This is a genomic window from Xanthomonas hydrangeae (genome assembly GCF_032697525.1).
In the GTDB taxonomy this organism is placed as follows: domain Bacteria; phylum Pseudomonadota; class Gammaproteobacteria; order Xanthomonadales; family Xanthomonadaceae; genus Xanthomonas; species Xanthomonas hydrangeae.
Genome location: NZ_CP103836.1, coordinates 4,255,251 through 4,312,921 on the forward strand (window position 1 = coordinate 4,255,251; position 57,671 = coordinate 4,312,921).

Annotated in this window: 44 protein-coding genes and 2 tRNA genes (2 of these 46 cut by a window edge); 28 read left to right on the forward strand and 18 right to left on the reverse strand. The window is 63.4% G+C overall.

Features of this window, described 5'->3' with window-relative positions; translation table 11 throughout:
* From NYR97_RS18195 to NYR97_RS18220, 6 genes are all read left to right on the forward strand, one after another.
* Positions 1–427, forward strand: the final stretch of a protein-coding gene (locus NYR97_RS18195; protein ID WP_316695161.1) for a TIM-barrel domain-containing protein. It extends 2,477 nt beyond the left edge of the window; 427 of the gene's 2,904 nt are visible here — the last part of the coding sequence; the start codon falls outside the window, past its left edge; its stop codon occupies positions 425–427.
* A gap of 91 nt (positions 428–518) precedes the next feature.
* Positions 519–2,900: a glycoside hydrolase family 95 protein gene (locus NYR97_RS18200; RefSeq protein ID WP_316695162.1), complete on the forward strand. Its 2,382-nt coding sequence runs from the start codon at positions 519–521 to the stop codon at positions 2,898–2,900.
* A complete protein-coding gene (gene xylB / locus NYR97_RS18205; RefSeq protein ID WP_316695163.1) occupies positions 2,897–4,390 on the forward strand; it encodes a xylulokinase in 1,494 nt (497 codons plus the stop codon). The genes NYR97_RS18200 and xylB overlap by 4 nt, the downstream gene beginning before the upstream one ends.
* 48 nt (positions 4,391–4,438) lie before the next feature.
* Complete coding sequence (xylA, locus tag NYR97_RS18210) at positions 4,439–5,776, forward strand: xylose isomerase (RefSeq protein WP_316695164.1); 1,338 nt, start codon at positions 4,439–4,441, stop codon at positions 5,774–5,776.
* Positions 5,777–5,863: 87 nt separating this feature from the next.
* Complete coding sequence (locus NYR97_RS18215) at positions 5,864–7,291, forward strand: sugar porter family MFS transporter (RefSeq protein ID WP_316695165.1); 1,428 nt, start codon at positions 5,864–5,866, stop codon at positions 7,289–7,291.
* A gap of 385 nt (positions 7,292–7,676) precedes the next feature.
* On the forward strand, positions 7,677–9,224 hold the full coding sequence (locus tag NYR97_RS18220; RefSeq protein ID WP_316695166.1) for an MASE1 domain-containing protein: 1,548 nt from the start codon (positions 7,677–7,679) through the stop codon (positions 9,222–9,224).
* Positions 9,225–10,036: 812 nt separating this feature from the next.
* Here the strand turns inward: NYR97_RS18220 and NYR97_RS18225 are convergent.
* Positions 10,037–10,261 carry a hypothetical protein gene (locus NYR97_RS18225; RefSeq protein ID WP_316695167.1) on the reverse strand — a complete coding sequence of 75 codons (225 nt, stop codon included), beginning with the start codon at positions 10,259–10,261 and terminating at the stop codon, positions 10,037–10,039.
* A gap of 219 nt (positions 10,262–10,480) precedes the next feature.
* On the opposite strand from NYR97_RS18225, the gene NYR97_RS18230 reads away from it, so the two are divergent.
* Both NYR97_RS18230 and folE2 read left to right on the forward strand, forming a co-directional pair.
* Positions 10,481–11,641: an N-acetylmuramoyl-L-alanine amidase gene (locus NYR97_RS18230; RefSeq protein ID WP_316695168.1), complete on the forward strand. Its 1,161-nt coding sequence runs from the start codon at positions 10,481–10,483 to the stop codon at positions 11,639–11,641.
* A 36-nt stretch (positions 11,642–11,677) separates the two neighbouring features.
* A complete protein-coding gene (folE2, locus tag NYR97_RS18235) occupies positions 11,678–12,601 on the forward strand; it encodes a GTP cyclohydrolase FolE2 (protein WP_316695169.1) in 924 nt (307 codons plus the stop codon).
* 434 nt (positions 12,602–13,035) lie between these two features.
* Here folE2 and NYR97_RS18240 read toward each other — a convergent pair.
* Positions 13,036–13,110 (reverse strand) — tRNA-Glu (locus NYR97_RS18240).
* 48 nt (positions 13,111–13,158) lie between these two features.
* Between NYR97_RS18240 and pcnB the strand changes: the two genes are divergently transcribed.
* From pcnB to NYR97_RS18280, 8 genes are all read left to right on the forward strand, one after another.
* A complete protein-coding gene (gene pcnB, locus NYR97_RS18245) occupies positions 13,159–14,526 on the forward strand; it encodes a polynucleotide adenylyltransferase PcnB (protein ID WP_316695170.1) in 1,368 nt (455 codons plus the stop codon).
* A 3-nt stretch (positions 14,527–14,529) separates the two neighbouring features.
* Positions 14,530–15,015 (forward strand): 2-amino-4-hydroxy-6-hydroxymethyldihydropteridine diphosphokinase, encoded by a 486-nt coding sequence (folK, locus tag NYR97_RS18250; RefSeq protein WP_205391670.1) that lies wholly within the window; start codon positions 14,530–14,532, stop codon positions 15,013–15,015.
* Positions 15,016–15,050: 35 nt separating this feature from the next.
* The gene (gene panB, locus NYR97_RS18255) at positions 15,051–15,866 is read left to right on the forward strand and encodes a 3-methyl-2-oxobutanoate hydroxymethyltransferase (protein WP_168957831.1); all 816 of its coding nucleotides are present in this window, start codon (positions 15,051–15,053) and stop codon (positions 15,864–15,866) included.
* The gene (gene panC, locus NYR97_RS18260; RefSeq protein ID WP_316695172.1) at positions 15,863–16,705 is read left to right on the forward strand and encodes a pantoate--beta-alanine ligase; all 843 of its coding nucleotides are present in this window, start codon (positions 15,863–15,865) and stop codon (positions 16,703–16,705) included. Before panB ends, panC begins: the two co-directional genes overlap by 4 nt.
* Positions 16,706–16,814: 109 nt before the next feature.
* Positions 16,815–17,195: an aspartate 1-decarboxylase gene (panD, locus tag NYR97_RS18265; RefSeq protein ID WP_008571260.1), complete on the forward strand. Its 381-nt coding sequence runs from the start codon at positions 16,815–16,817 to the stop codon at positions 17,193–17,195.
* Positions 17,192–18,706 (forward strand): glucose-6-phosphate isomerase, encoded by a 1,515-nt coding sequence (gene pgi / locus NYR97_RS18270; protein WP_316695173.1) that lies wholly within the window; start codon positions 17,192–17,194, stop codon positions 18,704–18,706. Before panD ends, pgi begins: the two co-directional genes overlap by 4 nt.
* Before the next feature lie 212 nt (positions 18,707–18,918).
* Positions 18,919–19,263: a type II toxin-antitoxin system Phd/YefM family antitoxin gene (locus tag NYR97_RS18275; RefSeq protein ID WP_316695174.1), complete on the forward strand. Its 345-nt coding sequence runs from the start codon at positions 18,919–18,921 to the stop codon at positions 19,261–19,263.
* A 3-nt stretch (positions 19,264–19,266) separates the two neighbouring features.
* On the forward strand, positions 19,267–19,893 hold the full coding sequence (locus NYR97_RS18280) for an ATPase (protein ID WP_316695175.1): 627 nt from the start codon (positions 19,267–19,269) through the stop codon (positions 19,891–19,893).
* Between the two features lie 603 nt (positions 19,894–20,496).
* On the opposite strand, the gene NYR97_RS18285 is transcribed toward NYR97_RS18280, so the two are convergent.
* Positions 20,497–22,452, reverse strand: a complete 1,956-nt coding sequence (locus tag NYR97_RS18285; RefSeq protein WP_316695176.1) for a PhoX family protein — start codon at positions 22,450–22,452, stop codon at positions 20,497–20,499.
* 435 nt (positions 22,453–22,887) lie between these two features.
* Between NYR97_RS18285 and NYR97_RS18290 the strand changes: the two genes are divergently transcribed.
* Positions 22,888–25,500: a glycoside hydrolase family 3 protein gene (locus NYR97_RS18290; protein WP_316695177.1), complete on the forward strand. Its 2,613-nt coding sequence runs from the start codon at positions 22,888–22,890 to the stop codon at positions 25,498–25,500.
* A gap of 255 nt (positions 25,501–25,755) precedes the next feature.
* Positions 25,756–27,318 carry a sodium/sugar symporter gene (locus NYR97_RS18295; RefSeq protein ID WP_316695178.1) on the forward strand — a complete coding sequence of 521 codons (1,563 nt, stop codon included), beginning with the start codon at positions 25,756–25,758 and terminating at the stop codon, positions 27,316–27,318.
* Between the two features lie 103 nt (positions 27,319–27,421).
* Here NYR97_RS18295 and NYR97_RS18300 read toward each other — a convergent pair whose 3' ends face one another.
* Entirely contained in the window at positions 27,422–29,269 is a 1,848-nt protein-coding gene (locus tag NYR97_RS18300) for a putative bifunctional diguanylate cyclase/phosphodiesterase (protein WP_316695179.1), read from the reverse strand.
* A gap of 434 nt (positions 29,270–29,703) precedes the next feature.
* On the opposite strand from NYR97_RS18300, the gene NYR97_RS18305 reads away from it, so the two are divergent.
* Positions 29,704–30,690, forward strand: coding sequence for a glycoside hydrolase family 5 protein (locus NYR97_RS18305; protein WP_316695180.1), 987 nt, complete (start codon positions 29,704–29,706; stop codon positions 30,688–30,690).
* Between the two features lie 587 nt (positions 30,691–31,277).
* On the opposite strand, the gene NYR97_RS18310 is transcribed toward NYR97_RS18305, so the two are convergent.
* Positions 31,278–31,856 (reverse strand): response regulator transcription factor, encoded by a 579-nt coding sequence (locus NYR97_RS18310; RefSeq protein WP_006449316.1) that lies wholly within the window; start codon positions 31,854–31,856, stop codon positions 31,278–31,280.
* Entirely contained in the window at positions 31,853–33,079 is a 1,227-nt protein-coding gene (locus NYR97_RS18315) for an ATP-binding protein (RefSeq protein WP_316695181.1), read from the reverse strand. The genes NYR97_RS18310 and NYR97_RS18315 overlap by 4 nt, the downstream gene beginning before the upstream one ends.
* Before the next feature lie 120 nt (positions 33,080–33,199).
* Between NYR97_RS18315 and ispG the strand changes: the two genes are divergently transcribed.
* The 3 genes from ispG to NYR97_RS18330 all read left to right on the forward strand — a co-directional run bounded on the left by ispG (position 33,200) and on the right by NYR97_RS18330 (position 35,755).
* Positions 33,200–34,465, forward strand: a complete 1,266-nt coding sequence (gene ispG, locus NYR97_RS18320) for a flavodoxin-dependent (E)-4-hydroxy-3-methylbut-2-enyl-diphosphate synthase (RefSeq protein WP_205391659.1) — start codon at positions 33,200–33,202, stop codon at positions 34,463–34,465.
* Positions 34,446–35,159: a phosphatase PAP2 family protein gene (locus NYR97_RS18325; protein WP_316698348.1), complete on the forward strand. Its 714-nt coding sequence runs from the start codon at positions 34,446–34,448 to the stop codon at positions 35,157–35,159. The genes ispG and NYR97_RS18325 overlap by 20 nt, the downstream gene beginning before the upstream one ends.
* 215 nt (positions 35,160–35,374) lie before the next feature.
* On the forward strand, positions 35,375–35,755 hold the full coding sequence (locus NYR97_RS18330) for a cupin domain-containing protein (protein WP_251761751.1): 381 nt from the start codon (positions 35,375–35,377) through the stop codon (positions 35,753–35,755).
* Positions 35,756–35,834: 79 nt separating this feature from the next.
* On the opposite strand, the gene NYR97_RS18335 is transcribed toward NYR97_RS18330, so the two are convergent.
* From NYR97_RS18335 to amaB, 8 genes are all read right to left on the reverse strand, one after another.
* A complete protein-coding gene (locus NYR97_RS18335) occupies positions 35,835–37,133 on the reverse strand; it encodes an MFS transporter (RefSeq protein ID WP_316695182.1) in 1,299 nt (432 codons plus the stop codon).
* 165 nt (positions 37,134–37,298) lie between these two features.
* Entirely contained in the window at positions 37,299–38,003 is a 705-nt protein-coding gene (locus NYR97_RS18340; protein WP_205391657.1) for an aspartate/glutamate racemase family protein, read from the reverse strand.
* Between the two features lie 118 nt (positions 38,004–38,121).
* A complete protein-coding gene (locus NYR97_RS18345) occupies positions 38,122–39,033 on the reverse strand; it encodes a DMT family transporter (protein WP_316695183.1) in 912 nt (303 codons plus the stop codon).
* A complete protein-coding gene (murB, locus tag NYR97_RS18350) occupies positions 39,027–40,079 on the reverse strand; it encodes a UDP-N-acetylmuramate dehydrogenase (RefSeq protein ID WP_316695184.1) in 1,053 nt (350 codons plus the stop codon). The genes NYR97_RS18345 and murB overlap by 7 nt, the downstream gene beginning before the upstream one ends.
* The gene (locus NYR97_RS18355; RefSeq protein ID WP_316695185.1) at positions 40,076–41,131 is read right to left on the reverse strand and encodes a quinone-dependent dihydroorotate dehydrogenase; all 1,056 of its coding nucleotides are present in this window, start codon (positions 41,129–41,131) and stop codon (positions 40,076–40,078) included. The genes murB and NYR97_RS18355 overlap by 4 nt, the downstream gene beginning before the upstream one ends.
* A gap of 5 nt (positions 41,132–41,136) precedes the next feature.
* Complete coding sequence (locus NYR97_RS18360) at positions 41,137–41,904, reverse strand: class I SAM-dependent methyltransferase (RefSeq protein ID WP_316695186.1); 768 nt, start codon at positions 41,902–41,904, stop codon at positions 41,137–41,139.
* A 2-nt stretch (positions 41,905–41,906) separates the two neighbouring features.
* On the reverse strand, positions 41,907–42,191 hold the full coding sequence (locus NYR97_RS18365; RefSeq protein ID WP_316695187.1) for a DUF4190 domain-containing protein: 285 nt from the start codon (positions 42,189–42,191) through the stop codon (positions 41,907–41,909).
* A gap of 367 nt (positions 42,192–42,558) precedes the next feature.
* On the reverse strand, positions 42,559–44,094 hold the full coding sequence (amaB, locus tag NYR97_RS18370) for an L-piperidine-6-carboxylate dehydrogenase (RefSeq protein ID WP_316695188.1): 1,536 nt from the start codon (positions 44,092–44,094) through the stop codon (positions 42,559–42,561).
* Between the two features lie 134 nt (positions 44,095–44,228).
* Between amaB and NYR97_RS18375 the strand changes: the two genes are divergently transcribed.
* From NYR97_RS18375 to NYR97_RS18390, 4 genes are all read left to right on the forward strand, one after another.
* Positions 44,229–44,305: transfer RNA gene (locus tag NYR97_RS18375), tRNA-Arg, on the forward strand.
* A gap of 325 nt (positions 44,306–44,630) precedes the next feature.
* Positions 44,631–45,527: a hypothetical protein gene (locus NYR97_RS18380; RefSeq protein WP_316695189.1), complete on the forward strand. Its 897-nt coding sequence runs from the start codon at positions 44,631–44,633 to the stop codon at positions 45,525–45,527.
* A 29-nt stretch (positions 45,528–45,556) separates the two neighbouring features.
* A complete protein-coding gene (locus tag NYR97_RS18385) occupies positions 45,557–47,872 on the forward strand; it encodes an XVIPCD domain-containing protein (RefSeq protein WP_316695190.1) in 2,316 nt (771 codons plus the stop codon).
* 256 nt (positions 47,873–48,128) lie between these two features.
* Positions 48,129–48,608: a hypothetical protein gene (locus NYR97_RS18390; RefSeq protein ID WP_316695191.1), complete on the forward strand. Its 480-nt coding sequence runs from the start codon at positions 48,129–48,131 to the stop codon at positions 48,606–48,608.
* Positions 48,609–48,865: 257 nt separating this feature from the next.
* Here NYR97_RS18390 and pgaD read toward each other — a convergent pair whose 3' ends face one another.
* Genes pgaD through NYR97_RS18410 form a run of 4 tightly spaced genes read right to left on the reverse strand, consistent with a single transcriptional unit; the run spans position 48,866 to position 54,404 of the window.
* Positions 48,866–49,312: a poly-beta-1,6-N-acetyl-D-glucosamine biosynthesis protein PgaD gene (gene pgaD, locus NYR97_RS18395; RefSeq protein ID WP_316695192.1), complete on the reverse strand. Its 447-nt coding sequence runs from the start codon at positions 49,310–49,312 to the stop codon at positions 48,866–48,868.
* Entirely contained in the window at positions 49,309–50,562 is a 1,254-nt protein-coding gene (gene pgaC / locus NYR97_RS18400; RefSeq protein ID WP_210761797.1) for a poly-beta-1,6-N-acetyl-D-glucosamine synthase, read from the reverse strand. Before pgaC ends, pgaD begins: the two co-directional genes overlap by 4 nt.
* A 3-nt stretch (positions 50,563–50,565) precedes the next feature.
* Positions 50,566–52,464, reverse strand: coding sequence for a poly-beta-1,6-N-acetyl-D-glucosamine N-deacetylase PgaB (pgaB, locus tag NYR97_RS18405; RefSeq protein ID WP_316695193.1), 1,899 nt, complete (start codon positions 52,462–52,464; stop codon positions 50,566–50,568).
* Positions 52,446–54,404: a tetratricopeptide repeat protein gene (locus NYR97_RS18410; protein WP_316695194.1), complete on the reverse strand. Its 1,959-nt coding sequence runs from the start codon at positions 54,402–54,404 to the stop codon at positions 52,446–52,448. The genes pgaB and NYR97_RS18410 overlap by 19 nt, the downstream gene beginning before the upstream one ends.
* Before the next feature lie 749 nt (positions 54,405–55,153).
* Between NYR97_RS18410 and NYR97_RS18415 the strand changes: the two genes are divergently transcribed.
* Together NYR97_RS18415 and NYR97_RS18420 are read left to right on the forward strand one after the other, a co-directional pair.
* Complete coding sequence (locus NYR97_RS18415; protein ID WP_316695195.1) at positions 55,154–56,854, forward strand: ShlB/FhaC/HecB family hemolysin secretion/activation protein; 1,701 nt, start codon at positions 55,154–55,156, stop codon at positions 56,852–56,854.
* Between the two features lie 69 nt (positions 56,855–56,923).
* Positions 56,924–57,671 carry the 5' end (the start) of a two-partner secretion domain-containing protein gene (locus NYR97_RS18420; protein ID WP_316695196.1) on the forward strand. The gene runs 13,271 nt beyond the window's last position, so the window shows 748 of its 14,019 coding nt (coding positions 1–748); it begins with the start codon at positions 56,924–56,926; the stop codon falls past the right edge of the window.

Genomic DNA, 57,671 nt, shown 5'->3' on the forward strand with positions numbered 1-57,671 from the left:
AGCCGCTGCGCCGATCGAGCGCATGCCGTTGTTCGTGCGCGCCGGTTCCATCGTGCCGACCGGCCCGGTGCAGGAATACGTGGATCAAACGCCGGATGCGCCGCTCACCGTGGTGGTCTACACCGGTGCCGACGGCCAGTTCTCGCTGTATGAGGACGACGGCAAGGGCTACGGCTACGAGAAGGGCGAATTCAGCCGCATTCCGCTGAGCTGGAACCAGGCCAAGGGCGAGCTGAGCATCGGCAAGCGCGAAGGCAGCTGGACCGATATGCAGGCCAGGCGCACCGTCAATGTGCGCTTCGTCGACGGCCCGCGCGACGATGCCGGTGCGCTCGAGCCCAAGACCGACGCCAGCATCCAGTACGACGGCAAGCCGGTCAGCGTGTTGCAGCGCAAGATTGCGTCCGGCAAAGCGCGTCGCCGATGATCGCAGGTCGTTGTCAGTCAGTGAGTGCGCAGATGCCGGATCGCCGCAAGGCTCGGGCGTGCAGGTCCGGTCATGCATCACGGCGGTGCACGTGCTGACCCGCAGGGAAGTCTGCAAGGCAACCGGTGCCGCACTCGCGGTGCTGGGTGCTGCGCCGGCGGCTTCTGCTGTTGCTGCGCAGGCGAAGGCAGCCGGCAATCAAGCGCTGCCTGCCGTCGCTGCCGGCGCTGCCTTGCAGCTGTGGTATCGCGAACCAGCCAACGAATGGGTACAGGCCTTGCCGGTCGGCAATGGCCGGCTGGGCGCGATGGTGTGGGGCGGCATTGCCCACGAGCGCCTGCAACTGAACGAGGACACGCTGTACGCAGGCGGCCCGTACGACGCCACCAGCCCCGACGCGCTGGCGGCCTTGCCGCAGGTGCGCGCACTGATTTTTGCCGGGCGCTATGCCGAGGCCGAGACACTGGCCGACGCCAAGTTGCTCTCGCGTCCGCTCAAGCAGATGCCGTATCAACCGCTGGGCGATCTGCTGCTGGATTTCGACCGTGCCGACGGCATCAGTGAGTATCGCCGTCAGCTCGATCTGGATACCGGCGTGGCCACCACCACGTTCCGCTCCGGCGGTGCTGTGCACAAGCGCGAAGTGTTCGTGTCGGCGCAATCGCAGTGCATCGTGGTGCGCCTGTCCTGCGATCGCCCCCGTGCGATTTCCTTGCGCGTGGGCATCGACAGCCCGCAGACCGGCGAGGTCGCAGTGGAGCAGGGCGGCCTGTTGTTCAGCGGTCGCAACGGCAGCTTCGCCGGTATCGACGGCAAGCTGCGTTTTGCGTTGCGCGTGTTGCCGCAGATCAAGGGCGGCACGGTCAGCGATCTGCGCGACCGCTTGCGCATCGAAGGCGCCGATGAAGTGGTGCTGCTGCTCACTGCCGCCACCAGCTACCAACGCTTTGATGCCGTCGATGGCGACCCGCTCGCGCTGACTGCAGCAAGTTTGAAACAAGCAGGCAAGCTGGATTACGCGGCATTGCTGCGTGCGCATCTGGTCGATCATCAGCGGCTGTTCCGGCGCGTGGCGATCGACCTCGGCACCAGCGAAGCGGCGAAGCTGCCCACCGACAAACGCGTGCAGGCGTTTGCCAAGGGCAATGACCCGGCAATGGCGGCGCTGTATCACCAATTCGGTCGTTACCTGCTGATCTGCAGCTCGCGGCTCGGTTCGCAGCCGGCCAATCTGCAGGGCATCTGGAACGACCTGATGCAGCCGCCGTGGGAAAGCAAGTACACCATCAACATCAACACCGAGATGAACTACTGGCCCAGCGAGGCCAACGCGCTGCACGAATGCGTCGAACCGCTGGAATCGATGCTGTTCGATCTGGCCAAAACCGGTGCACACACCGCACGCGCGATGTACGACGCGCCCGGTTGGGTGGTGCACAACAACACCGATCTGTGGCGCCAGGCCGGGCCGATCGATGGCGCCAAGTGGAGCCTGTGGCCGATGGGCGGCGTGTGGCTGCTGCAGCAGCTGTGGGACCGCTGGGATTACGGCCGTGACCGTGCCTACCTGGGCAAGATCTATCCCTTGTTCAAGGGCGCGGCGGAGTTCTTCGTCGCCACGCTGGTCAAGGATCCGCAGACCGGCGCGATGGTGACCAACCCCTCGATGTCGCCGGAAAACCAGCATCCGTTCAACGCAGCACTGTGTGCAGGCCCCACGATGGATGCGCAGCTGCTGCGCGATCTGTTCGCCCAATGCATCGCGATGAGCAAACTGCTCAAGGTCGACGATGCCTTTGCGCAACAACTGAGCACGCTGCGCGAGCAACTGCCGCCCAACCGCATCGGCAAGGCGGGGCAGTTGCAGGAATGGCAGCAGGACTGGGACATGCAGGCCCCGGAGATCCATCATCGCCACATCTCGCATCTGTACGCCCTGCATCCCTCCAGCCAGATCAATCTGCGCGATACGCCCGAGCTTGCCGCTGCAGCCAAACGCACGCTGGAAACGCGTGGCGACAACACCACCGGTTGGGGCATCGGCTGGCGCTTGAATCTGTGGGCGCGCCTGTCCGATGCCGAGCATGCGTATCGCATCCTGCAATTGCTGATTTCGCCCGAGCGCACCTACCCGAATCTGTTCGACGCGCATCCGCCGTTTCAGATCGATGGCAACTTCGGCGGCACCGCCGGCATCACCGAGATGCTGTTACAAAGTTGGGGTGGCAGCGTGTTTTTGCTGCCCGCATTGCCCAGTGCCTGGCCGCGCGGCAGTGTGCGCGGCTTGCGCGTGCGCGGCGGTGCCAGCGTGGACCTGGAATGGGACGGCGGTCGCCTGCAGCAGGCACGCGTACACAGCGACCGTGGCGGGCGCTATCAACTGTCTTACGCAGGGCAGACCCTGGACCTGGAACTGGGCGCCGGTCGCACCCAGCAGGTCGGCCTCAACAACAACCGATTGGTGACGCAATGAGCTTGTACATAGGACTGGATGTGGGCACGCAGAGCGTCAAGCTGGTGGCCTACGATCCGCAGGAGCGCGAGGTGGTGGCCACCATCGCCGCGCCCATGGAGCTGATCAGCCGCGATGACGGCACCCGCGAGCAACAGGCGCAGTGGTGGATCGACGGCATCGTGCATTGCTTCGCACAGCTCGATGGAGAGCTGCGTGCGCAGGTACGCGGCATCTCGGTCTCCGGCCAGCAGCACGGCTTTGTGCCGGTGGCCGCCGATGGCAGCGTCACCGCACCGGTGAAGCTGTGGTGCGACACCAGCACCGCGCGGGAGTGCGACGAGATCATGGACCTGGTGGGCGGCGTGGCCGGCACTGTGGCCACTGCCGGCAACCCGATCATGGCCGGCTATACCGCCTCCAAATTGCCGTGGACGCGCAAGCATCGCCCCGAGGCGTACGCCGCGATGACCACGGTGATGCTGCCGCACGATTACGTGAATTTCTGGCTCACCGGCGAGCGCTTCACCGAAGTCGGCGATGCCTCCGGCACCGGCTGGCTGGATGTGCGCACCCGCCAGTGGTCCGAGCGCATGCTCGGCGCGATGGATGCACAGCGCGATCTGCGCGATGCATTGCCGCCGCTGGTGGAAACCGGCGCGGTGTATGCCTTGTCCGACGCAGCTGCAGAGGCGCTGAATCTGCCGGCCGGCGTGCGTGTCACCACCGGCGGCGGCGACAACATGATGGCCGCGATCGGCACCGGCAACGTGGTGCCGGGTCGCTTGACCATGAGCCTGGGCACTTCCGGCACCTTGTTCGCCTATGCCGATCACCCGGTGGTGGACGACGAGGCACGCTGGGCCGCGTTTTGCTCTTCCAGTGGCGGTTGGCTGCCGCTGATCTGCACGATGAACTGCACCGTCGCCACCGAGGCGGTGATGCAGATGTTTTCCATCACCCGCGAACAGACCGAGGCGCTGATTGCCAGCACCACACCGGGCGCCGATGGTCTGGTGTTGCTGCCGTTCTTCAATGGCGAGCGCACCCCGAATCTGCCGTCCGCACGCGGCTGCCTGTTCGGCATGGAGTTGTACAACACCACCCCGGCGCACTTCTATCGCGCCGCGATGGAAGGGGCGACCTACAGCCTGCGCAACGGCTTCGATGCATTCGTTGCCGCAGGCCTGCAGTTCGACACCATCCTGCTCACCGGCGGCGGCAGCAAGAGCGCGCAATGGCGGCAGATGGTGGCCGATATCTTCAATCTGCAGGTCGTGGTGCCAACCCAGCCCGAAGGCGCCGCCTTCGGCGCTGCATTGCAGGCCTTGTGGGCCTGCGATCGCGACGATGGCGGTGCAGACGCATTGTCGGATGTGGTGCTGGAGCATCTGCAGACCGACGAGGCGCTATCGGCGCGCCCGGATCCGCAGCGCGTGGCCCAGTATCAACAGCATTACCAGAACTTCCTCAAGCACCTGCAGGTCGTCAGCCCGCTCTACGCCGGCTGATCGACAACCCCCTTTACAACTCCCCCAGCAGCAAGGACATCTCACCCCATGAGCAACACCGTCTACATCGGCGCGAAAGAATATTTCCCCGGCATCGGCAAGATCGGCTTCGAAGGCCGCGACTCCGACAACCCGCTGGCGTTCAAGGTCTACGACGCCAACAAGCAGATCGGCGACAAGACCATGGCCGAGCACCTGCGCTTTGCCGTGGCCTACTGGCACAGCTTCTGCGGCAACGGCGCCGATCCGTTCGGTCCGGGCACGCGTGCGTATCCGTGGGATGTGGGCAACACCGCGCTCAATCGCGCCGAAGCCAAGGCCGATGCCGCGTTCGAGTTCTTCACCAAGCTCGGCGTGCCGTATTACTGCTTCCACGACGTGGACCTGTCGCCGGATGCCGACGACATCGGCGAGTACGAGAGCAACCTGAAGCACATGGTGGCCATTGCCAAGCAGCGTCAGGCCGACACCGGCGTCAAGCTGTTGTGGGGCACGGCCAACCTGTTCTCGCACCCGCGTTACATGAACGGCGCGTCGACCAATCCGGACTTCAATGTGGTGGCGCGTGCGGCAGTGCAGGTCAAGGCCGCAATCGATGCCACCGTCGAGTTGGGCGGCGAGAACTATGTGTTCTGGGGCGGCCGCGAAGGCTACGCCTGCCTGCACAACACGCAGATGAAGCGCGAGCAGGACAATATGGCGCGCTTTCTGACCCTGGCACGCGACTACGGCCGCGCGATCGGATTCACCGGCAATTTCCTGATCGAGCCCAAGCCGATGGAGCCGATGAAGCACCAGTACGACTTCGACAGCGCCACTGTGATCGGCTTCCTGCGCCAGCACGGCCTGGACCAGGATTTCAAGCTCAATATCGAAGCCAACCACGCCACGTTGTCGGGTCACAGTTTCGAGCACGACCTGCAGGTTGCCAGCGATGCGGGCCTGCTCGGCAGTATCGATGCCAACCGCGGCAATCCGCAGAACGGCTGGGACACCGATCAGTTCCCGACCGACCTGTACGACACCGTTGGCGCGATGCTGGTGGTGCTGCGGCAGGGCGGGCTGGCACCGGGCGGTCTGAATTTCGATGCCAAGGTGCGGCGTGAATCGTCCGATCCGCAGGATCTGTTCATGGCGCACATCGGCGGCATGGACGCGTTCGCACGCGGTCTGGAAGTGGCCAATGCGTTGCTGACGTCTTCGCCGTTGGAGCAGTGGCGCGCCGAGCGTTACGCCAGCTTCGACAGCGGCGCCGGTGCGGCATTTGCCGATGGCACCAGCACGCTGGTGGATGTGGCAAATCATGCGGCCGGCAATGAGCCAAAGCAACTCAGCGGCCGCCAGGAAGCCTACGAGAACCTGATCAACCAGTATCTGACGCGTTGATGTCCCGTGGCCGGCGGCGCCCTGCGCGTCGCCGGCCGATGTCGGCCACCCCCGTGGCCGCTCCCTTGCATGCTTCCAGGTGAACCCATGTCCAGTGTCTCCGTAAACGGCGCCCCCGATGCCGGTGAGAACACCCGTTTTATCGTCCTGATCAGTTGCGTAGCCACGATCGGCGGATTTTTGTTCGGTTTCGATAGCGGTGTGATCAACGGCACTGTCGATGGCCTGAAGCAGACCTTCAATTCCAGTGCCGCCGAGACCGGGTTCGAAGTCGCCTCGATGCTGCTGGGTTGCGCCATTGGCGCCTTCTTTGCCGGCCGTCTGGCCGACCGCTGGGGCCGCCGCGCAGTCCTGATCATTTCTGCGGCGCTGTTTCTGGTTTCGGCGATTGGCGCCGGTGCCTCGCACAGCTCCGCCTTTTTCATCTTCGCCCGCGTGATGGGCGGCTTTGCGGTGGGCGCGGCCAGCGTCATCTCGCCGGCCTACATCGCCGAGGTCGCCTCCGCGCGCTATCGCGGCCGGCTGGCCACGATGCAGCAGATCGCCATCATCAGCGGGCTGTTCTGCGCATTCCTGAGCAACTACCTGCTGGCCAACGCCGCCGGTGCTTCCACCGAGCCGCTATGGGCCGGGCAGGCCGCCTGGCGCTGGATGTTCTGGATGCAGGCGATTCCCTCGCTGCTGTTCCTGTTGCTGTTGTTGGTCATCCCGGAAAGCCCGCGCTATCTGGTGGTCAAGGGTCGTCGCGAGCAGGCGCTGGTGGTGTTGAAGCGCCTGTACGGCAATACCGCCGCGCAGACCAAGCTGGCCGAGATCTCGGCCTCGATGTCGGCCGACCAGCACAAGCCCAAGTTCTCCGACCTGATCAACAAGGCTACCGGCAAGATCCGCCCCATCGTCTGGATCGGCGTGGGCCTGGCGGTGTTCCAGCAACTGGTCGGCATCAACGTGGTGTTCTATTACGGCGCCGTGCTGTGGCAGGCGGTGGGCTTCTCCGAGCAGGACGCGCTGCTGATCAACGTGCTCTCCGGCGGCCTGAGCATCGGGGCCTGCCTGGTCACGGTGATGCTGGTCGACAAGATCGGCCGCAAACCGCTGCTGTGGATCGGCTCGGCCGGCATGGCGGTCTCGCTGGCCCTGGTGACCTATGCCTTTGCCACTGCCTCGCTGGATCCCAACGGCAAGCTCGCCATGTCCGACGCCATGGGCATGCTGGCGCTGGTGGCCGCCAACGTCTACGTGGTGTTCTTCAACGCCTCGTGGGGCCCGGTGATGTGGGTGATGCTGGGCGAGATGTTCCCCAACCAGATCCGCGGCTCGGGTCTGGCCATCGCCGGTGCGGCGCAGTGGACCTCCAACTTCGCCATCACCGTCAGCTTCCCGATCCTGCTCGGCAGCATCGGCCTGGCCGGTGCCTACGGCATCTACACGGTCGCCGCCTTCATCTCGGTGTTCTTCGTGCTCAAGTACGTCTACGAGACCAAGGGCAAGGAGCTGGAGCAGATGGAGGGCTGATCCTGTCTGTTATGCCAATATCGGCATGAAAAACGGAGAAGGCCGCGCATTGCGTGGCCTTCTTCGTTGACGGTCTTGCTTATGCCGAGCATAGAAGCGCAACTGCATAAACTGTTCTATCCAGGCGGTGGTGATCGCTTGAAGCAATCACGCGCTTGCGCTCACTGTTGCAAGCGATCAGCAGGATCCAACAGCTCATCGCTACGCGCTGATGTGTCTGCATCGCAGCAAGAAGCAATGCACCAGTAAAGTGCAAGGCATGTCTTCAAACGCCATTGGCCAATAGCGAAGAGCGCACCTACGTTGCAAATTGTGCGCCACCGCTATACTCCGCCAGGCAGTTCCCCCCAGACTAGGACGAATGATGGAACCAAGGAGCGGTGGTATGGATTTAGCCAGACAACTTGCCAAGGGCCTGCTGATCAGTACCTGCTACTGCTTGGCGTTTGTGATGCTTTGGTTTACATCCATAGATCAGTGGTATCTACCGGTAGGTTTGCGAGTCGTTGCCCTGCTTTTCAGGCCGTATCGTGAGTGGCCGTTCCTGCTTGCAGGGGATGCCGCCGCAATGTTGTGGCTGCGGATCCCTCTAGGGGAAATGCAGGGGTTCGATCCCATATGGTCGTATTTGAGTCCTTTTCTACATTCGCCTTTGATTGCCTGCGCTATTGGCCTCTTGCGATTCTATGCACCTGACATTGTCAAAAGTAATCAATGGCTTATTCCCGCTGCAGCAGCAATAGGCCTTTGGAATGCGCTGTGCAGCGTTCTATTAAACTGGTCGCTTGGCGGCCCGCCAGTAAATCCTTTTTTTGAGCTGCTACTGCGTTATTGGTCGGGTAGTTATCTTGGTATGTTGGTGTTGTTGCTTCCGATGATGCTTTGGTCAAACTGGAAGAATGGGCCTGTCCGACCTGACCTGAGCCGAGATCTTGGCCTGTCAGTAACTGGGATCTTAAGTTTATTCTTCATGCTGAGTGTGGTGGATGATCAGGTCTTTCGGAATGTTCTAATGCTAGGGATGATGGTGCCAATGGTTGTGTTGACCTTCCGGCACGGCTGGAGGGGTGCCGCCCTAGGCTCGTTGCTGGCAAGCCTGTCGCTTGAGTTTTCACTCCCGCGCATTTATCAGTTAGGTTTCTTCGATCGCTCTGTGTTCAATATGCAGTTGCTGCATGCATTAATTACTACTGTACTCTTTATATTCAATGCTCGGCTGCGTGAGAAAGCTCCTTCGGACGCTGCGACGGGCGCTAAAGTTGAATCGCTTGTCCTTGCCCGAGCAAGCTACCTAGGCGCTGAGCGTATGCTGCGTAATCGTGTGATTGAATATTCCGACATCAATGTTCAAATCAACCGGATGCGCAAAGATATCATCGCCGACTTGCGGGCAAAGGGGCAGAATGCGTTGGCAATGGAGATGACGAGGGTTGGTGTTATTGAATCTCAATTGTTGCAACAATACGTTGCTGCATTGTATCCTTTGGAGATAGAAACGCACGGGCTATTCCGGGCGTTGCAGTCATCTGCGTTAGAGCGATTCTGTAACTCTCAACTTCAAAGTGTATTGCGCGGAGATTGCAGAGCGTTATCTTTGGGGCTTCAACTTGCTGCTTACAGATGTGTGCTGAATAGTGTTGAGCTGTTGCCTGAGGCTAGTAAACATTTTATTCAAGCGCGAGCATGGATAGGAAAGCGGTCCAGAGGTGTTGTGATAAGAGTCATCGCAGATGCATCTCTCATTGAGTCCTCACGTCGAGAATCTCTTGATGCCGAAGCGGAACTCAAGACGAGATTGAAATCGCATGGCGGCATGTTTCGTCGCCGCCATGCGTTAGTCTTGACGTTTTTTGTGACGGAGCCGTGTTCCACTACGTCTACGGAGATACCATCCAGTGTTGGCCAGTGGCTTCTTGCCGGACGCGCACTGTGAAATTTTCTGTTTGATAAACCAGTCGAGCATTGAGGCTATGGGCTGTGCCAGGTGTTGACGACTCCGTCGACTTGGTGCGTGATGCAATTTTATTGACTGCTGGAAGTTCAACGCGGTCTGCATCTTTTCCCATCGGTAAAGTCCATAGCGCGTCGTCCACTCTCGCGACAACGGCGTAGACTACCCCCGTTACGTCATTGATCTGTAAGTACGTCACTCCGTCACGACTAAACTCATAGATGGCTAGCGATGGGTCTATAGCGAGATTCCTCGCTCTCGGGTTGCTGTCACCAAGCCCTGTAGTGGCATGCACTCCCACGCCGCCATTGGCGCAACACTGGGCCATTGTAGAGCCTGATAAAAGGATGCCTGCGATCAAGCTAACGATCTTGAGCAAAGTTGAGGCGCTCTTTTTCATGGTTTTGCCTTCCCCTGTCTTGGGGCGATGTGCCTGCGATCCAGGCATGCCTACGGTACGTCGGGAAAGCTGTTGAGTGGTGATTGATCGTTGCAAAATTTTCTGTGTCCCGATGGGACGTTTTTTGATGAGATCTTGGTTTGTCAATTCGCGGAAAGGTATTTCAATACTGTGGCGAGTCCGTGATTTTTTTGCCCTAAAGCGCCTCGCCTCGGCCATAAGGGTTGGGGCCCTGAATTCGGTGTGGCGTTAGCCCCGAGGTAGAACCCTGTCGTGCAAGCGTGGCCATGCGAAACTTGACGATATGCTCAAGTTCGTCGCTTTAGTTAGGGCTGACGCTGTCAGGTAATTGGCGCAGCCAATTATTTTGCCCGGAGAGGTCTAGCCGGAATGATTAGCATCTCACGCCTAACTCGCTGCGAGCACGCTCAAACCACCCAATCACCTGCTGGTGATGCGCCTGGCCCCAGCGACGCAGAAATTGCTGGGTGTGGTGGTCGTTGGAGTTGCGCAGGCTGGTCAGACGCTCGGCGATGAAGAGGGCGGTCAATGGCTGCCCGCAGTCGACTTCGATGCAATGGCGCCAGGCGGTGTAGCTGTCGGGAAGGGCGGCAGACATTGGGCGGGCTCCGGTAGGCAAGGAAATGAACCTGAAGGCGCAGGCAAGCAAGCATGGGCTTGCTTTTGCGCAGCGATTGTTACTTTATAACACTTCATCTCCCTCGCTAGGCCAAGCTCCCGTGTCGTGTTCACTGCCGTTGTGCGTGTGCTCCAAGTCGAGTCGGTCGCCAGATCGGAGATGGCGAGGCTGCTGTATCTTTCGTCCCGGGTGGGCGCCATGAAGCGGCGACAGCTGCTGCAGACCGCCGGCGCGGCGCTGGTGCTGTCGCCGGGCCTGGGCTATGCGCAAGGGGTTCCGGCACTGCGCAGCTGCGGCGTGCAGCAGCACGATGACGGCCTGCGGCTTCGACTCGAATTGAGCGGCCAGGTCGCGTACCGCAGTTTCGGTCTGTCCGATCCCGAACGCTTGGTCATCGACCTGTCCGGCGTCTCGGCCCAGCCACCGCGGATCGATCCGTTGCCTGGTGGCCTTGCCGTCGTCGCGATTCGCAGCGGTCCGCATATGGACGGATTGCGCGTGGTACTCGATCTGGCGCAGCCATTGGCAGCGACTGCGCGGTGGGAGGGCAATGCGCTGGTGCTGGATCTTGCTGCGGCTTCCGGCGCTGCGTCGTTGTCCGCCACCGATCGAAGCGATCCGGCTGTCGCAGCGCCGGTGCCCACACGTTCGCGCCTGCACCCCTACGTGGTCGCCATCGACGCCGGCCACGGCGGCAAGGATCCCGGCGCGGTCAGTGCCGATGCGCGTTATGAGAAGCATGTGGCCATGGCGGTCGCGGGGCGCCTGCACCAGCGTCTGGCGGCCGACCCGCGTTACCGGCCGACGATGATCCGCAGCGACGACCGCTTCGTGCCGCTGCACGAGCGGGTGCTGATCGCCCATCGCCGCAACGCCGATCTGTTCGTCTCCATCCACGCCGATGCTGCGCCCAACAGCGAGGCACGCGGTGCCTCGGTGTTCGCGCTGTCGCAGAACGGCGCCAGCTCCGCATTGGCGCGCTGGATCGCCGATAGCGAGAACGCCGCCGACGACATGGGCGATAGCGCGCGCCGTTTGCGGGTGCCCAGCAATCCGGTGTTGTCGCAGGTGCTGGCCGATCTGTCGCTGAGCGGCACCATCGCCAGCAGCCTGCAGTTCGGTAGCTTGATGCTCGGCCGGTTGCAGCAGGTGACACGGCTGCATCAGAACCAGGTGGGGCAGGCCGGCTTTGCGGTGTTGAAGTCGCCGGATATCCCCTCGCTGCTGGTGGAAACCGGCTTCATGAGCAATCGCGACGATTGCCGGCGGCTGTGTGGCGATGCGCATCAGGACGAACTTGCGCAGACCTTGCATGCCGGCATCGACGATTACTTTCAGGCGTTTCCCGGTCGCGCCTGAGGCGCGATCACTCCCCCCTCATTCAACGAGCTTTCGATGTCCGCCACGCTTCCCGATGTTGCCGTTACCGAACGTTCCACGTTGAGCGCGCCGCTGCGTTGGGTGGGCATGCAGGACATCGCCATGCCGGTGCGCCTGGACGAAGCCGAGCCAAGCGGTACTGTGGTCGCACGCGCCACTGTGCAGGTGGATCTGCCACAGCCCGAGCGCAAGGGCATCCATATGTCGCGGTTGTATCGATTGCTCGATCAGCACCTGGAGCAACCGTTGTCGCCAGCGATGCTGTCGCATTTGCTGCAGGCCATGATTGACAGCCACGCCGATTGCGGCAGCCGCGCAGCGCGCGTGTCGCTGGCCTTCGAGTTGATGCTGCGGATGCCGGCATTGCTGAGCGAAGGGTTGGCCGGTTGGCGCGCGTATCCGGTGCGGATCGACGCGCAATGCAGGGCAGGGCGCAGCCATGTGCGTCTGCAGATCGATGTGCTCTACGCCTCTACATGCCCATGTTCTGCGGCGTTATCGCGCCAGTTGCTGAGCGAGGCGTTCTTGCAGCAACACGCCGGGCGTGAGGCACTGCCGCCGGAAGACGTTGCGCACTGGCTGCAACATCACGGCTCGTACGCCACGCCGCATAGCCAGCGCAGCGTGGCGCAGGTGCGCGTGGACCTGATCGCCTGCACGCAGCGGTTCGATATCCGCGAGTTGGTCGGTCTGTGCGAACAAGCGCTGGCCACGCCGGTGCAGGCCGCAGTGCGGCGCATCGACGAGCAGGCGTTTGCGCGCTTGAACGGCGCCAACCTGATGTATGTCGAAGACGCTGCGCGGCGTCTGCGCAAGATACTGGCCGAGCGCTATGCCAACTTCCATGTGGCGGTTCGCCATTTCGAAAGTCTGCATGCCCACGACGCGGTTGCCGAGACCGACAGCGATGCCGAGGGCTTTCATCCATTTGCCGATTGAGGGATTGCCATGCCGTGCAAGAATTCGCTGCGTTGTGCGCCACGTCCACGCAAACGCGGTGTCGATCTGGCTGCGATGCGCAGTGCGCCGCCCACCGCGCAAGCGTGCGTCGTTGCCGGGCCGTCTGTGGTCATTCGCGCCAACGCGATCGGTGCGAATACGAGAGTGCATCGCTGCTGATCGGCAGCAATATCGCTGGCGTTTTGCTGCAGGTTTCGCAGCAAGTCAGCCGGCACCCACAAGCGAGCGCGACAGATTGCACATGGGTTGCTGCAACTGAGTCGCCATCTGAAGCGGTGGCTCAGGCGCAGCTTGGCGTCGATCTGCAACGGCCCCGGCGATGCACCGCAGACCAACTGCGTTGTAACGACTGCGCCACAACGCAAAAGCCCCGCAATGCGGGGCCCTGGCGTTTTTCTGCAGTGAGACGGGAGTGGTGCTCCCTAGGGGGCTCGAACCCCTGTTTTAGCCTTGAGAGGGCCACGTCCTAACCATTAGACGAAGGGAGCGTTTTGTCGCGTCCTGTGCAGCGGGCTAGTATAGTGTGGCAACAGCCGTTGGGCAATCCTGCAACACAAAACGGAAACGCCATCATCGAACCCTCAGTTACATCTCCGTTCACGCTGCGCGTCATTCCACGCGACCAGCACACCATCTCGCGCAAGGACATCAGCCCAAACGCGCTGCGCGTGCTGTACCGCTTGCGCGAATCGGGCTTTGGCGCCTACCTGGTCGGCGGCGCGGTCCGCGACCTGTTGGTTGGCGGTCATCCCAAGGATTTCGACGTGGCCACCAGCGCCACGCCGGAAGAAGTCAAGGCGCTGTTCCGCAACTGTCGTCTGATCGGCCGCCGCTTCCGCCTGGCGCATGTCGTGTTCGGCCGCGAGATCATCGAAGTGGCCACGTTCCGCGCCAATGTCGACGACGGCAGCGGCGATCGCGAACTGGATAACGGCCGGCTGGTGCGCGACAACGTCTACGGCAGCATCGAAGACGACGCGATCCGCCGCGACTTCACCTGCAATGCCCTGTACTACGCGATCGAGGATTTCTCGGTGCGCGACTACTGCGGCGGCTTCGAAGATGTGCAGGCACGGCTGATGAAGTTGATCGGCGACCCGGAGCTGCGTTACCAGGAAGACCCGGTGCGCATGCTGCGCGCGGTGCGTCTGGCAGCCAAGTTGAACTTCGACATCGAAGCCGGCACCGCAGAACCAATCCCGCGCCTGGCCGGGCTGTTGTCCGAAGCCGCGCCGGCGCGGTTGTTCGAAGAAATTCTCAAGCTGTTCCTGTCCGGGCACGGCGTGGCCAGTTTCGAAGGCCTGGAGCGTTACGGCCTGCTCGGCGCGCTGTTTCCCGAAAGTGCCGCAGCCCTGAAATCCAACCGCAGCGGCGCGTTGCGCGCGATGGTGCTGGAAGGCCTGCGCAACACCGATGCGCGCGTGGCCAACGACGAGCCGGTGTCGCCCGCATTCCTGTTCGCCCTGCTGCTGTGGCCGGCGTTCTGCCGCACCTTGATGGGCCTGCAGGCGCAGGGCGTGCAGCCGGAAGACGCGCAGCGTCGTGCGGCCGACCGGGTTACCTTGCATCAGCTCGAGCGGGTGGCATTGCCGCGCCGTTTCTCGCTGCCGATGCAGGAAATTTGGCTGCTGCAAACGCGCTTTTCCTCGCGTCAGCGCAAGCGCGTGTTCCGCACCTTGTCGCATCCGCGTTTTCGCGCCGCGTTCGATTTTCTGGTGCTGCGCCAGTTTGCTTCGCCCGATCACGCCGCCGATGTGGAGTTCTGGCGCGAGGCGCAGAAGTCCTCCGGCCAGGAGCTGGTCGATGCGATCGAAACCGCGCAGGCCGATCAAGAGGGCGAAGAGGGCGCGCCGCGCAAGCGCCGTCGTCGCCGTCGTCGCACCGGCGCCCCTGCAGGCGAGTAGGGCATGCACACCGCCTTTGTCGGCCTGGGTGCCAACCTGGGCCAGGCCGAGGCCAGCGTGCGCGCTGCCATCGCCGCGCTCGGCGCGTTGCCGCAGTCCACGTTGATTGCGGCCTCGCGCCTGTATCGCACGCCGGCCTGGGGCCGCGAGGACCAGCCCGATTTCATCAACGCCGCAGCGCAGTTGCGTACCGCGCTGGCGCCGCTGCAGTTGTTGGACGCGCTGCTCGGCATCGAGCAGGCCTTCGGCCGGCAGCGCCAGGCCGGCGAGCGCTGGGGCCCGCGCACGCTGGATCTGGATCTGCTGCTGTATGCCGATCAGGTGATCGACCTGCCGCGTCTGCAGGTGCCGCATCCGCATCTGCAGGTGCGCGCCTTCGCGCTGTTGCCGCTGTCCGAGCTGGCTCCGGAGGCGATCATTCCTGGGCATGGAACAGTGCGGCACGCCCTGCAATCGATCCAGGTCAGCGGGCTGGAGCCGATTGGGTAGATAATGGCCGGCTTATCACCCCACGTAATGACTTCATGAGCAGCCATACCGACAGCAAGCCCTGGACCGTGCCCGCCTTGGCGCAGGCCAAGCGCGACGGTCGAAAACTGGTCATGTTGACCGCGTACGACGCCGGCTTTGCACGCACTTTCGATGCCAATGGCGTGGACCTGATCCTGGTCGGCGATTCGCTGGGCATGGTGGTGCAGGGGCATACCTCCACGCTGCCGGTGACCACCGCCGATATGGTCTATCACACCGCCTCGGTGGCACGTGCGCTGGAGCGTGCGTTGCTGGTGGCCGATCTGTCGTTCCAGGCCGATGCCACGCCCGAGCGTGCGCTGGACGCGGCCACGCAGCTGCTGCAGGCCGGCGCGGAGATGGTCAAGCTCGAAGGCGCCGGGCACAAGCTCGAGGTCATCCGCTATCTGGTCGAGCGCGAGATCCCGGTCTGCTCGCACCTGGGGCTCACCCCGCAATCGGTGCTGCGCTTCGGTGGCTACAAGGTGCAGGGACGTGGCGAAGCCGGTGAACAGTTGCGTCGCGATGCACAGGCGGTGGTCGATGCCGGTGCCAGCCTGGTCGTATTGGAATGCGTGCCGACCCCGATCGCCGCGCAGATCAGCGCCGAACTCAGCGTGCCCACCATCGGCATCGGTGCCGGCCCCGGCTGCGATGGCCAGGTGTTGGTGATGCACGACATGCTGGGTCTGGACAGCGGCCATCGCCGTCCCAAGTTCGTCAAGGATTTCCTCGCCGAAGGCGGCTCGGTGGCGGGTGCGGTACGCGCGTATGCGCAAGCCGTGCGCGACGGCAGCTTTCCCGATGCAGAGCACGCGTACGCCGCATGATTCAGACCATTACCGATCTTTCCACCCTGCGCGCACTGGTCACCGGCTGGAAGCGTGAGGGCCTGCGCGTGGCGCTGGTGCCGACCATGGGCAACCTGCACGCCGGCCACTATTCGCTGGTGATGCTGGCGCGCCAGTACGCCGACCGTGTGGTGTCGAGCGTGTTCGTCAACCCGACCCAGTTCGGCCCGAACGAAGACTTCGCGCGCTACCCGCGCACGCCCGAGGCCGACCTGCGCGGGCTGGAAGACGCCGGCTGCGACGCGCTGTGGCTGCCGGACGTGGACACCATGTATCCGCTCGGCACCGCACTGGCCACGCCGATCCATGCGCCTGGCGTCAGCGACGTGCTCGAAGGCGTGTGCCGGCCGGGGCACTTCGATGGCGTGTGCACCGTGGTGGCGCGCCTGTTCAATCAGGTGCAGCCGGACGTGGCCGCCTTCGGCAAGAAGGACTATCAGCAGCTGGCGGTGATCCGACAGATGGTGGCCGACCTGGCGTTTCCGATCGAGATCCTGGGCGGCAGCATCGTGCGCGAGGCCGATGGCCTGGCGATGAGCTCGCGCAACCAGTATCTGACGGCCGATGAGCGCCCCCAGTCGACGCACATCCGCAAGGTGTTGCTGCAGATGCGCGAGAGCTACGCCGCCGGCACGCCGCGTGCGCAGGTCGAAGACACCGCCACCCAGGCGCTGGAACAGGCCGGTTTCCGCGTCGATTACGCGGTGGTGCGTCTGCCCGACCTCAGCGAGCCGGGCGACAGCAACACTGGCGCGCGCGTGGCCTTGATCGCTGCACGCCTGGGCAATACCCGGCTGATCGACAATCTGGAATTCTGAGGGCCGCCGCTGCGTCCGGGCTGAAGCCCTCACCACCGACCGCGCTGCAGGCCGGTCGGCGCGGGCGCTTTCCGCTAAAATGCCTGCTTTCCTTTAGCCGTTGCCCGTCATGCACCTGTCCCTGCTGAAAGCCAAAATCCACCGCGCCACCGTCACCCATTCCGAGCTCAATTACGAGGGCTCGATCGCCATCGACGGCCTGCTGCTGGAAGCCACCGGCATCCGCGAGTTCGAACAGGTGCACATCTGGGACGTCACCAACGGTGCGCGTTTCAGCACCTATGCCATCCGTGCCGAGGAAGGCAGCGGCATCATGTCGCTCAACGGCGGCGCTGCGCGTCACGTGCAGGTGGGCGATCTGATCATCGTGGCCGCCTTCGCCAGCATGAGCGAAGACGAAGCCAAGACCTTCAAGCCCAATCTGGTATATGTGAACGCGCACAACGCGATCTCCCACACCAACCACAGCATCCCCACGCAGGCCGCATGACACACACCAACGGATTCGACGCGCTTCACGCCCACGCCCAGCGCCTGCGCGGCGCTGCCATCCCCGCATTGCTTGACGCCGAGCCGCAACGGCCGACGCAGTACGCCAGGCAGGTCGGTCCGTTGTATTTCAACTTCGCGCGGCAGAAGTACGACCGCGCCGCGCTCGATGCCTTGTTCGCGATTGCGCGCGAGCGTGATCTGGCCGGTGCGTTCCAGCGCCTGTTCCGCGGCGAGCAGGTCAATGTCACCGAACAGCGCGCTGCCTTGCATACCGCGTTGCGTGGCGATCTGACCGATGCGCCGGTGGCCTCCGACGCGTATGCAACCGCTGCCGAAGTGCGCCAACGCATGGGCGCATTGATCCAGCAGCTGGAAGCCACCGACGTCACCGATATCGTCAGTGTCGGCATCGGTGGCTCGGACCTGGGGCCGCGGCTGGTGGCCGATGCCTTGCGTGTGCCGTCGGGTGCGCGGTTTCGCGTGCATTTCGTCTCCAATGTCGATGGCGCGGCGATGCAGCGCACGCTGGCGACGCTGGACCCGGCGCACACCGCCGGCATCCTGATTTCCAAGACCTTCGGCACCCAGGAAACCCTGCTCAACGGCAGCATCCTGCACGCCTGGCTGGGCGGCAGCGAGCGGCTGTACGCGGTGAGTGCCAATCCCGAGCGCGCCGCCAAGGCGTTCGACATCGCGCAAAGCCGCGTGTTGCCGATGTGGGACTGGGTCGGTGGGCGTTATTCGCTATGGTCGGCGGTGGGTTTCCCGATCGCATTGGCGATCGGCTTCGAACGTTTCGAGCAGTTGCTCGAAGGCGCAGCGCAGTTCGATGCGCATGCGCTCAACACGCCGCTGGAAGAAAACGTCGCGGTGCTGCACGGGCTCACTGCCGTGTGGAATCGCAACCTGCTCGGCAGCGCGACGCATGCGGTGATGACCTACGACCAGCGTCTGGCCTTGCTGCCAGCGTATTTGCAGCAGCTGGTGATGGAGAGCCTGGGCAAGCGGGTCAAGCTCGACGGTTCTGCGGTGGATAGCGACACCGTGGCGGTGTGGTGGGGCGGTGCGGGCACCGATGTGCAGCACAGCTTCTTCCAGGCGTTGCACCAGGGCACCAGCGTGGTGCCGGCCGATTTCATCGGTACCGTGCATAACGACGATCCATACGCAGAAAACCATGTCGCGTTGATGGCCAATGTGCTTGCGCAGACCGAGGCGCTGGCTAACGGCCAGGACAGCAGCGACCCGCACCGCAGCTATCCGGGCGGCCGCCCGAGCACGGTGATCCTGCTTGATGCGCTCACCCCGCAAGCGTTAGGCGCGCTGATCTCGATGTACGAGCACAGCGTGTACGTGCAATCGGTGATGTGGGGCATCAACGCGTTCGACCAGTTCGGTGTGGAGCTGGGCAAGCAGTTGGCCAGCCAGTTGCTACCGGCGTTGAAGGGCGAGTCGGCCGATGTGGCAGACCCGGTGACGCGCGAGCTGCTGGCCAAGCTGCGCGGCTGAGTAGCTGCGCATTGGTAGCGTGCTGGACAACGAGGCCTTCGGGCCTCGTTGTCGTTTGGGCGAAGCGGTACCGTGCGCGGGTGCATGCGCCCCGCAGCCTGCAGGTCCGCTCTCTGCGCCGGACATAGGCTGGTCTGGCTAAAATGGCCAAATTACCAAAAATGGTAAATTTGGGAGTAGGCTGATACCCGTACTCCTCACAGGACCGTCCGATGCCACACCCGCAGGATCTGCCCGGCCTGAAAAAATCTCCTGCCGCCGACATCAAGGTGAAGGGCTGGCCCAGCCTGATGCGCAAGGTGCGCACCCATGGCGCAGTGGTCATCACCAATCACAATCACCCCGAGGCGGTGGTGGTGGATGCGGAGGAATACCGGCGCCTGGTGAGTCAGGCAAGCGCGGCCGCCGATGCCTCGACGCGGGCGCAGTCGCTGCAGGCATTGCAGCTGAAGTTCGATGCGCATCTTGCGGCGGTGACCGAAGGCGCGGGTCTGGCTGCGGCGATCAGCAAGCCCGCACGCCGGGGCAGGAAGGTCACCCTGGGTCCGTCGCTCTAAATCGTGGGAAATATCCTGGTGCTGGCCGGCGTCAACGGCGCCGGCAAGAGTTCGCTGCTGGGTACCTTGCTGCAGGAAGACGGCGCAACCTGGTTCAACCCGGACGCGTTCACCCGAGACCTGGTGGAGCAGGGCTGGTCACCCGAAGACGCCAACGCGCAAGCCTGGCAGGAAAGCGTGCGACGGCTGCGCCAGGCCATGGATGCTGGCCACGACTATGCATTTGAAACCACCCTGGGCGCGACGACCATCCCGCGCCTACTGCGCGAGGCCTGCGAGACGCATACGGTGGCGATCTGGTTCTGCGGCCTGTCGACGGTCGAGTTGCATATCGAACGTGTGGCCGCGCGCGTTGCCGCTGGCGGGCATGCCATTGCCGAGCAAAAGATCCGTAAACGCTTCGATGCCTCGCGCGCCAACCTGATCGCGTTGTTGCCGCATCTGGCGGTGTTGCACGTCTACGACAACAGCGCGCCCGCCGATGCGGCGGGGCAGGCCGAGCCGCTGCTGGTGCTGGAACTGGACCGAGCCGGCTTGCACTATCCGACGACATTAGAAGCGTTGGCGCAGGTGCCCGACTGGGCAAAGCCCATCGTGATGGCGGCATTGGAGATGCGCGGCGCGTCTTGAGCACAGCATCCGGGCGGACATGCGCGAGTCGCCTGCCTGATTGAAGATAGCAGTGGCTAGTAAAACTGCTTCACACCGGTCTACTGCAGGCCGGCTGATCTGCGGCCTGGCTGCAGGGACCCTTGCCCGCCCACCATTGCGGGACACGTCGCAAGTACGGACTGGTTGAACAATGTAGATAGATCACTTGTAGAGCAGATGATCTTCAGCTTGGCTGCAGGGCCCTTGCCCGCCCACCATCACGGGACACGCCGCAAGTACGTCCGTGTAGGCTCTTACGCGGCATCCATGCCGCGTAAGGTCCCGCGATGGTGGGCGGGCAAGGGCCAGTCGAGTTGGTCGGTGCGCGTAGCTTTCAACAAAGCAACCAGTACCCTGTCTGGTGCGATGTCCTCACCGATTGCGGGACCGTGTGGCGGCATGGATGCCGCCACCGAGCCCCCATGGACGGGTTCACGGCGTGTTCCGCGAGCGGTGAGGGCATCGCACGCTCGACCGACTCACGCGCCCTCACACGAGCGCCCGTCGCGCAGTTGATACAACGGACGAAAGACCATGCCGCTCGCAGCGCTTTGCCGCACTGCGAGCGACGAGGCCATCCGCTTAGGCCTTGCCCAACTTAACCGCCACCGGGTCGCCGGTGAGATAGCCCACCGCCGCGCCGAAGCGGTTCTTGTAGTTGGCGCGGACCAGCGGATCCAGCGTGGCCTTGACGGTGTCGTGCAGCGGGCTTTCCCAGTCGCCGGGGTGCTGGAAGTTGCTCATCACGTAGGTCCAGCCGTGGATCTCGTCGACTGCGTGCAGGCCGGTCGATTCGGCACCGGCGGGCACCGATAGCACACGCGTCAGCGTGCCGCTGTCCACGTTGTAGGCCCACAGGAAATTGTTGACGTGCAGGCTGCTGTCTTCGCCAATGAACAAGGTGCGCAGGGTTTCGGAGAACTTGAGGTTGTCCGGGTTGGCCAGGCGTTCCGGATCGGCCAGGTTGCCCAGCGCATCGGCCTTTACCAGATCGTGGCCGGTGAGTGCGGCCGGAGCGACCATGTCGATCGGCACCCACTCGCTGTGAATCGGCGCGCCGCTGCTGTCGTGGCGGCCGCCGCGCAGGTTGAGCGCATACACCGCACCGGAGTCCGGACCTTGTACTTTCACATCGCCCGAGCCGTCGCGCATGCTGGTGACGATGTAGGACATCGCCATGTAGGCGATCTTGTCGCGGGCGTTGACGGTGGTACCTTCGAGTTTGGTGAAACCCAGGCTGCCACCGGCCAGCGCCGCATAGCGATGGGTTTCCAGATAGGTGGCCGCCTTCTCCATGCCGGGTTTGATGCGGATCCAGTTGAAGGTGCCGTTGAACGGGATCCTGGTGAAGGAGGCATCGCCCGGGTCGCTCAGATGCACGTCGAGGATGTCGGCGGCGGTGAGGCGATCGGCCAGGGCCTGGATTTCGGCGCTGGTGGCGTGGCCGAGCTTGATCCAGCTCAGCGTGGCGGCGCCCGGGCCGACACCCGAGGTCTGGTGCCACTTGCCCACGTACAGGGTGCCGGCCGACAGATCCGCCTTGCGATCGGCGATAAACATGAACAACCCACCATTGGTGGCGTCGTCGCCCATCAGCACGGTGCGTTGGTCAGGCATCACCTGCACCAGCTCGTGCGAGATGCGGCCCAGGCAATAGTGCTTGCGCACGCTCCCGGTGCCGTCCGGGTGCACGGTGATTTCCGGCAGGTGGCCGTAGTGATACGGATTGGCTTTTTCCGGGTCGCCGTATAGATGCGTGCTGTAGCTGCGGAACTGGGTGTTGCCGGCCAGCGCGGTGGCGTCGGGCTCGTACTCTTCGCTGGATAGATGGGTATTCCACGGCGACAGGCTGGCGCCGCAGGTGGTCCACAACCCGTGCACCGGCGCGGTGTCGACGTTGTGGTACTTCACCAGCGACAGCTTGCCGGTAGCCGGGTCCTGATCCAGCGTCAGCACCGCGATCGGCGCTGGCAAATGGCGGTTGGTGTCGTTGCCGGCCTGGTCGCGGGTGGTGTATTCGAACTGCACCACCGCGAACACGTGATTGCCTTTGACTCCTGCCACCTTGGCATTGGGCAGGGTCAGCAGCGAGGAACCGTCCGGGCAATCGGAAAAGAACGGGCGTTCGGCACCGGGTTTGGAGCGGTCGATGATCGGCCGGTGCTGGATGTCGTAATAGCCGCCGGCCAGCACGGTGCCGCCCTTGCCGTCGGGCACCTGGTCGCCGGTGACGAAGAACGGGTGATAGGCCAAGTCGTAGCGTTGGGTGCTGCCGTCGCTACGGGCGATGGTCAGTGCCGAGCCGACCGTGGTGGTGGCCATCGCGGCCGGGTTGGCCAGGCTGGGTGCGGGCATGCCATGGAAGGTGGCCGACACCAGCCGGGTCGGGGTTTCCGACGGCCGTAACGGGCGTGCAGCCAAGGCGGCGGTGCCGAGTTGCTGTAGGGCGGCGGCGCTTGCGCTGCCAAGCGGCAGCATCGGGACGGACGCCAGCAGTTGCATGAGGCGGCGGCGGGCGGGATCGGGGGAGGCAGACATCGAAACTCCAGGCAAAGACAACGATCAACGATGGCCTGCGGCGCATCGGCAAGCCGGTCACGCTAGGCCGGCCGTATGACAGTTGTTTGACGACGGGCTCACCCGTTGGCTGGGGTTTGGATGTGCGCATCGCAGCGGACCCGACCGCGCTGTATCGACACGGTCCGGCTGCGCATCCCTGACAGCACCGGGTGGTGCGATGCAGCAAAGTGCGCGTTTGTCGAATGCCAAGCAGCGCGCCGGATTCGGTGGTTTTCCGTGGTTTGACAGGTGCTGCCGGTATTCCAAGGCTATAGCCGCGGCCAATAAGTTGCCGGCCATTTGGCATACGGGCTGGCGCGGTTGACAGGGTAGGGGAATCACGCAAGCGTACGCCGCCTAATGGCCTGCGGCGTCACGCATCGCCGTGGGGAGAACCACCTGGAGACCTGGATCTTGGACAAGCTGCTTCGTCGTACCGCCGCGCCTGTCGCGCGTCGTGCCCTCTCTCTGGCTACCGCCGCCGTGGTGCTGATGCTGGCCGCCTGCCAAGGCAAGGACACCGCTGCCGAGGCGAGCAAGACCGCGCCGGCCGCCGCACCCGCCGAGGCGTCCACCGCGATCCATCCCGATCAGTGGCCGTCGCCGAAGTGGCCGTTCGCCCAGGACCAGGCCCTGGAGCAGCGCATCACCGACGTGATGGCCAAGATGAGCGTCGAAGAGAAGGTCGCGCAGACCATCCAGGGCGACATCGCCAGCCTGACCCCGGACGATGTGCGCAAGTACCGCATCGGCTCGGTGCTGGCCGGCGGCAACTCCGATCCCGGCGGCAAGTACAACGCCAGCCCGGCCGAGTGGCTGAAGCTGGCCGACGCGTTCTATGAAGCGTCGATGGACACTTCCAAGGGCGGCAACGCGATCCCGATCATCTTCGGCATCGATGCGGTGCACGGCCAGAGCAACATCGTCGGCGCCACGCTGTTCCCGCACAACATCGGTCTGGGCGCCACGCGCAACCCGGAGCTGATCAAGCAGATCGGCGAAGTCACCGCCGCCGAAACCCGCGTCACCGGCATGGAGTGGACCTTCGCGCCGACCGTGGCAGTGCCGCAGGACGACCGCTGGGGCCGCAGCTACGAAGGCTATTCCGAGTCGCCGGAGGTGGTGGCCAGCTTTGCCGGCAAGATGGTCGAAGGCGTGCAGGGCGTGCCGGGCACCCCGCAGTTCCTCGACGGCAGCCACGTGATTTCCTCGGTGAAGCATTTCGTCGGCGACGGCGGCACCACCGACGGCAAGGACCAAGGCGATACCAAGGTGCCCGAAGCCACCATGCGCGACATCCACGCGGCCGGTTATCCTCCGGCGATCGCGGCCGGTGCGCAGACGGTGATGGCCTCGTTCAACAGCTTCAACGGCGAAAAGATGCACGGCAACAAGGTCATGCTGACCGACGTGCTCAAGGGGCGGATGAACTTCGGCGGTTTCGTGGTCGGCGACTGGAATGGCCACGGCCAGGTCAAGGGCTGTACCAACGAAAACTGCCCGGCCTCGTTCATTGCCGGCGTCGACATGGCGATGGCCTCCGACAGCTGGAAGGGCATCTACGAAACCGAACTGGCGGCAGTGAAGTCGGGTCAGATCTCGGCGCAGCGCCTGGACGATGCGGTGCGCCGCATCCTGCGCGTCAAGCTGCGTCTGGGCCTGTTCGAAGCCGGCAAGCCGTCCAAGCGCCCGCTCGGCGGCAAGTACGAATTGCTGGGCGCGCCGGAACATCGTGCGATCGCCCGACAGGCAGTACGCGAGTCGCTGGTGCTGTTGAAGAACCAGGCCGGCATCCTGCCGCTGGACCCGAAGAAGCGCGTGCTGGTGGTCGGCGATGGCGCCAACGACATGGGCAAGCAGTCCGGCGGTTGGACGCTGAACTGGCAGGGCACCGGCACCAAGCGCAGCGACTACCCCAATGGCAACACCATCTGGGAAGGCCTGGACAAGCAGATCAAAGCGGCCGGCGGCACCGCCGAGCTGGCAGTCGATGGTGCGTACAAGACCAAGCCGGACGTGGCGGTGGTGGTGTTCGGCGAGAATCCGTACGCCGAGTTCCAGGGCGACATCGCCACCCTGCTGTACAAGCCGGGCGACGAGAGCGAACTGGCACTGATCAAGAAGCTCAAGGCCGAGGGCATCCCGGTGGTGGCGGTGTTCCTGAGCGGGCGTCCGTTGTGGATGAACCAGTACATCAACGCGGCCGATGCCTTCGTTGCCGCCTGGTTGCCGGGTTCGGAAGGCGAGGGCATTGCCGACGTACTGCTGCGCAAGGCCGATGGCACCGTACAGAACGACTTCAAGGGCAAGCTGAGCTTCTCCTGGCCCAAGACGGCGGTGCAGTTCGCCAACAACGTCGGCCAGAAGGATTACGACCCGCAGTTCAAGTTCGGCTTCGGCCTGACCTACGCCGACAAGGGCGATCTGGCTGCGTTGCCTGAAGACTCCGGTGTGTCTGGCGAGCAGTCGGTGGGCGGGGTGTATTTCGTGCGCGGCAAGCCGGCGCTCGGCATCGCGATGCAGCTGTCCAATGCCGGCCAGGCCAACATGCCGGCGACCACGCTGCCGGTGGGCCTGTCCGATGGCAGCCTGAAGATGACCGCAGTCGACCACAAGGCGCAGGAAGACGCGCGGCGTCTGGTCTGGTCCGGCGCCAAGGCCTCCAGCGTGCTGCTGGTGTCCGGCAAGCCGGTCGATGTCTCGCGTGAGAGCAACGGCGATGTGCAGTTGCAGCTGACCGTGCGCCGCGACAGCGCGGTGACCGCGCCGGTGTGGCTGGGCGTGGGCTGTGGCGACAACTGCGGCGGCCGTGTCGATGCGCAGAAGACCCTGGCCGCGTTGCCGCAAGGCCAGTGGAAGGTGGTCGGCGTGCCGTTGAAGTGCTTTGCAGTGGCCGGTGCGGATGTGACCAAGCTGACCCAGGTCGCCAGCATCGAAAGCGCTGCGGCGCTGGACCTGTCGGTGTCGAAGATCGCGCTGGGCGCACTCAACGAAGCCGAAGTCACGCTCGATTGCCCGGTCAAATAAGCAGCACACCCGCAGGCACGCTTGCGGGTTTGCCCAGGTAATCAAGACACAGCCGTCGCCGGCCCCGGCGACGGTTTACAGCGGCCACCCTCAGCGGTGGTGTCATCAGCCGCCGCGGGACGCGCGCGTCGATCGGCCGGGAAGGCCTGCAGCTGCGGTTCGCCGCGCTGCCGTCCCGCACACAGTGCGGGCGGCGGCAGTCTGCAGGCTTGTCCGGTCCACGACGCACACCCCAGAGCCAGACAGGAGAGTGCAGTGGGTTTGGCGACGTTGGATATCGTGATTGTGCTGGTCTATCTGACCGGCATCTTCGTACTCGCGCAGTGGGTCTCGCGCGAGAAGGCAGGCCACACCAAGAGCGCGGAGGATTACTTCCTGGCGAGCAAGTCGTTGCCGTGGTGGGCGATCGGCGCCTCGCTGATCGCCGCGAACATTTCGGCCGAACAGATCATCGGCATGGCCGGTTCCGGCTATGCGATCGGTCTGGCGATCGCCTCCTACGAATGGATGGCGGCGCTGACGCTGCTGATCGTCGGCAAGTTCTTCCTGCCAATCTTCCTGCGCAACGGCATCTACACCATGCCGCAGTTCCTGGAACAGCGGTACGGCAAGTGGATCCGCACGCTGATGGCGGTGTTCTGGCTGCTGCTGTACGTGTTCGTCAATCTCACCTCGATCCTGTGGCTGGGGTCGATCGCGGTCAGCCAGGTCACCGGCATGGACCAGACCCTGGCGCTGGCGTTGATCGGCGTGTTCGCGCTGGTCTATCAGTTGTACGGCGGGCTGAAGGCGGTGGCGCTGACCGATATCGTGCAGGTCACGCTGCTGGTGCTGGGCGGGCTGCTGGTGGCGGGCCTGACCCTGGCGCGCATCGGCGATGGCGCCGGCGTGCTGGCCGGCTTCAAGCACCTGTGGAGTGCGCACCCGGAGCACTTCCACATGATCCTGAGCAAGGACAACCCGTTCTACAAGGACCTGCCCGGCCTGAGCGTGCTGCTCGGCGGCCTGTGGGTGATGAACATCAGTTACTGGGGTTTCAACCAGTACATCATCCAGCGCGCGCTGGCGGCCAAGAACATCGGCGAGGCGCAGAAGGGCATGGTGTTCGCCGCGTTTCTGAAGCTGCTGATGCCGTTGGTGATCGTGGTGCCGGGCATTGCCGCGGTGGTGCTGGCACCGGATCTGGCCAAGCCCGACCAGGCCTATCCGACCATGATGCAGCTGTTGCCGACCGGCATCCTGGGCCTGGTGTTCGCCGCGCTGGTGGCGGCGATCGTGGCCTCGCTGGCCTCCAAGATCAATTCGGTGGCGACGATCTTCACCCTGGATTTCTACGCCAAGTTCCGCCCGCAGACCGAGCAGAAGCAACTGGTGCGCGTGGGCCGCATCGTGGCCATCGTGGCGGTGGTGATCGGCATCCTCACCGCGCGGCCGTTGCTGGGCAACTTCGATCAGGGCTTCCAGTTCATCCAGGAATTCACCGGCTTCTTCACCCCGGGCGTAGTGGTGATCTTCATGCTCGGCCTGTTCTGGAAGCGCGCCAACGAAGCCGGCGCATTGACCGCGGCGATCGGCTCGGTGGTGCTGTCGTTCGCGCTCAAGTTCGCCTGGCCGGAACTGCCGTTCATGGACCGCATCGGTGTGGTGTTCGTGGCGGCGCTGGTGCTGGCGGTGCTGGTGTCGCTGATGACCGCGCCCACCCAGGCGCGCGATCTGATCCGTACCGACGATGTGGCCTACGGCACCACGCTGGGCTTCAAGATCGGTGCGATCGGGGTGGTGGCGATTCTGATCGCGCTGTACGCGGTGTTCTGGTAATCGCCAACGCAACCGGCTGACATCGGTTGTTGCACGCGGCGCGGCACGCAGGTGTCGCGCCGCAGTGCGTTTGGACGTTGCGGTTTACACGCCACGCAGCGTCTTACACCCGCGCCGCGGCCAGGCTCGCAGCGAGCAGGTTGACCGGTGCTTCGAACTGCTCGTGCCACGGCGTCTGCAGCCAGGTTTCCAACGCCGCGGCCGGCATTGGCTTGGCGATCCAGTAACCCTGGCCTTCGTCGCAGCCCCAGGCGCGCAATTGCGCATACGCCTCGGCCGACTCGATGCCTTCGGCCACCACGCGCTGGCCCAGGCTGTGGCCGAGCTGGATCATCGCCGGCACCAGGGTGCGGTCGGTGCGGCTGTCCGGCAGCGAGCGGACGAAGGATTGATCGATCTTCAACGAGCTGGCCGGCAGCTGCTTGAGATAGCTGAAATTGCTGTAGCCGGTGCCGAAGTCGTCGATGGCAATATGCACGCCCAGCGCCGCGATGGCCGCCAATTGCTCGGCCAGATGCTCCGGGTGGCGGATCATCGCGCTTTCGGTGAATTCGATTTCCAGCCGGCGCGGGTCCAGCTTGTGGCGCTCCAATCCGCGCTTGAGCAGGCCGGCAAAACCAGGCCGGTCCAGATCGGCGGCCGACACGTTCAAGGCCAGGTTGAAGTCCAGACCCTGTTGTTGCCAGCGCGCGGCCTGGGCGATGCCGTTGTCGATGACCCAGGCGGTGATGCGATTGATCAGCGCAGTCTTCTCGGCCATCGGCACGAAGTCGGACGGCATCACCGGGCCGATCATCGGGTGCTGCCAGCGCAGCAGTGCTTCCACCGCCACGCAGCGGTGATCGTGCAGATCCACGCGCGGTTGGTAGTGCAGACGCAACTGACTGGCGCTGTCCAGCGCGGCGGGCAGGGCGGCTAGCAGGCGGAAGGTATTGCGCTGGGCCACATCGTGCTTGCGCTCGTACATGCTCCACGGCAAGGCGCGCTCGCGTGAGACATCCACCGCGGTGGTGAGCGAGCGGATGGTATCGGCGGCGCCATAGCTGGTCTGCAGCGCAACCGCGCCGATCGAGGCCACTGCCGTATGCGGAATACCCTGATGTTCCAGCGGCTCGGCGAAGGCCTTGGAGACCTTGATGCACAGCGTGGACAAGCGTTGCGTTTCGGCCTGCGCCAGAAAGCCGAAGGTGGTCGGGTCCAGGCGATACAACGCGGTGCTGGCCGGCAGATAGGCAGCCAGACGACGTTGCGCCAGGGCCACATAGCCATCGGCGTAATCCCAGCCCAGCGCCTTGACCATGTCGCGGAAGTAATCGCTGCCGCAGATGTCCACCGCCACCGCGGTGGTCGCCGGTGCGCCTTCGCGTTGCGAGAGCCAGGCATCCAGGTCCTCGCCAAAGCGCGATCGATTGGGCAGACCGGTCGGGCCATCGCGATAGGTGGTACTGCGCAGGTTTTCCACCCGCAGCACAGCCAGGTCGCGCAGGCCTTCCAACTGGGCGATGGTCGCTGCGTCCAGACCTGGGCGCGGGCTGGTGCCGATCACGCACAAGGTGCCGATGCTGTGGCCGTCGAGCAGTTTCAGCGGTGCGCCTGCGTAGAAGCGGATGAACGGCGGGCCCAGCACCAGCGGGTTGTCGCAGAAGCGCGGATCCAGCTGCGCGTCGGGTACCACCATCACCTCGTCCGAGCGGATCGCATGGGCGCAGAACGCCTGGTCGCGCGGGGTTTCCTGCGCCTCCAGGCCAATACGCGCCTTGAACCACTGGCGGTGCTCGTCCACCAGCGAGACCAGCGCGATTTCCGCACCCAGACTGCGTGCGGCCATCGCGGCGATGGTCTCGAACATCGGGTCCGGTGGCGAGTCCAGCAGGCACAAGCCACGCAGGACGGCCAGCCGGGTCGACTCATCGGCCATCGGCGAAAGCAGGGATTCGGCAGAGCTGAGCATGGATTGCATGTGCTCGTATCGGCCTGAAGCGTGATCCCTTGATCAGAGGCGACTGGCTTTGTTCAGTTGATTGCGGTCAGTGCTGCCGGCAGGCAGCGTGCCATGTGCTGTCGCTGGCCGGATCGATGCAAGCGCGCGGTATTTACCGCGACTCGCAGCGTCGGTGATTGGTCTGACTCAGGCGACATTCCTGATCTGCAAAACCTGTCGCACAAGCGGCGACGGAATGCCTCCAGAGCGCTAAACATTGCCGGCTCACGGCCGATCACTGGCTGTACGCAGATTTGTAGAGCCAGCGACAAGCCCGATTTATTTCAGCGCGTCGTTGCTTCTGTGATCTGGGTTGCCTTCACCGCTGTCGGGAGTTGACACAGTGTTCATGCGCGCTGTGGATCCGCCGTCGCGGTTACGACGTCCCTGCCTGGAAACCGATCGTGAAATCATTGCAGTCTTTCGCTCAACGCATGCTCCTGATCACCGCCGGTCTGGCGCTCTCGTCCGCTGCGCATGCGGGATTGTCGGTCTCGGGCACGCAGTTGCGTGAGTCCAACGGCAACGCGCTGGTGCTGCGCGGGGTCAATCTGCCGCATGCCTGGTACGCAAGCCGTACCGATGCAGCCTTGGTGGCCATCGCTGCGACCGGCGCCAACAGCGTGCGGGTGGTGCTCAGCTCCGGCTACCGCTGGAACCGCACACCGGAAGCGGAGGTGGCGCGCATCATCGCGCGTTGCAAGAGCCTTGGCCTGATCGCGGTGCTGGAAGTGCACGACACCACCGGTTATGGCGAAGACGGCGCTGCGGCCGGTCTGACCCATGCCACCGCTTACTGGACCAGCATCCGCAAGGCGCTGATCGGTAACGAAGACCACGTGATCATCAATATCGGCAACGAGCCGTTCGGCAATCGCTTGAGCGCGAGCGAATGGGTCAACGGCCATGCCACCGCGATCGCTGCGTTACGCAAGAGCGGTCTGACCCACGCGCTGATGGTGGATGCGCCGAACTGGGGGCAGGACTGGCAGTTCTACATGCGCGACAACGCCGCTGCACTGCTGGCGCGCGACAGCAAGCGCAATGTGCTCTTCAGCGTGCACATGTACGAGGTGTTCGGCAGCGATGCGACGGTCAACAATTATCTGCGTGCCTTCCGCGATAAAAAGCTGACGCTGGTGATCGGCGAGTTCGGTGGAGACCATCGCGGCGCGCACGTGGACGAGGCGGCGATCATGCGGCGTGCACGCGAGTACAGCGTCGGCTACATGGGCTGGTCGTGGTCGGGCAACGACAGCAGCACCAAATCGCTGGACATTGCAGTTGGCTGGAATGCCGCACGCCTCAGCACCTGGGGAACCAGATTGCTCCTGGGCGCCGATGGTATTGCGGCGACCTCGCGCAGGGCTAGCGTATTCGGCCCGCGTTGAGAGGTCAGACCCCGTCGGCGGTCTTTTGAATCGGCATTGCGTCTTCGGTTAGGTGTAGAGCGGCTGGTCTGGGCCCTGGCTGCAGGGCCCTTGCCCGCCCACCGTCGCGGGACACGCCGCAAGTACGTCCGCGTAGGCTCTTACGCGGCATCCATGCCGCGTAAGGTCCCGCGACGGTGGGCGGGCAAGGACCAGTGGAGATGGTCGGTGTGCATGGTGCAAGCAATGCATGAGGTGCGTTGTTTGGCTATCGCCGCGTCCGATTAGCTTCCCAAAGCCAGCCGAGCAACAGGCAGGCTTTCATCCAACTACCGACCAACTTTCTGGTGCGGCGTCCTTGCCGATTGCGGGACCGTGTGGCGGCATGGATGCCGCCACCGAGCCTACACGGACGTACTTGCGGCGTGTCCCGCGAGCGGTGAGGGCGCCGCGCCCTCGACTGACTAGGCTTGAGCGCATTTAAACGCCGCCACGACTCGAAATCTTGGTTGTCTTGCTAAGTGATTGGAAGGTGCAGGCAGGTCGTGCTGCGCGGCGAGGGCACCGCACCCTCGACCAGCGCGTCCTCACGACAAGCTAGCGAGGTCTCAACGCCCGGGCTCGCGTAACGGGCCCGGGCTTGGACGCTTGGTCAATTTGCGCTGCAGCGAGCGCCTGTGCATGCCGAGCAGGCGTGCGGCAGCGGAGACGTTGCCGCCGGTTTCGTGCAGTGCCTGCTGGATGTGCTCCCACTGCAGACGGCTGAGCGGTGTCATCATTTCCTGCGCGGTTTCTTCTTCGTCCGGCTCGGGCAGCTCGTCGTCTTCCTCGCCCAGCGCGCGCATGATGGTGGGGATATTGGCCGGCTTGGGCAGATAGTCGTCGGCGCCGAGTTTGATCGCCTCCACCGCGGTGGCGATGCTCGCGTAACCGGTGACCAGCAGGATGCGCATGTCGGTACGAATCTCGCGTAGCGGCTGGATCAGGTTCAGACCCGAATCGTTGCCGAGCTTGAGATCGATCAGCGCAAAATCCGGCAACGCACTGCGCGCGATCGACAGCGCACTGGCCGCGTCGGTGGCGGTCAGCGTTTCCACACCGCGGCGGGCGAGGCTGCGTTGCAGGGTGCGCAGGTACAAGGTGTCGTCGTCTACCAGCAGGCCGGTACGCAGGGGAGTGCTTGTCATGCGAGTGCCTCGTGTTCGGAGAGCGGCAGACGGAAACCGACGCGGGCGCCGCTGCCTTCTGCCGGCAGCATCCACAATTCGCCCTGCAGCCGCTCGACGGTGGCGTGCGACAACGCCAGCCCCACACCCATGCCGTCGTGCTTGCCGCTGTTGAACAAGGTGCCCGGCAACATTGCCTGCGAGGTGTCGAAGCCCGGCCCGTAGTCGCGTACTTCGCCGCTGAGATGGTCCTGCTCCACGCGCAGGGTCAGGTCGATTTGTGGTCGGCCGGCACGTTCGCCGGCGTCAGCGGCATTATTGAGCAGCACCATCAGCAGATGGCTGACGCCGGGCTGCAGCAGCAGGCGCATCGGTGCGTCGTCGTTGCGGCGCAGCTCGATGGTCGGGCGCACCAGCCGCCACTGTTCCAGCACGTCCTTGACCGCCACTTCGCGGCTCAGGTGGCCGTTGTCGGCCGGCGCTGCCAGCGCCAGTACGCGTTCATGGCATTGCACCAGCAGCTCGCGCAAGGTGTCCAGATCTTCGCGCAGCTCGTTCTGGTCGCACTGGTCGGCGATGTCGTCGACCAGCAGGGTCATCGTCGCCAGCGGGGTGTTCAACTCATGCGCGACCGAGGCCGCATGCGTGGCCAGCGCCACGATGCCCTCGTTGCGCGCAAAGCGCTCGCGCAGCGTGGAGATCTCGCGCTCGCGTTCGCGCATGGACAAGGCCAGCCGCGTGGCGAACGCCAGCACCACCACCGTGGAGAGCAGGAAGTTGGCTGCCATGCCCCACATGTGCAGGCTCAGCGGGTCGAAGCTGCCGTAAGGCAGCGGCAGGCCGAAGGCGGCGCTGATCACGTAACCGGCCACACAGGAGGCCGCCACCGCCATCGCCCAGCCCAGCGGCAGGGCCAGTGCGGCCAGCGCGATCAGCACCAGGAACAGCGAGCCGAACGGATTGGCGATGCCGCCGCTCCAGCCCACCATCCAGGTCAGCACGGTCACATCGACCAGGATGTGGCCGAACTCGGTGGCCTGGCTGACCGCGCCGCGGTGGGCCACACGCAGCTGCGCATACAGGTTGAACACTGCCAGCGCGGCCACACCGGCCCACAGCGGTTGCTGCGGCAGGTGCAGGCCCATCACCCCGGTGGCGACCAGGATGGTGGCGGCCTGGCCGGCGGTGGCCAGCCAACGCAGGCTGCACAGGGTTCGCAGGAAGGAAGCGTCGGAGCTGTTCATCACGGCAATGCTATGCGCTCGGGGAGGTGGCGGTATGCGACAAACCGTCGCATCGGTGTGGAAGACGGTCCGCGCGGCGCTTCAGCTGTGAGCGAACCGATGACAGGCTAAAATACTGCGATGTACGACGCCGTGACCCGCCCAACCCCTCCCGCCGACGCCACCGCCTGGCCGCGTCGTATCACCCGCAGCGTCAAGATCGGTAGTGTGACCGTGGGCGGCGGCCACCCGGTGGTCGTCCAGTCGATGACCAATACCGACACCGCCGACATCGCCGGCAGCGTCAAGCAGGTATCCGAGCTCTGGCGCGCCGGCTCGGAAATGGTGCGCCTGACCGTTAACAACGCCGAATCGGCCGCGGCCATTCCGCGCATCGTCGACAAGCTGCGGATGATGGGGATCGAGGTCCCGTTGATCGGCGACTTCCATTACAACGGTCACCAGTTGCTCGCCGCCGAGCCGGCCTGTGCCGAGGCGCTGGCCAAGTACCGCATCAACCCCGGCAATGTCGGTTTCGGCAAGAAGAAGGATCTGCAGTTCGCGCAGCTGATCGAATTCGCCATCAAGTACGACAAGCCGGTGCGCATCGGTGCCAACTGGGGCTCGCTGGACCAGTCGCTGGCCGCGCAGCTGATGGACGAGAATTCGCAGCGCGATACACCCTGGGATGCCGGCCGCGTGCTGCGCGAGGCCTTGATCCGCTCGGCGGTGGATTCGGCCGAACGCGCGGTGGAATTGGGACTGGCACGCGAGCGCATCATCCTGTCGGCCAAGGTGTCCGGCGTGCAGGAGTTGATCGCGGTCTATCGCGACATGGCCGCGCGCTGCGACTTCGCGTTGCATCTGGGCCTGACCGAAGCCGGCATCGGCAGCAAGGGCATCGTGGCCTCGGCTGCTGCGCTGAGCGTGCTGCTGCAGGAAGGCATCGGCGATACCATCCGTATCTCGCTGACGCCGGAGCCGGGCCAGTCGCGCACCCAGGAAGTGATCGTCGCGCAGGAACTGCTGCAGACCACCGGCCAGCGCGCCTTCACCCCGATGGTCACTGCGTGCCCGGGCTGCGGTCGCACCACCTCCGAGTTCTTCCAGGAACTGGCCGGCGTGGTGCAGAACCATGTGCGCGCCAAGATGCCGGAGTGGAAGATCAGCAATCCCGGCGCGGAAAACATGACCCTGGCGGTGATGGGCTGCGTGGTCAACGGGCCGGGCGAATCGCGCCACGCCAATATCGGCATCTCGTTGCCGGGCACCGGCGAGGCGCCGTCGGCACCGGTATTCATCGATGGCGAAAAAAGCGTCACCCTGCGTGGCGAGAACATCGCCTACGAGTTCATCGATCTGATCGACCAGTATGTCGAACGCACCTATGTCCGCCGCGCCGGCTGAATCGCCGGCCGGTTTCAGACATTGGCTGCGCAACAATGCGTGGCGCATGGCGTTGTTGTTCGCCGGCGTGTTGTTGCCGCTGGGGCTGTTTGTTGACCTGGCCGATGAAGTCCACGAGCTGGAAAATTTCTACTTCGACGAGCCCTTGCTGTGGAGCATGCGCAGCATCGCCACGCCGGGGCTGGATGCGTTTTTCGGCCTGATTTCCAGAGTCGGCTACCAGTACGGCGTGATTCCGATCGATATTGCGATCGTGCTGGTCCTGCTGGCGTTGCGGCGCTGGCGCGAAAGCACCTTCGCCGCGCTGGGGTTCGGTGGCTCGGCGTTGTTGAACATGGGCGCCAAACAGTTCTTTCAGCGCAATCGCCCGAGCCTGTGGGAATCGATCGCCCCGGAAAGCACTTTCAGTTTCCCCAGCGGCCATGCGATGGGCTCGATGACGCTCTGCGCGGTGGTCATCGCGCTGGCCTGGAACACGCGCTGGCGCTGGCCGGTGACCATGACCGCCAGTCTGTTCGCAGTGCTGGTGGGCGTGTCGCGGATTTACCTGGGCGTGCATTACCCCTCCGACATCCTGGGTGGCTGGTCAGCCGCACTGGTGTGGGTGGTCGGGTTGTATCTGGTGATGTTTCGCGGCGCACGGCGGCCGCATTGGCGTCGCCATCGCGCTGGCGCTTTCGTATCGCCGGAGTAGGTTTCGCGTTTCTGCCCGGGCTGGCGTAACCGCACGACTATCGTCATCGATCTGCAAGGTGCTGGCCGCCGAGACGGCGCGTTGCCTGCTAGAGACGCGCAGCGCAGTTGTCCTGCCGCCACGCTTGCCCGCGCCGATGCAACAGCCCACGCTCTTTGGAGGATCTCCGCGTGCAAGACGTCTTACCGAACGACTCCCACCCGAAGCAATGTCGCGTGTTGCGTGCCAGCGAAAGCGCACTGGCAGCGCAAGGCGTCCATTACGCGATGGGGATCTCCGCGCAAAGTACCGGCGCGACAGGACTCAGCCTGCATGTTGTGACCATCGCGCCGGGCGCACGCGCCAAGCCGCATCTGCATGCCTCGCATGAAACCGCCATCTACGCGCTGACCGGAGTTTCCAAGGTCTGGCATGGCGCAGCCCTGGAGCATCATGACGTGGTGCAGCCGGGCGATTTTCTGTATATCCCGGCTGGCATGCCGCATCAGCCTTATAACGACGGCGTGGAAGCGGCCGTGGTGCTGGTGGCCCGAACCGACCCGAATACGCATGAAAGCGTCGTGCTGCTGCCCGAGCTCGATGGGCTGCATGGCTGAACGTGCGGACTGACAGCGTGTCTGCAGACGGGGGCGCGTCTGGAATGTGCCGATCGCAGCGGCCAACACTGCCTTGCACTCAGGCACGACTTGTACGCTCCCGGCGCCACAACTGCAGCCCGATCACGCTGCCAATCACTGCCAGCAGAATCATGTAGTACGCCGGTCCCATCGGGTGCTGCTTGAGTAACATCACCACCACCAACGGTGTCAGGCCACCAAAGACGGCATAGCCCAGGTTGTAGGCGAACGACACGCCAGACAGGCGCACCACCGGCGGAAATGCTTCGACCATGATGCGCGGGATCGCCCCCAGGACGCCGAGCGCAGCGCCCAGCAGGGCATACAGCGGAAACAATAGCTGCGGGTCGCCCGCCAGCCGATAGAACAGCCATGCGCTCATCCCCAGAAACACACTGCCGGCAAGCAGCACGCGTCCGTTGCCCCAGCGGTCGGACAACGCACCGGCCACGATCGAGCCGATGGACTGCAGCAGAACCGCGAGCAGATTGGCCTGCAATGCAACCGCTGCCGGGTAGCGATACACGCTCTGCAGCAGCGTGGGCGTCATCAGCGATACCACCAGCACCCCGGCCGCGACCATCCAGGTCAGCCACAACGACAGCGCCACACTGCGTGGATGATCGCGCAGCACCACCTTGAGTGGCGTTTCGCGCGCGATCGCACGCATGGCCATCAGTTCGGCGAACACCGGGGTTTCGTGCAGCCAGCGCCGCAGATAGACCGAAAGCAGCCCGAAGACGCCGCCTGCCAGGAACGGCAGGCGCCAGGCATAGTCGGCGATCTCCTGCGGGGTGAAGGCGCGGTTGATCGCCCCGGCGCTCAGCGAACCGAGCAGGACGCCGGCAGCCAGGCCGGCGGTCAATGTTCCGCAAGCGAGTCCTCTGCGCTGCGCCGGCACGTGTTCTGCGACGAACACCCATGCACTGGGAACTTCGCCGCCGATGGCCGCGCCCTGCAGCAACCGCATCGTCAGCAGCAGGAGCGGGGCGGCCAGGCCGATCTGCGCGTAGGTCGGCAGTACGCCGATGGCCAGCGTGGGTAATGCCATCAGCCCGATGCTCAGCGCGAACATGCGCTTGCGACCAAGCAGATCGCCGAAGTGCGCCATCACGATCCCGCCCAGCGGGCGGATCAGGTAGCCGGCCGCAAAGATGCCGAAGGTCTGCAACTGGCGCATCCAGTCCGGGATGCCTGGCGGAAAGAACAGCTCTCCCAGCACCGTCGCGAAAAAAATGAAGATGATGAAGTCGTAGAGTTCCAGCGCGCCGCCCAGCGCAGACAGGGCCAGCGTCTTGTAATCGCCGCGTGTGAGCTGGGTTGCTGGTGCAGTGCCTGTTGCTGGATGGGTCTTCAAGGCATGACATCCTGTGGCAGGTGATCGCGCGCATGCGCGTGCTGGAGCCGCGGAGTGTGAGTCACCAATGCTATCGCTGCAGCAATGCGCAGCTTGCACGTTTGCACGCAATGGCAAGGCGGGGGTACTTCGGGAAAGGCGCGCTGGCTGCGCCTTTGGTGCCGATCAGTCGTGCACACTTGCGTGCGCTGCCGCTTCGGCATGCAGGGCGGTGGTGTCGAACAACGGCAGCTGTGCATCGCTGCTGTCCACCAGCAGCGAAATCTCGGTGCAGCCCAGGATGATCGCTTGCGCACCGTGCCGGCCGAGGTCGGCCATGACCTGACGGAAATAGCCGCGCGATTCCGGCCGGATGACGCCCTGGCAGAGTTCCTCGTAGATCACCCGATGCAGCTGCGCGCGTGCGTCGGCCGGCGGTACCAGCACCTGCAGGCCGCGCGCAGCCAGGCGCTCGCGATAGAACGGCTGTTCCATGGTGAAACGCGTGCCGAGCAGTCCGACCCGGGTGACACCCGCCGCAATCAGCGCATCGGCGGTGGCATCGGCGATATGCAGCAACGGCAGCGGCGTGGCGGAGGTGATCGCATCGGCAACGCAGTGCATGGTGTTGGTGCACAGCACCAGGAAATCGGCGCCGCCCGCATGCAGCGAGCGCGCCGCTGCCGCCATCGCCCGGCCGGCACCGTCCCAGTCGCCGGCGTGTTGCAGGCGCTCGATCTCATGGAAGTTGACGCTGTGCAGCAAGATCCTGGCCGAGTGCAGGCCGCCGCAGGCATGGCGTACCCGCTGGTTGATGATGCGGTAATAGGGCAGGGTGGATTCCCAGCTCATGCCGCCAATCAGGCCGATGGTTTTGCTTGGAACCGGCATGCCGACCTCACCTAGTAACAGTCAACGAACGTGGGTGCGCATTGTCCCTGCATGTCTGGGCGCGCAGACAACGCAGTGTACGTCGGCAGCGTCGCGACGCCATCGCGCGCACCTGCGCTTATTCGCCCGGCTTCGCGCCCTCTACCGGCGCGTGCGTGGCAGCCCGCCGCGCCAGCACGCTTTCGCGATGGGCGATGTACACGTTGGCGCCGATGATGATGGCCGCACCGATCAGGGTATGGCGTTCGATCGCCTCGCCGAACAACCACCAGCCCAGCAGCGCCACCAGCGGCAGCTGCATGAAGCTGATCGGCTGCAGCGCCGAGACTTCGCCCAGCTTGAGCGCACGCGTCCAGAACAACTGACCGGCGGTGCCGAAGATGCCGGTCGCCACCAACCACAGCCAGTCGATGCCCTGCGGCCAGGTCCATTGAAACATTGCCGGAATCAATGACATCGGCACCCAGAACACATAGGTGTAGAACACCACAGTGTCGGAGTCGTCGTTGCGCGAGAGCTGTTTGATCTGGATCGCGACAATGGCGCTGATGACTGCAGCCAACAGCGCAACCAACAGGCCGGGCGTAAAAGTGGACGAACCCGGTCGCAGGATCACCAACACACCGATGAATCCTGCCGCCACTGCCAGCCAGCGGCGCATGCGCACTTGTTCGTGCAGCCATACCACCGCCAAGACGGTGACGAACAACGGCGTGGAATACGACAACGAAATCGCTTGCGACAGCGGCAGATGGCCGATCGCCCAGAACCCGCACAGCATCGAGGCCAGACCGATCGAGGTGCGCGCCAGATACTGCGGCAATTGCTGCGTACGCGGCAGCGGTTTGCCCGGCCGCACGATCAGCGGCAACAACGCCAATAACCCGAACGCGTTACGAAAAAACGCAATCTCGGTGGTGGAGATATTGCTTGAAGCCAGCCGGATGGCGATGGCCATCAGGCCGAAGGCGAAGGTACTGGTGAGCATCCACAGCGCAGCACGTCGTGATACCTGCTGCGCTGTCACCAATGCGCTCCGATGACGCGCGGTTCCGGTTCCAGGATCACCGAGTAACGCTCGCGTACCGACTCGGCGATGCGCCTTGCAAATTCCAGCAATTTCGCGCCGCTGGCCGTGCCGTAGTTGACCAGCACCAGTGCGTGGTCCGGCGACACACCTGCATCGCCCTCGCGCCGGCCCTTCCAGCCGCATTGCTCGATCAACCAGGCCGCCGACAATTTGCCCTGGCCAGGCTGTTCGCCGGGATAGACCGGCATATCGGCAAACGTGGCCTGCAGTGCCGCGATCTGCTTGCTGGGCAGCAAGGGATTTTTGAAGAAGCTACCCGCATTGCCCAGCACATCCGGGTCCGGCAATTTGCGCCGACGGATGTTGATCACTGCCTGTGCCACATCGGCCGCGCCAGCCAGTTCGGCGCCCATGCTGGCGAGTTCTTCGCGGATGCCGGCATAGTCCAGCCGCAACTCATGCAGCAGTGGCAGATTGAATTCCACTGCGACAATCAGATAGCGCTCCGGCAGTTGCTTGAACACGCTATCTCGATAGCCGAAGGCGCACTCGGCCGCAGACATTCGCACAAACTGTTGGGCGTGCCGATCGAAGGCTTCCACCACGTGGATGAAGTCGCCCACCTGCGCGCCGTAGGCGCCGATGTTCTGAATCGGACAAGCGCCTACCGTGCCGGGAATCAATGCCAGATTTTCCAGTCCCGACAGACCTTGCTGCAGCGAATACAGCACCAGCGCATGCCAGTTCACGCCGGCACCGGCGCGCACGATGGCGTGGTCGGCGTGGTGCGCGATGATGCTCAGATCGCGGTTCTCGAAGCACAGCACGCAGCCTGGCGGGTCGCCAGCCAGCAACACGTTGCTGCCGCTGCCCAGGACCAATAGCGGTTGCCCGGCGATCTCGGGAGCGGCCAGTGCTTCGGGTAGCGCGTCGGGCGCATGGATGCTGAGCAACCAGCGCGCCGTGGCCTCCACATGAAAGGTGTTGAGCGCACGCAGCGGCGCGTGCTCGCGCAACTGCCAGCCCGGCTGCACGGCCTCGCTCATAACGGCGACACCGCACCGCCGCTCGGCGCTTCGCGGCGGCGACGGATCGCATCCACGCATTCGCCGATCAACTGCGGCCCGCGATACACCAGACCGCTATAGCACTGCACCAGGGTTGCACCGGCGGCCATCTTCGCCAGTGCATCCGCGCCGGAGCTGATGCCGCCCACGCCGATCAACGGAATCGATTCGGGCAGGCGTGCGCGCAAGCGCCGTAGCACCAAGGTGGATTGCCCCAGCAGCGGTGCGCCGGACAGTCCGCCGGCCTCGCCAGCCAACGGATGGTTGGCGATCAAGGTGCGCGTCACCGTGGTATTGGTGGCGATCACGCCATCCACTGCCAGGTCGGCCAGTACGCGCGCCGCAGCATCGATGTCGCGGTCGTTGAGATCCGGCGCCACCTTCACCAGCATCGGCACGCGTTTGCCATGTTGCGCAGCGAGGGCTTCCTGGGTTTCGCGCAACTCGGAAATCAAACGGCGCAGCGCCTGTTCTTCCTGCAACTCGCGCAAGCCGGCTGTATTTGGTGAGGAAATATTGACGGTGATGTAGTCGGCCAGCGGGTACACGCGCTCCATGCAATAGCGGTAGTCGCTGGTGGCCTCCTCGTTGGGCGTGTCCTTGTTCTTGCCGATGTTGATGCCGAGCAAGCCGCCGCGACGCCGCGCGCGCTGCACATTGGCCACCAGCGCATCCACGCCCAGATTGTTGAAGCCCATGCGGTTGATCACCGCCTGATACTCCGGCAGCCGGAACATGCGCGGCTTGGGATTGCCTTCCTGCGCACGCGGCGTCACCGTGCCGATTTCGACGAAGCCGAAACCCAGCGCCAGCAGCGCATCGATATGTTCGCCGTTCTTGTCCAGCCCGGCACCGAGCCCGACCGGATTGGGAAACATCAAACCAAATGCAGGCGTCGGTAGCGGCACCGGGCGCTTGGCCAGCAGCGGTGTGGCGCCGGTGCGGTAGGCAGCGTCGATGGAGCGCAGGGCCAATGCGTGGGCACGCTCGGCGTCGAGGGAAAACAGGAAAGGGCGGGCAAGCGAATACATGCGGGTCAGTTCAATCTCCCGGCGAAAACGCGGGTCTGGTATTGGAAGTCGATGTGTCCGTCATGCGCATGCGCATCGAACAGCGTGCGTAGCGCGGCGAGCATCGGTGCATGGCGCGGGTCGTGCGCGAGCGGCGCATACGAAGACGACAATAGCCGGCCGCGCAAGGCGTCGAAATCCAGCTGCTGCGCATTGGGAAAGCGCGCCATCGCGCGGAAGCCTTCGCCGAACCAGGCCTGCATCGTGGCATCGTCCTGGTAACGCTCGGCCACGGCCGAATAGTCGGTGCCGTAGTCCAGCAGGATTTGCTCATAGCCGCGCAAGAAGTCGGTGGTGTCCAGCTCGCGGGTATTCCAGTAGATCATCGCCAGCCCGTCGGGCTGCAGGATGCGCGCCCATTCGGCGCGAATGGCCTGCGTGTCGAACCAGTGGAAGGCCTGCGCGGCAGACACCAGGCCAACGCTGGCATCGGCCAGCCCGGTGGCCTCGGCGGTGCCATCGGTCGCCTGAAACTTGGGGAACCCCGCCAGCCACTGCTGCGCGGCTTCACGCATGGCCGGGTTGGGTTCCACTGCCGTGACCGGATAACCGGCCTCCAGAAACAGGCGGCTGGAGATGCCGGTGCCGGCGCCAATATCGGCCACTGCGGTTGCCGGGGTCACACCCAATTCTTCGTGCAACCAGCGCAGCAACTGCGGCGGATAACCGGGCCGGTAGCGCACGTAGGCCGCGACACGGTCGTTGAAGCGCTGGGCAGAGGAGGGCGCGGCCATGCTCAACTGTTTGCGGCCGCAAGCCAGGCCATACCGCCGAAAAACAGGATGAAGATCGCGACTCCCGCCACCCAGAGCGCTACCGCCAGCCAGCCAAGAATCAGCCCGCCGATGGCCAGCCCGTCGCCGGCCAGGCCTTGCGGGTTGCGGCGGATTTCCGCGCGCGCCAGGTGGCCGGTGATGATGGCGCAGAGGCTGCCCAGGAACGGGATCAGCGTCCAGCCAAGAATGCCTGCGACCAGGCTGACGATGGCCATGGCACTGGTCTGTCGAACGACGACGTTCATCAGCAACTCCTGTAGAAGGGCCGACAGCCGACGGCTGACGTACCGCGATTATCCCAGAGCGGCCGCCCGAAAGGCGTGCCGTTTGCGGCCAAACGGCGATCGCGTGGGCGCGTTTGGCGCATTTGAGCGCTCGGATCGGCTGAGCGTGCGGCGTTGGGCGCCGCTACTCACGGCAAAAAGGGGGGCCGGACGCTCCTCAGATTGCTGGTCCGGTGGCCCTGGTGCAGGCGGTCATCGGCTGCCGGTCGCGGGACATCGGCGACCAACGCCGTCAGTGTCAGGCTGTCCTGCCAGCAAGCCGCCGACCGTAGTGCAGCGGCGCAGATACGACAGCGCGCCGGGCATTCCCCGGCGCGCCGTGCGGCCTTCAATCAAGATCGAACTTGATGCCCTGGGCAAGCGGCAGCGAGTCGGAATAGTTGATCGTATTGGTCTGGCGACGCATATAGACCTTCCACGCATCCGAGCCGGATTCGCGACCGCCGCCGGTTTCCTTCTCGCCACCGAACGCGCCGCCGATCTCTGCGCCGGAGGTGCCGATGTTGACGTTGGCGATGCCGCAGTCGCTGCCGGCCGCCGACAGGAATTTCTCGGCCGCCTTCAGATTCTGGGTGAAGATCGACGACGACAGGCCCTGCGGCACGCCGTTCTGCAGGTCGATCGCCTGGTCCAGCGTGCTGTACTTCATCACGTACAGGATCGGTGCGAAGGTCTCGTGCTGCACCACCGCGTCGCTGTTCTGCAGCCCGGTGACGATGGCCGGCAGCACGAAGTTGCCCGGGCGATCGATCGCGGTGCCGCCCACTTCGACCGTGCCACCGGCGGCCTTGGCCTTGGCGATCGAGGCCAGGAACTGTTCCACCGCGCCCTGGCTGTTGAGCGGGCCCATCAGGTTGGCCGGGTCGGTGGGGTCGCCGATCTTGCTGTCGAGCTGCTTGTACGCCTTGACCAACGTGGCCAGCACGTTGTCGTGGATGGATTCGTGCACGATCAGGCGGCGCGTGGTGGTGCAGCGCTGCCCGGCGGTACCCACCGCACCGAACACGATGCCCGGGATGGCCAGTTTCAGATCCGCGGTTTCGTCGAGGATGATGGCGTTGTTGCCGCCCAATTCCAGCAGGCAACGGCCCAGACGGTGCGCGACCTTCTCGGCGACCACACGGCCGATCTGGGTCGACCCGGTGAAGCTGATCAGCGGCACGCGGCCGTCTTCGACCAGCTTCTCCGACAGCGTGGTGCCGGCATCGTTGACCAGGAAGAAGATGTCCGGGAAGCCGGCGTCCTGCAATGCCGCATTGCAGATCTTCATCGTCGCGATCGCGGTGAGCGGGGTCTTGTTGGACGGCTTCCAGATGCAGATATCGCCGCAGATCGCCGCCAGGAACGCATTCCACGCCCACACCGCCACCGGGAAGTTGAACGCGCTGATGATGCCGACCAGGCCCAGCGGCTGGTACTGCTCGTACATGCGGTGGCCCGGCCGCTCCGAATGCATGGTATAGCCATAGAGCATGCGGCTCTGGCCCACCGCAAAGTCGGCGATGTCGATCATCTCCTGCACTTCGCCATCGCCCTCGGGCTTGCTCTTGCCCATTTCCAGCGCCACCAGCGAACCCAGCGCATCCTTGTGCGCACGCAGCGCCTCGCCACACAGGCGAACGGCTTCGCCACGACGCGGCGCAGGCGTGGTTCGCCAGACCTTGAAGGCGGCCTGTGCGCGCTGGACGATCAGCTCGTAGTCCTCCGGCGTGGTCGCCTGCACATCGGCGATGACTTCATTGGTGGTCGGATTGAGCGGCTGCAGCACCCCGGCGCCGGTGGCCTGCGACCAGGTCGCCTCGCCAAGATAGGTACCGGAATTGGACGCGGCGAGGTCGAGCGCCTTGAGCAGGTCAGCGGACATGGGATCTCCAAAGGTCGGGACGGTCGCGCGGCAGCCAGGGGGCCCCGCGACACGGGTAGCCGCCGATTTTAGCAGGCTCCGCCGACCACCCACCGGCTTGGCAATCGCAACGATCGTGCGACAATGCCGCCCTTGGCCCCGTAGCTCAGCTGGATAGAGCGTCCCCCTCCTAAGGGGAAGGTCGCCCGTTCGAATCGGGCCGGGGTCACCAGTTGCTAGAACAAATTACCTTCCCCAAGCTGCTAGCGGTCAAGTATTGACGGCGCAGTTAAGGGGAAAAGCCGAGTTTGGCTCAAGGCAGGGCGGCGTGTTGAACTGCTGCATGTTCTGATGACGGTTGACCACGCTGCTGGCTCTAGTGGCCTCCGAGTCAAACATCTCCCTACCCAAGTCGACGCCCAATCAAATTTGATAGTTGGCGGGCCTCGTCTGCATCGGGGTGGTTCAGGTAGTGCACGAGTGCGATGCTTGTACCAATGGCTACCCCGACTGCGAAGAGGCCAGCGGAGGAGCGCCCATCAAGGACCCGTAACAGCATGGCATTGACTCATCATCCATCCCTTCAAAAATTGGCTGCGGAATGCCAAGAGTGGCTCGAAAATTTCCAACGTGAAGAGCGTGCGGAGCGGTACGAGTCTGCAGTTCGACGATACCTTGATGCGCCAGGAGAGCTGGATCCAAAAGCAGGTCTGCAGCTCGAACGCATTGCGCTCTTCTTCGATGTCGCGAGTTGCGATGCGTTCCTGCGCTCGGATACCGAAAAACTTCCTGCCCTGATCAGCAAGGCGGTCCACCTCCGGTCCTTGGTCTTTCGTTGGGATGGCATGTATAGCGACATGCGGCAAGACCTTGGAAATTGGCCGACGCAGTTTTCAGACGGTATGAAGGCCGTCGGTCCCACGATGCTTTCATGGTGGGACCAAGCGTCAACCTGCGCTCAACTCTTCATCGAGATGGCCGAGAAAGATCAAGCCATCAACACAATGCCCGAGATGCGCAGGATCAAGAACGGCACATCTGATGCCTTCTTGGTTGCTCTCTTCTCAACAGAATTTAACACCCCAACGAGCTTCGTTCCCCTCACCCCACTTATTCCTGAGTATCGAGCGGTGCTTGAACATTGGAAGACCGATGACGAAGTGAAGTTTCAGGCGGTCATGCAGATGGCGGCCGACTTCCACATCTCGCGAAGCAAAGAAAACACGGACAAGCAGCGGTTCGAATTTGATGCCACCATTGATCGCGTCTTCCCGGCTGAACTCCTCGCCATTCAAGCGCTGCGCCGCAGGCACAATCTGCCGGATTTTGAAGTCGATCACTCGTTGATCGATGAACCCTGGAAAGTATTGCGCAACATCGACACCATTGAAGCGCACCCGTTGGCTCAGGCTGTTGAAGAGCGACTGATCAGGGACTACCCGCTGTTTCGCTGATCGTCCACTCATGAATGAAGGACTCTGACATGAACGATGCAACCCGCCAAACGCGAAGCGCTGACATTGCAGCGCTCGCCCAAGCAACTGATGCCAGCGGCAACGTTGATCTCACTGCTTACCAAGCCTGTCGCCTGATCTATTCCCATCAGTCCATGGACGGCCTGGATGCGAGAGATGTGGTCAACGACATCATGCGTTCGCCTGTATATGCATCAGAGCAGGGGCGCGAACAAGTTGGACCTTTGGTCGACGCCATCAGTGCACGTCTGGCGCCAGCTGAGGCAAGGCGCTTTGGTGCCGCGTTGGATGCAGCGAACGTCAATGAGTCGTGGGTCGAGCGGAACTACGAAAGCTACATCGAAGAGCCCGTGACCGCTGGTTACAGCGCAGCTTCGACGAAGGCGAGTCAGGCGTTGGGCTGGACTGACACGCAAGTCAGCGACAACTTGGCAGCTGCTAGGAGCTGGGCCAGCGAAGCGCGCGACAATCCCCAGAACAGCTATTTGGATCGTGCGGTAGCCCGGCTTGCAGGGAGTGCGGCAGGAGAGGCCCAGGACAGCTACGGGGCGATGAAGGGCGCAACCACCCATGGCTTGGGGATGATTGGTGATACTGTCGACCTAGCCAAGTTCGCTCACCAATTCAGCACCGACCGCGACTTCCGGAATTTGGTGATCGGTGCGGCGTCGATCTATGCCAACGACGCGATTGAAGATCCGGGCAAGGTGCCGCGTGATATCAAGCATGCAGCCGTTGGTGCTTGGAACGAGTGGGAAGCGGGTTTAGAGAAGGCGACTAAGCAAGGCAAAGAGCAAGAGTATCTGGGGGAAGCAAAGGGCGCAGCGGCGATTGAGATCATCGCTACGTTTGTTCCTGCCACCAAGCTTGCAAAGCTCGCCAACGTTGCCAAGGCGGTTGATGTCGCAGAAGACCTTGCCCCGGCAGCAGAAAAGATTGCGGAGCGTGTTGAAGCCCAGAGCGCAAAGGAGTTGGGCGGCGAGATCGCCACCGATGGCCAGCGCGTTCACGTCCAGGGTAGTGCGGCGGCAGGAGGCGCAGAAGCCTCTGCTGCAGAGCGGATGATAGGGCGCGTTGAAATGCAGTCCGGAAAAGAGCTCGCTCCCGAGATTATTGAGCTTGTTCACAATGCTCAGCGAGTTCAATCCAAGGGTGGGGCGGCGGCTGACGGCACAGATCTGATGTTCCATGGCCTGGCCGGCATGAAGCGCAGCCAGGGAGAATTGGGCGAGCTTGTCGATGGTCTTCGAAAAACTGGCAACCTCGACGGTCTTTTAAGAAGTGGCGCGCTGTCTCCTAAGGAGCTTGGCTACCTAGCTCGGAAAGACATCACCGCCTTTGATGGCGATGTGCCCTTTGACAAGGCGATTGAAGCTCACATCGGCAAACGAGAACTTTCCGCCCTTAAAGATCATGAAGTAGGCGATATCGGTGAGGCGTTCGTCTCTCATGACCTAGCGCGGAAAGGCTATACGGACCTCGTAGCCATCCAGAACAACTCCGGTCACGGCGTCGATGTTGTTGGTATCAACCCTGAGACCATGAAGTGGGAAAGCTTTGAGGTCAAAGCGTCTGTCCAGGGTATTGCGCGGAAGCAAGGTGGCGATCCCGAGGAATTTCTGATCGATCGGATTAACAAGGCCGCCAACCGACAAGGTCTGTGGGCGCCCAAGAACGTGTGGGAGCAAGAAGCGCAGCTCACGGCTGAGCGGATATTGGATGAAACCCGCAATCGGACGACTGGCAAGCTCGACATCGAAGCCAAGTGGGCGAGGGTCAATATCGAGCGCGATCCAGCCACGGGCGCGATCAAGGGCGAGCCTGAAATCGAGAAGTGGAAGACGCCCATTGAACGGCAGCAAGATCGGCAGATCGAGCGCAGTCTTCGTCAAGAGAGCAATAGTCAAAAAACGCCAGTGGATGACGGCCACCCAGACTTTGCGCTCTATCAGCAAATCAAAGGCAAGGTCACTGAGCTGGATCATCAAAACGGACGAACCTTCGATGCCACGAGTGAGCGCATGACGGCGAGTTTGCTTACGTTGGCAAAGGACAACGGGCTGACACGAGTGGACCACGTTCTTCTGAGCAACGCGACAGACAAACTGACTGCAGCTCAGAACGTCTTTGTCGTCCAGGGATTACCAAGTGACCCAGCCAAGCTGCGTGCTGACATGCCTACTGTCCAAGCAGCAAATACACCTGTGGAGCAATCGTTTAATCAACTTGAACAGATCAATCAACGCCTTGCTCAGCAGCAGATCGAGCAGCAAACCCTTGACCAGGCGCAGTCACAAAGCTCGCCCCATCCGCGCATGGTTTAAGGTCATGATCCTTGCTACTTCTATGTGCAACGGCTCATGGCGAGCCGCTAAATGGAAGCCTTCGGCTTGACAAAAAAAGACCCGCTTCTTAGCCGGGTGGAGTACGGGCAAGTAAGAGATCAAGTGAGTCTGGACGCAAGCCCTCCACGTGGCTGATGCGCGTGATTCGTAGCATCAATAAAACTTCATCATGCCGCGACCTACCGCTTGCGAGAGAAGCGTTAGAATTTGCACGTCTGTCGGGGGTGAGGAAGAAATGATCTCTGGAGATCCGCAGCGTGTGACAGCTTGGTCTAAAAGTGAATGGAAAAAAAGGAGGGGCGGAAGGATTCATAAGGTCAAAGAGCCTGCATGGCACGAAGGACTAAAGCGCTTTATTGAGCTTGTGAAGTGCATGGTTCTTGGAGCCACTCTCATAGCCGCTGGTGCAACCATTTGGGACTCGGGACTGCCCAAGCCCTATCGTTCTTTTGGAATATTTTCTGGTTTCATGGGTGGGGTGGCAGTTATGGCTGCCGCTGCAAATGTTTTTTTGAGGCCTATTTTCAAAGTCCGCACTCGGAAAAAGACGAAAAAGGCAAAAGCTATCTTCGTTCTTGCAGTTACGGTGTTTTCGATCGCTATGACATTTTACGCAACGATCGATGTCATCAAAGATAATCGGTTGAAGCAGAAGCACCACGGAACTTGTACATGCATCTGCCAAAAGCCGGTCACTGACTCTGTCAGGAAATAGCCAAGTTCCCATCATGGGTTAATAGATTCTTTTTGAGCAACCGCGCATCGTTGACCTCACGAGGCGACAGACTCTTGCGTATGGGCTTCTCGCCTAGCTCAGTGCACATGGCCGGAAGAGCCAGCAGCAAAAAATCAATGCAGAAATTCGCGTGCATGTTCTAAAAAGTGAGGATGCAAGAAGCACCTGACGCGATCATTTCGCAAAACAAGCGCATCGCACAATGCGAAAGCATCCGCCGCGCGTCGTGGGGGTTTTTACCCATGCCGAACCACCCGCACCCCCACTGGCCTTGCAAACTTATCCATCGCCACCGATGAGATGCGGCTATGACGCAGCAGGCTACCAAGCTGCTCGGGAACGCCCAGACGTTGATCGACTTCCGGTTCCAGCACAGTGCGGCGGCGTTTGCGCCGGTCGGCTTTGGCAAAGCGCAGGCGGTTGTACTCGGCCCAGCCGACGGTGGTGATGGCGCTCATCAGTGCGATCACCGGCAGGGCGCCCAGCGCGAATGGATCCAGAGCGTTGTGCTTGAGATACAGCTCCATGTAGGCGCTGCGCAGGCCGAAGAACCAGGCGACCAGCGTCGCCAGTGGTGCCCACAGATAGAAGTAGACCATCCAGGCGCCCGCGGTGGCGGCGCCGTAGGCGAGGCGGCGCGAGCGGCCGAGGCGTTGCGGCAGGTTGATGATGGGCGGTGTCATTGGATTCCTCGGTCGGGGCTTTTCCAGCGGGCGCGTTTGCTGCGGCGCGCGAGCAGGGCACGTGGGAAGGCGATGACGGCAGTGAGCATGCCGATCATCCAGAAGGCGACCGGATACCAGATCACCCAGAAAAACTGGCGCGCCAGGCCTTTTTCGTAGCGGCGTTCGATCACCAGGCTGGTGGCGAATTGCATCAGGCAGACCACTGCCAATACCAGGCCATGCCAGCGCGGCAGGATGGTGTCGATGTACAACGCAGGTGGCATGGCGATGAACTTGCCGAGCAGCCACAGCACGATGATGAAGAGCATCGTGTAGGCCCAGGCCAGGCTGAGCGCGTATTCCAGCAGCACGCCCCACATGCGTCGGCTGCGCCAGGACAACACGCGGCGGCCATGGCTCAGCAACACTTCCACGCCGCCGCGTGCCCAGCGCAGGCGCTGCATCCACAGGCCGCGGAAGGTCTCCGGCATCAGGATCCAGCACAGCGCGTTGGGTTCGTAGCGGATGTCCCAGTCGTCCAGCTGCAGACGCCAGGAGATGTCGATGTCTTCGGTGACCATGTTGTCGGACCAGAAGCCGACGTGATGCAGCGCCGAACGGCGAAACGCGCAGATCACGCCCGACACGGTGAACAGCCGTCCGTAGACCCGCTGCGCACGCTTGATCAGCCCCACGATGGCGGAAAATTCGCCCACCTGCATGCGGCCCATCAGCGTGGTGCGATTGCGCACACGGGGATTGCCAGTGACGCCGCCAACGCGCGGGCCGGAGATCAGGTGGCCGACCATCCAGCGCGTAGCGTTGGGGTCCAGGATGGCGTCGGCATCCACGCACACAAGATAGTCCGAGCGCGATGCCAGCGTGCCGACACGCAGCGCGTTGGCCTTGCCGTGGTTCTGCTCCAGATGCACCACGCGCAGGCGCGGATGCTGGTGGGTGAGGTCCTCGAGCGCTTGGGCCGTGTTGTCGCTGCTGCCATCGTTGATGGCGATGATCTCGAAATCCGGATAGTTCTGTGCGCTCATCGCAGCGATGGTTTCGCCCACATGCTTGGCCTCGTTGTAGCAAGGCACCAGCAACGACACGAACGGCTCGCTGGACAACGGTGGCGGTGATGAAGGACCCGGCGTGCCGCGTTCGCGCCGCAGGTAGTAGTAAGTGCCGCCGATCATCCAGAAGAACGCCATGATGATCGGATAGAAAAACGCGAAGTTGAACAGGGCGCCCAACAGCAGGCTGGTCGTCATCGGTTACCGCTCGATATAAGGGAATTGCCGAGCCGACATGGCCTCGCGCGCTTCGGGAAGAGACGGGTGGCCGCCGATGAAGTCGTCGGGGTAATACGCCAGATGGCGCACGCCCGCAGCCAGGAGCAACTTGGTGTGTTCGAGCAGCACACCGTCGGGCAGCGGCTTGCCGGTGCGCCAATCCACGGTCTGCAGTTCGAAAATGGTCTTGTCGAAGCCGCGTGGCTGTTGGCCGACACGCTGCGCCAGCCGCTGCAGCCATTGCTGCGGCTCGTTGGCCTGCTCCATGTAGGGCATGGCCATCAGCGCGGTGTAGTCGTACGCCGATGCAAAGGCGTCCAGGCGCTGCGCAAACCAGGCTTCGCTCTGCGGCTCCAGCACGGGCTGGGCGAACAGGTTGCGCACGGTCACCAGCTTGGGGCGCCAGCGTTCGGCGGCCGCTTTGAGTTCCTGGGTGAAGCCGATCAGCTGCTGCGTGCGTTTGACCGGATCGCCATTGCCGTAAGCAGGTACTTCGTCGTCGCGCAGATAGGCATCGTCATGGAACAGCAGGCCTTCGAAATAGGTGTTTGCGGCAAGGTCTTCGTAGATATCCGCGACCAGCTGATTCGTGCGCGGATTGCCCGGATCCAGGCGCGGCACATCCTTCGGATCCTTGCCGCGAATCTGCAGTGCAGCCTGCTGCTGGGCATCGGGCAGATGGAAGCCCAGCACCGGCAGCCAGGCGAACACGCGCACGCCGGCACGGGTGCGCAGCTGCCAGGCGACACGCCCGAACAGATCCGCGCGCATCGGCAAGTGGCGGTTGGGGAAGTACAGCGCATCGGCGGCACCGTCGCCATCCGGGTCGGCGAAGGCCTGCAGGAACACATGGCTGGGGCCGATGTCCTTGACGCGCTGGACCAGGATGTCGAGGTTGCGTTCCAGCTGCGCCGGATCCGGGTCGTAGACGTAATCCAGATCGATCTGGATCGCACGCAAGCCATCGCGCGACAGATCGCGTCGCAGCTCGCCGGCCAGATCGCGCACATCCGGATTGTTGAACAGCAACAGGCGGCCAAGGCTGGCCAGCGATTGCCCATCCACGCGATCGCGGCCTTGCTGGCCGATATCGGCTTCGTGCGAGCGGCCTTCCAGGTCGAAGCTGAGCGTCATGCCCAGCTGCGCGGCAATCTGGTTGCTGGCGCGGTTGTAGGCGGCATACGGCCATACCATCGCGCGCGGTGGTTTGCCCAGATGCGCCACGATCGCGTCGCGGCTATGGCGCAGATCTGTCTGGATGCGCTGGCGATAGTCCGCTTCGCTTTCGTAACCCTTGCCTGCATCCCAGTGACGCGTGACCGCTGCCGGCGTCTGATTGCCGAACGGATTGCCGGCGATGCCTTTATGCAAGTCATCGCTATGCGAGCCGATTTCGATCAGGCCGCTGTCCTGCATCTGGCGCAGTTGCGCCCAGGTGACGAAATCATCGTGGGTGAAATCGCGATGGCCGTAGGGCACCACCTGGCCAACCGGCAATTCGACCCAACTGGTGACGGGTGCGACCAGCGCGGGATAGCCGTAGGCCTGCAATAACGGGAAGACACGCGTGTAGACGCTACGCAAGCCGTCATCGAAGGTCAGCAGCACCGGCCTCGAGGGCAGGGCGCGCCTGCCGGCACGTGCGTCCAGCACTTGCTGCACGCTCACCGGGTGGTAGGCGTGCGAGCGCAGCCAGTCCAGATGCGCGGCGAAGTTGCTGGTGGACACCGCATAACGATCGGGATCGCCCTTGGCTGCGACATCGTCGCGAATATCGTGGTAGCTGAGCACCAGCAGGCCCGCCTGCGCCGACGACGCAAACGTCATCAGCAACAAGGCGACCAGCAACAGCGGCAGGCGGATCAAGGCGTACCTCCCCATCGGAAATCCAGGTCAAATCCAAGTTGTTGTTCGCGCTGGCCGTCGTAGACCGGACGCGACCAGCTCACGCCATAACTCAGCGCACTGCCATCGCCCAGCGACCACAGGTGTCGATAGGCCGCGCTGGGCACCCACTGGCTGCCGAAGCCGGATTGATAATTCGGCCCGGCAGTGACTTCCAGCCGCTGCCGAAAGGCGTAGTCGTAGCGGCGCCAGCCGATCTGATCGATGCGCACGCCGGCGGCCACCGCAGAGCTGCGGCGTGGATTGAAGTAATTGACGGCGCGCTCGTCTTCGGCGCGTCCGGCCGAGGCGGCGAACAGGCCGTCGAGCAGCACATGTGGGTTGGCCCACAGGCGTTGGCTTCCCGAAAGATCCAGCTGGTCGCGTCGATTGCCGTCGCTATAGCGCAACTGGCGTGCCTGCAATTCCCAGCGGCTTTCGTCGTTGGGTGTCCAGCGCACGGCGGCGCCGATGCTGTCGCCGGTGATGCCGAAGCGGCGTGCCTGCAATGAAGCTTCTGGATCACGCGTGCGCCAGGCGACGCTGCCATACCAGGCATCGGAAAAACGCCAGCCGGCATCCAGCGCCCAGGCGGTGCCGTCGCGATCGAAATCGTCGAGCGCACGTCCGCCGTAAGCGCTGAGATCCAGCCGGTCGTAGCGATAGTGCGTTCCCAGCCAGAAGCTGCGATAGCGCACACGCGTGTTCTGGAAGTCGGCCCAATCGTCGCGTGCACGCAAACCCACACGCCAGCCTTCGCCGAGAAACGGCGATTCGGCTTCCAGCAACGTACTACCGAAGTCGTTGCCCAGAGGCGAGGTGCTGTTGGTCAGGGTGTCGTTGTCGCTGCGTCCGCGCGCATGGCTGAGGTGCACTTGCCAACCGCGTTGACGTTCCAGTGAAGCGCCGAGCCGCTGCAGGCCGACATCGTCCGGGTATTCGCTGCGAAGCGGCGCAAACGTGGCATCGGCCAGATCCAGACGGTCCAGATCGCGCTGCGCTTCCACCACGCCACTGCGGGCCTGTTTCTGATGCGGATCCAGCGTCAGCGCGACCGCATTACGTTGCAACGATTTGGTGTGTTGCCCGCGACGAAACTCGATCGAGGCCAGTGCGGCCTGTAGTTCTGCATTGTCGGGACCGATGGCCACGCGTTCGCGCAGCAGGGCGTCTGCACCGCGATTGTCGTTCGCGGCAGAGCGTGCGGTGGCCAGTGCGATGTCTGCACTGAAGCGATCCCAGTTCTCGTATCCGCTGGTCGCACCATCGCGACGCGGCCACGGCGCTTGCGTGGCGGCAAGTTTTTCGAACAGTGGCATCGCCAGATCGAAGCGTTCCTGCTCCAGCAATGCGTAGCCGAGCAGGAGCTGGCTGTTGAAGTCGTTCGGCGTGTGCTGCAAGGCTTGCCGAAGCACGGCTTCGGCCTCGGCCGGGCGACGCAGGCCCATCAGCGAATCGCCGACCGTTGGCAGCACATACGCCGGGACGTCGATGCCTTCGGCTTTCAATGCCTGATAGTTGGCCACCACATCGCGATGGCGCTGACGTTGGTTGAGTGCAACCAAGGTGTCGATACGCAGCCGCGTGGCTTCCCATGTCACCTTCGATGGTGATTCGCGCTCGATGCGGGCGGCGTTGACCAAGGCCTGATCGGTCTCCGCATAGCGGTGCGCGGCATCGATCGGTTCGGCACTGGCCCAACCGATCATGCGCGCGACGCGATCGTTTTCGATGCGCTCGCGTTCTTGCTGCGAGAACCAGTCCGGATGGCGCCACACGGCCTCCGCCGCAAGCTGTGCGCTGCCGAGGTCGGTCAGGGTGATCGCACGCATGGTGTAGGCACCGCGGTCGCGTGGGTCTTGGCGGAGTACACGCTCGTAGATGGCGAGCGCATCTGCATAGCGCTGCTGGCCGCGTAACTGCTCAGCCTGCTGCATGGGGGTGGGGGCAATGGAGGCGCCAGTCACTTCTGTCGGCCGCACTTCACCGCTGTGTGCCTGAGGCACACATGCGGCAATCAAAGCGAGGCTGAGCAGGGGAGTGAGTGCGCCTTTGCGGTCAGGACAGCCGCGACGCACGTGGTTGCGTAGGCAGGAGGGAAAGGGTGTTCATTAGCATTCCAGGCGTATGACGACTGGCGATACTGCGTATGCCCATGTAAAGCCTATGTCGTCACGGAGCTAACGAGATCTTCATCGGTTGTGTTCGCTCAAAAAAGCGATTCTCATCACGTTTTTGCCTGTGAGTTCGGACTTTGACCAACGTTCTGACAGCAGTTACCGAAGGAAACACGATCACAGCGAGCTGCAAGCGAGGGCTGGCTGAAGTATTCCTAAAGTCAGCAGATTAAAACTGATTGATATGCATAAATAGTCATCTCTGAATTTACTGTTTAGCAACATGTTGCCGGATGTTCGAGTGGTTGCACGGGGGACGGATGGATCGGTTCAACGAATCCGTTCTTTGAACATCTCCACTTTTTAGTGATGCATGTCACATAATTGAAAAGGTCGGGTTTTTCTTACAGGGTTGCCCCTACACCGCGCGTTGACCCGTTCTTAACGTTCCAGCAAAGTTGCGCCGCATTCGTTGTGCTGAAGGGTAGCGCCGCCGTGTTGGCGGCCAGGCACAGCGGTGTAAGCGACGACGCGCTGAGGCGCGATCCGCCGCACAGGGGGCAGGACAGATGTGGATGCGATCGGCGCCAACGGCGCTGGCGGCTTGCCTATGGGCTGTCGCCGGGCTGGCGGCTGCACAACAGTCGGCACCGACAACGCTGGATCGGCAGGAGCAATTGCGCCAGGCCGAGGAGATCCAGAGGCGTCAGGACCAGGAGCGTCAAGCCCCCTTCGCCGGCCCGCGTGAGGAGGCCGAGCGCGTGGACGCACGCAGCACAGTGCTGCCGAAGGAAGAACTCTGTTTCCCGATCGCCCGCGTACGCCTGTCCGGTGCGGGCGACGACGGTGCGCGCTTTGCGTGGTTGTGGAAATCGCTGCGCCGTTATGAAGGCCGCTGCATCGGTCGTGCCGGCATCGACATCATCCGCCGTCGCGCGTTGGATCAATTGGTCGCGCGCGGCCTGGTCACTACCCGCATCGGCGTGCCCGAACAGGATCTGTCGCGCGGCGAACTGCGTTTCGAACTGATGCCAGGCCGCTTGCGCGCGGTGCGTGTGGTTTCCGACACCGGTGGCGAGCATTGGAAAAGTGCATTGCCAATACGCACTGGCGATCTGCTGGATCTGCGCGCGATTGAGCAGGCGGTAGAGCAATTCAAGCGACTGCCATCGCAAGACGCCAAGATCGATATCGCACCGGGCGAGGCGCCGGGCGAATCGGATCTGGTCATCACCTTGCAGCATGGTCGGCGCTGGCGCGGCGTGGCCAATGCCGACGATTCGGGCGTGGAAGCCACCGGCCGCGTGCAAGGCGGGCTGGATATCTCGCTGGACAACCCGCTTGGCCTCAACGACTTGCTCAGCATCGGCTACAGCCATGACCTGGCCACGCGCGACGAAGAGCGCGGCACGCGTGGCAACAGTCTCAGTTACAACCTGCCGTGGGGTTGGTGGACGTTTGCGTTGTCGGCCTCGTCGTACCGCTATCACCAGCGCGTTGACGGGTTCTTGCAGACCTTCCAGTCCAGCGGCGAATCCAGCAATGCACAGCTGGATATCCAGCGTGTACTGCATCGCGATGGCACCAGCAAGACCTCTGCCGGTGTCACGGTTGGCAGGCGGCGGGCGCGTAGTTATCTGGATGGGGTGGAGATCGGCATCCAGCGTCGCGATACCAGCAGCGCGGAGTTCTACCTCACCCATCGTCGCTATCTGGGTGCGATGCAGCTGGACGTGCGCATCGCGCATCGGCGTGGCACACCGTGGTTCAACAGCCAATGGACAGGTTACGACCCGCAGATCGGGTTCCCGACATTTCGTTATGGCGTGACCACGTTGGACGTAAGCACCGCAGTGCCGTTCAAGCTGGGCCCTGTGCCGATGGCGTGGGAAAGCAGCCTGCGCGCACAGACCGCCGGCGAGCTGCTGCTCGGTTCGGAGTTCGTCACCATCGGTGGTCGCTATAGCGTGCGCGGCTTCGACGGCGAAGCGACGCTAGGCGCGGAAAAAGGCGTGTATTGGCGCAATACCTTGAGTTTTCCGATCCAGCAAATTGGCTTGACGCCGTACCTGGGTCTGGATGCTGGCCGCATCGATGGCACCAGTGCCAGCGGGCTGCGCGGTCGCAGCCTGGTGGGCGGCGCGGTGGGTCTGCGCGGCGGTTGGTTCGGCGCCAGCATCGATGCATTTGCCGGCTGGGCGATCCATCGCCCCGATGGCTTTGGAAGTGCGCAGCCGGCGTATGGCGCGCGTGTGATCTACCAGTTCTGACATGGATCGCGCCGCCAGCCGGCAGCGCGCTGTTGATTGATGACGCCCACGAGCGGCGAGAGAGAAACGATGGACACCGAAGCGATGAGCATACGTGGTTACCTGGCCGAACAAAGCAAGCGCGCGCTTGCGTTGCTGCTGTGCTGCACGGTCACCTGGACATCGTTTCCGGCGTGGGCACAGGTTGCGCCAACGCCGAACCCCGGTGGGCAGACACCCGGTCAGCAGGTCGCCGCCAATGGCGTACCGGTGGTGGACATCGTCGCGCCCAATGCGCGCGGCGTCTCGCATAACCGCTACAGCAATTTCAACGTCGGCCCGAACGGGTTGATCCTCAACAACAGCGCGCAGATTTCCAAGACCGAGCTGGGTGGTTATGTCGCCGGCAACGACAATCTGCAGCGCAGCGGTGCTGCCTCGCTGATCCTCAACGAAGTGACTTCTGCAAGTAGCCGTCTGCAGGGTTACACCGAAATCGCCGGCGCCAAGGCGCAATTGGTGATTGCCAACCCCAATGGCATTTCCTGCGATGGCTGCGGATTTCTCAATACCTCGCGCGTGACCTTGACCACTGGTACGCCCAATCTGGGCAGCGATGGTGCATTGAATGGCTTCAACATTACCGGAGGTGCGTTGAGTATCGGCAGCAACGGGTTGGATGCGTTCAATGTGGATCGCCTGGATCTGCTCTCGCGCCAGCTCAGCGTGGAAGGCTCCATCTGGACAAGGGAGCTGGTCGCCGCTGCGGGTGCAGGGCGGGTCAATTACGACGGCATGCTGCTGGACGTGGTGCCGGGCAGCGATGGCGCGGCACCGT

Bases quoted from the DNA above. Each gene is read 5' to 3' on its own strand.
- xylB (WP_316695163.1), top strand. From the start codon at position 2,897: ATGAGCTTGTACATAGGACTGGATGTGGGCACGCAGAGCGTCAAGCTG.
- xylA (WP_316695164.1), top strand. From the start codon at position 4,439: ATGAGCAACACCGTCTACATCGGCGCGAAAGAATATTTCCCCGGCATC.
- NYR97_RS18215 (WP_316695165.1), top strand. From the start codon at position 5,864: ATGTCCAGTGTCTCCGTAAACGGCGCCCCCGATGCCGGTGAGAACACC.
- NYR97_RS18220 (WP_316695166.1), top strand. From the start codon at position 7,677: ATGGATTTAGCCAGACAACTTGCCAAGGGCCTGCTGATCAGTACCTGC.
- NYR97_RS18225 (WP_316695167.1), bottom strand. From the start codon at position 10,261: ATGTCTGCCGCCCTTCCCGACAGCTACACCGCCTGGCGCCATTGCATC.
- NYR97_RS18230 (WP_316695168.1), top strand. From the start codon at position 10,481: ATGAAGCGGCGACAGCTGCTGCAGACCGCCGGCGCGGCGCTGGTGCTG.
- folE2 (WP_316695169.1), top strand. From the start codon at position 11,678: ATGTCCGCCACGCTTCCCGATGTTGCCGTTACCGAACGTTCCACGTTG.
- folK (WP_205391670.1), top strand. From the start codon at position 14,530: ATGCACACCGCCTTTGTCGGCCTGGGTGCCAACCTGGGCCAGGCCGAG.
- panB (WP_168957831.1), top strand. From the start codon at position 15,051: ATGAGCAGCCATACCGACAGCAAGCCCTGGACCGTGCCCGCCTTGGCG.
- panC (WP_316695172.1), top strand. From the start codon at position 15,863: ATGATTCAGACCATTACCGATCTTTCCACCCTGCGCGCACTGGTCACC.
- panD (WP_008571260.1), top strand. From the start codon at position 16,815: ATGCACCTGTCCCTGCTGAAAGCCAAAATCCACCGCGCCACCGTCACC.
- pgi (WP_316695173.1), top strand. From the start codon at position 17,192: ATGACACACACCAACGGATTCGACGCGCTTCACGCCCACGCCCAGCGC.
- NYR97_RS18275 (WP_316695174.1), top strand. From the start codon at position 18,919: ATGCCACACCCGCAGGATCTGCCCGGCCTGAAAAAATCTCCTGCCGCC.
- NYR97_RS18285 (WP_316695176.1), bottom strand. From the start codon at position 22,452: ATGTCTGCCTCCCCCGATCCCGCCCGCCGCCGCCTCATGCAACTGCTG.
- NYR97_RS18300 (WP_316695179.1), bottom strand. From the start codon at position 29,269: ATGCTCAGCTCTGCCGAATCCCTGCTTTCGCCGATGGCCGATGAGTCG.
- NYR97_RS18310 (WP_006449316.1), bottom strand. From the start codon at position 31,856: ATGACAAGCACTCCCCTGCGTACCGGCCTGCTGGTAGACGACGACACC.
- NYR97_RS18315 (WP_316695181.1), bottom strand. From the start codon at position 33,079: ATGAACAGCTCCGACGCTTCCTTCCTGCGAACCCTGTGCAGCCTGCGT.
- ispG (WP_205391659.1), top strand. From the start codon at position 33,200: ATGTACGACGCCGTGACCCGCCCAACCCCTCCCGCCGACGCCACCGCC.
- NYR97_RS18325 (WP_316698348.1), top strand. From the start codon at position 34,446: ATGTCCGCCGCGCCGGCTGAATCGCCGGCCGGTTTCAGACATTGGCTG.
- NYR97_RS18340 (WP_205391657.1), bottom strand. From the start codon at position 38,003: ATGCCGGTTCCAAGCAAAACCATCGGCCTGATTGGCGGCATGAGCTGG.
- murB (WP_316695184.1), bottom strand. From the start codon at position 40,079: ATGAGCGAGGCCGTGCAGCCGGGCTGGCAGTTGCGCGAGCACGCGCCG.
- NYR97_RS18355 (WP_316695185.1), bottom strand. From the start codon at position 41,131: ATGTATTCGCTTGCCCGCCCTTTCCTGTTTTCCCTCGACGCCGAGCGT.
- NYR97_RS18360 (WP_316695186.1), bottom strand. From the start codon at position 41,904: ATGGCCGCGCCCTCCTCTGCCCAGCGCTTCAACGACCGTGTCGCGGCC.
- NYR97_RS18365 (WP_316695187.1), bottom strand. From the start codon at position 42,191: ATGAACGTCGTCGTTCGACAGACCAGTGCCATGGCCATCGTCAGCCTG.
- amaB (WP_316695188.1), bottom strand. From the start codon at position 44,094: ATGTCCGCTGACCTGCTCAAGGCGCTCGACCTCGCCGCGTCCAATTCC.
- NYR97_RS18380 (WP_316695189.1), top strand. From the start codon at position 44,631: ATGGCATTGACTCATCATCCATCCCTTCAAAAATTGGCTGCGGAATGC.
- NYR97_RS18385 (WP_316695190.1), top strand. From the start codon at position 45,557: ATGAACGATGCAACCCGCCAAACGCGAAGCGCTGACATTGCAGCGCTC.
- NYR97_RS18390 (WP_316695191.1), top strand. From the start codon at position 48,129: ATGATCTCTGGAGATCCGCAGCGTGTGACAGCTTGGTCTAAAAGTGAA.
- pgaD (WP_316695192.1), bottom strand. From the start codon at position 49,312: ATGACACCGCCCATCATCAACCTGCCGCAACGCCTCGGCCGCTCGCGC.
- pgaC (WP_210761797.1), bottom strand. From the start codon at position 50,562: ATGACGACCAGCCTGCTGTTGGGCGCCCTGTTCAACTTCGCGTTTTTC.
- pgaB (WP_316695193.1), bottom strand. From the start codon at position 52,464: ATGGGGAGGTACGCCTTGATCCGCCTGCCGCTGTTGCTGGTCGCCTTG.
- NYR97_RS18410 (WP_316695194.1), bottom strand. From the start codon at position 54,404: ATGCAGCAGGCTGAGCAGTTACGCGGCCAGCAGCGCTATGCAGATGCG.
- NYR97_RS18415 (WP_316695195.1), top strand. From the start codon at position 55,154: ATGTGGATGCGATCGGCGCCAACGGCGCTGGCGGCTTGCCTATGGGCT.